The organism is Enterobacter sp. CCUG 70166, from assembly GCF_020224095.1.
GTDB lineage: Bacteria > Pseudomonadota > Gammaproteobacteria > Enterobacterales > Enterobacteriaceae > Enterobacter > Enterobacter intestinihominis.
Map to the genome: position 1 here is coordinate 1 of NZ_NRIQ01000039.1, position 55,626 is coordinate 55,626.

General features: G+C 57.0%; 58 protein-coding genes (1 of these 58 only partly in view). 29 read left to right on the forward strand and 29 right to left on the reverse strand.

Translation table 11 applies throughout. From position 1 onward, the window contains the following. Window positions 1–34 precede the first annotated feature (34 nt). The 3 genes from fepC to fepD are packed head-to-tail and all read right to left on the reverse strand — an operon-like array spanning window position 35 to window position 2,825. Complete coding sequence (gene fepC / locus CKK19_RS17525; protein WP_038415628.1) at window positions 35–835, reverse strand: iron-enterobactin ABC transporter ATP-binding protein; 801 nt, start codon at window positions 833–835, stop codon at window positions 35–37. After that, the gene (gene fepG, locus CKK19_RS17530) at window positions 832–1,821 is read right to left on the reverse strand and encodes an iron-enterobactin ABC transporter permease (RefSeq protein WP_063853966.1); all 990 of its coding nucleotides are present in this window, start codon (window positions 1,819–1,821) and stop codon (window positions 832–834) included. Before fepG ends, fepC begins: the two co-directional genes overlap by 4 nt. Next, a complete protein-coding gene (gene fepD, locus CKK19_RS17535) occupies window positions 1,821–2,825 on the reverse strand; it encodes a Fe(3+)-siderophore ABC transporter permease (RefSeq protein WP_032624697.1) in 1,005 nt (334 codons plus the stop codon). Before fepD ends, fepG begins: the two co-directional genes overlap by 1 nt. A gap of 108 nt (window positions 2,826–2,933) precedes the next feature. Between fepD and entS the strand changes: the two genes are divergently transcribed. Further along, a complete protein-coding gene (gene entS / locus CKK19_RS17540) occupies window positions 2,934–4,160 on the forward strand; it encodes an enterobactin transporter EntS (protein WP_023299557.1) in 1,227 nt (408 codons plus the stop codon). A gap of 77 nt (window positions 4,161–4,237) precedes the next feature. On the opposite strand, the gene fepB is transcribed toward entS, so the two are convergent. Beyond that, complete coding sequence (fepB, locus tag CKK19_RS17545) at window positions 4,238–5,197, reverse strand: Fe2+-enterobactin ABC transporter substrate-binding protein (protein ID WP_063853967.1); 960 nt, start codon at window positions 5,195–5,197, stop codon at window positions 4,238–4,240. A gap of 188 nt (window positions 5,198–5,385) precedes the next feature. Here fepB and entC point away from each other — a divergent pair, with 188 nt between their 5' ends. From entC to entH, 5 genes are read left to right on the forward strand one after another with little or no spacing between them, the layout of a single operon-like run. After that, a complete protein-coding gene (gene entC / locus CKK19_RS17550) occupies window positions 5,386–6,561 on the forward strand; it encodes an isochorismate synthase EntC (protein ID WP_022647381.1) in 1,176 nt (391 codons plus the stop codon). Between the two features lie 9 nt (window positions 6,562–6,570). Continuing rightward, entirely contained in the window at window positions 6,571–8,181 is a 1,611-nt protein-coding gene (entE, locus tag CKK19_RS17555; protein ID WP_045622252.1) for a (2,3-dihydroxybenzoyl)adenylate synthase EntE, read from the forward strand. A gap of 10 nt (window positions 8,182–8,191) precedes the next feature. Further along, window positions 8,192–9,046 (forward strand): isochorismatase, encoded by an 855-nt coding sequence (locus CKK19_RS17560; protein ID WP_225455192.1) that lies wholly within the window; start codon window positions 8,192–8,194, stop codon window positions 9,044–9,046. Then, window positions 9,046–9,798, forward strand: a complete 753-nt coding sequence (gene entA / locus CKK19_RS17565; protein ID WP_023305663.1) for a 2,3-dihydro-2,3-dihydroxybenzoate dehydrogenase EntA — start codon at window positions 9,046–9,048, stop codon at window positions 9,796–9,798. Before CKK19_RS17560 ends, entA begins: the two co-directional genes overlap by 1 nt. Further along, entirely contained in the window at window positions 9,798–10,211 is a 414-nt protein-coding gene (gene entH, locus CKK19_RS17570; protein WP_022647384.1) for a proofreading thioesterase EntH, read from the forward strand. The genes entA and entH overlap by 1 nt, the downstream gene beginning before the upstream one ends. A gap of 90 nt (window positions 10,212–10,301) precedes the next feature. Here entH and CKK19_RS17575 read toward each other — a convergent pair whose 3' ends face one another. Genes CKK19_RS17575 through CKK19_RS17585 form a run of 3 tightly spaced genes read right to left on the reverse strand, consistent with a single transcriptional unit; the run spans window position 10,302 to window position 12,584 of the window. After that, window positions 10,302–11,414, reverse strand: coding sequence for a M20 family metallopeptidase (locus CKK19_RS17575; protein ID WP_058677444.1), 1,113 nt, complete (start codon window positions 11,412–11,414; stop codon window positions 10,302–10,304). A gap of 13 nt (window positions 11,415–11,427) precedes the next feature. Next, window positions 11,428–11,892 (reverse strand): YjiG family protein, encoded by a 465-nt coding sequence (locus CKK19_RS17580; RefSeq protein WP_023305665.1) that lies wholly within the window; start codon window positions 11,890–11,892, stop codon window positions 11,428–11,430. Further along, on the reverse strand, window positions 11,889–12,584 hold the full coding sequence (locus tag CKK19_RS17585; protein WP_022647389.1) for a nucleoside recognition domain-containing protein: 696 nt from the start codon (window positions 12,582–12,584) through the stop codon (window positions 11,889–11,891). Before CKK19_RS17585 ends, CKK19_RS17580 begins: the two co-directional genes overlap by 4 nt. A 268-nt stretch (window positions 12,585–12,852) precedes the next feature. Here CKK19_RS17585 and cstA point away from each other — a divergent pair, with 268 nt between their 5' ends. Both cstA and CKK19_RS17595 read left to right on the forward strand, forming a co-directional pair. After that, window positions 12,853–14,958, forward strand: coding sequence for a pyruvate/proton symporter CstA (gene cstA, locus CKK19_RS17590; RefSeq protein ID WP_038415638.1), 2,106 nt, complete (start codon window positions 12,853–12,855; stop codon window positions 14,956–14,958). 104 nt (window positions 14,959–15,062) lie between these two features. Further along, complete coding sequence (locus tag CKK19_RS17595) at window positions 15,063–15,260, forward strand: YbdD/YjiX family protein (RefSeq protein ID WP_006809671.1); 198 nt, start codon at window positions 15,063–15,065, stop codon at window positions 15,258–15,260. On the opposite strand, the gene CKK19_RS17600 is transcribed toward CKK19_RS17595, so the two are convergent. The 4 genes from CKK19_RS17600 to CKK19_RS17615 all read right to left on the reverse strand — a co-directional run bounded on the left by CKK19_RS17600 (window position 15,257) and on the right by CKK19_RS17615 (window position 18,011). Beyond that, window positions 15,257–15,661 (reverse strand): helix-turn-helix domain-containing protein, encoded by a 405-nt coding sequence (locus CKK19_RS17600; protein WP_022647392.1) that lies wholly within the window; start codon window positions 15,659–15,661, stop codon window positions 15,257–15,259. The genes CKK19_RS17595 and CKK19_RS17600 overlap by 4 nt on opposite strands. Continuing rightward, window positions 15,636–15,938, reverse strand: a complete 303-nt coding sequence (locus tag CKK19_RS17605) for a type II toxin-antitoxin system RelE family toxin (protein ID WP_022647393.1) — start codon at window positions 15,936–15,938, stop codon at window positions 15,636–15,638. The genes CKK19_RS17600 and CKK19_RS17605 overlap by 26 nt, the downstream gene beginning before the upstream one ends. Window positions 15,939–16,121: 183 nt before the next feature. Beyond that, the gene (locus tag CKK19_RS17610) at window positions 16,122–16,865 is read right to left on the reverse strand and encodes an SDR family NAD(P)-dependent oxidoreductase (protein WP_063853969.1); all 744 of its coding nucleotides are present in this window, start codon (window positions 16,863–16,865) and stop codon (window positions 16,122–16,124) included. A 57-nt stretch (window positions 16,866–16,922) separates the two neighbouring features. Beyond that, window positions 16,923–18,011: an oxidoreductase gene (locus CKK19_RS17615; RefSeq protein ID WP_063849567.1), complete on the reverse strand. Its 1,089-nt coding sequence runs from the start codon at window positions 18,009–18,011 to the stop codon at window positions 16,923–16,925. Between the two features lie 159 nt (window positions 18,012–18,170). Here CKK19_RS17615 and CKK19_RS17620 point away from each other — a divergent pair, with 159 nt between their 5' ends. The 4 genes from CKK19_RS17620 (at window position 18,171) to CKK19_RS17635 (ending at window position 23,074) form a co-directional block, all read left to right on the forward strand. Further along, on the forward strand, window positions 18,171–19,673 hold the full coding sequence (locus CKK19_RS17620) for a sugar ABC transporter ATP-binding protein (RefSeq protein WP_063853970.1): 1,503 nt from the start codon (window positions 18,171–18,173) through the stop codon (window positions 19,671–19,673). Next, window positions 19,670–20,665 (forward strand): ABC transporter permease, encoded by a 996-nt coding sequence (locus CKK19_RS17625; RefSeq protein ID WP_063853971.1) that lies wholly within the window; start codon window positions 19,670–19,672, stop codon window positions 20,663–20,665. The genes CKK19_RS17620 and CKK19_RS17625 overlap by 4 nt, the downstream gene beginning before the upstream one ends. Window positions 20,666–20,684: 19 nt before the next feature. After that, entirely contained in the window at window positions 20,685–21,749 is a 1,065-nt protein-coding gene (locus CKK19_RS17630) for a sugar ABC transporter substrate-binding protein (protein ID WP_063853972.1), read from the forward strand. Window positions 21,750–21,832: 83 nt separating this feature from the next. Beyond that, window positions 21,833–23,074 carry an LVIVD repeat-containing protein gene (locus tag CKK19_RS17635; RefSeq protein WP_023299569.1) on the forward strand — a complete coding sequence of 414 codons (1,242 nt, stop codon included), beginning with the start codon at window positions 21,833–21,835 and terminating at the stop codon, window positions 23,072–23,074. A gap of 87 nt (window positions 23,075–23,161) precedes the next feature. Here the strand turns inward: CKK19_RS17635 and mtnK are convergent, their stop codons facing one another. Continuing rightward, complete coding sequence (mtnK, locus tag CKK19_RS17640; protein ID WP_063853973.1) at window positions 23,162–24,361, reverse strand: S-methyl-5-thioribose kinase; 1,200 nt, start codon at window positions 24,359–24,361, stop codon at window positions 23,162–23,164. 102 nt (window positions 24,362–24,463) lie between these two features. On the opposite strand from mtnK, the gene mtnA reads away from it, so the two are divergent. Continuing rightward, the gene (gene mtnA / locus CKK19_RS17645; protein WP_058645961.1) at window positions 24,464–25,480 is read left to right on the forward strand and encodes an S-methyl-5-thioribose-1-phosphate isomerase; all 1,017 of its coding nucleotides are present in this window, start codon (window positions 24,464–24,466) and stop codon (window positions 25,478–25,480) included. Between the two features lie 43 nt (window positions 25,481–25,523). Next, window positions 25,524–25,994: an SRPBCC family protein gene (locus tag CKK19_RS17650; protein ID WP_045622238.1), complete on the forward strand. Its 471-nt coding sequence runs from the start codon at window positions 25,524–25,526 to the stop codon at window positions 25,992–25,994. Window positions 25,995–26,055: 61 nt separating this feature from the next. On the opposite strand, the gene CKK19_RS17655 is transcribed toward CKK19_RS17650, so the two are convergent. Continuing rightward, on the reverse strand, window positions 26,056–26,328 hold the full coding sequence (locus CKK19_RS17655; RefSeq protein WP_032624682.1) for a helix-turn-helix domain-containing protein: 273 nt from the start codon (window positions 26,326–26,328) through the stop codon (window positions 26,056–26,058). Between the two features lie 106 nt (window positions 26,329–26,434). Here CKK19_RS17655 and CKK19_RS17660 point away from each other — a divergent pair, with 106 nt between their 5' ends. Then, window positions 26,435–26,659, forward strand: a complete 225-nt coding sequence (locus tag CKK19_RS17660) for a helix-turn-helix transcriptional regulator (protein WP_023299573.1) — start codon at window positions 26,435–26,437, stop codon at window positions 26,657–26,659. A 121-nt stretch (window positions 26,660–26,780) separates the two neighbouring features. Here CKK19_RS17660 and CKK19_RS17665 read toward each other — a convergent pair whose 3' ends face one another. Genes CKK19_RS17665 through CKK19_RS17675 form a run of 3 tightly spaced genes read right to left on the reverse strand, consistent with a single transcriptional unit; the run spans window position 26,781 to window position 28,620 of the window. After that, on the reverse strand, window positions 26,781–27,323 hold the full coding sequence (locus CKK19_RS17665; RefSeq protein WP_063853974.1) for a 1,2-dihydroxy-3-keto-5-methylthiopentene dioxygenase: 543 nt from the start codon (window positions 27,321–27,323) through the stop codon (window positions 26,781–26,783). After that, window positions 27,320–28,009 (reverse strand): acireductone synthase, encoded by a 690-nt coding sequence (gene mtnC / locus CKK19_RS17670; protein ID WP_225455193.1) that lies wholly within the window; start codon window positions 28,007–28,009, stop codon window positions 27,320–27,322. Before mtnC ends, CKK19_RS17665 begins: the two co-directional genes overlap by 4 nt. Then, on the reverse strand, window positions 28,006–28,620 hold the full coding sequence (locus CKK19_RS17675) for a methylthioribulose 1-phosphate dehydratase (protein WP_063853976.1): 615 nt from the start codon (window positions 28,618–28,620) through the stop codon (window positions 28,006–28,008). Before CKK19_RS17675 ends, mtnC begins: the two co-directional genes overlap by 4 nt. A gap of 122 nt (window positions 28,621–28,742) precedes the next feature. Here CKK19_RS17675 and CKK19_RS17680 point away from each other — a divergent pair, with 122 nt between their 5' ends. Next, entirely contained in the window at window positions 28,743–29,903 is a 1,161-nt protein-coding gene (locus tag CKK19_RS17680) for a pyridoxal phosphate-dependent aminotransferase (RefSeq protein WP_063853977.1), read from the forward strand. Here CKK19_RS17680 and CKK19_RS17685 read toward each other — a convergent pair whose 3' ends face one another. The 3 genes from CKK19_RS17685 to citR form a co-directional block, all read right to left on the reverse strand. Beyond that, window positions 29,904–30,530: an IbrB-like domain-containing protein gene (locus CKK19_RS17685; RefSeq protein ID WP_225455194.1), complete on the reverse strand. Its 627-nt coding sequence runs from the start codon at window positions 30,528–30,530 to the stop codon at window positions 29,904–29,906. Further along, window positions 30,515–31,738, reverse strand: coding sequence for a phosphoadenosine phosphosulfate reductase (locus tag CKK19_RS17690; RefSeq protein WP_063152773.1), 1,224 nt, complete (start codon window positions 31,736–31,738; stop codon window positions 30,515–30,517). The genes CKK19_RS17685 and CKK19_RS17690 overlap by 16 nt, the downstream gene beginning before the upstream one ends. A 128-nt stretch (window positions 31,739–31,866) precedes the next feature. Then, on the reverse strand, window positions 31,867–32,787 hold the full coding sequence (gene citR, locus CKK19_RS17695) for a DNA-binding transcriptional repressor CitR (RefSeq protein WP_022647411.1): 921 nt from the start codon (window positions 32,785–32,787) through the stop codon (window positions 31,867–31,869). A 621-nt stretch (window positions 32,788–33,408) separates the two neighbouring features. Here citR and ahpC point away from each other — a divergent pair. Next, entirely contained in the window at window positions 33,409–33,972 is a 564-nt protein-coding gene (ahpC, locus tag CKK19_RS17700; RefSeq protein WP_014882974.1) for an alkyl hydroperoxide reductase subunit C, read from the forward strand. 241 nt (window positions 33,973–34,213) lie between these two features. Next, complete coding sequence (gene ahpF / locus CKK19_RS17705) at window positions 34,214–35,779, forward strand: alkyl hydroperoxide reductase subunit F (RefSeq protein WP_063853979.1); 1,566 nt, start codon at window positions 34,214–34,216, stop codon at window positions 35,777–35,779. Window positions 35,780–35,838: 59 nt separating this feature from the next. On the opposite strand, the gene uspG is transcribed toward ahpF, so the two are convergent. After that, complete coding sequence (gene uspG / locus CKK19_RS17710) at window positions 35,839–36,267, reverse strand: universal stress protein UspG (RefSeq protein WP_022647413.1); 429 nt, start codon at window positions 36,265–36,267, stop codon at window positions 35,839–35,841. Window positions 36,268–36,446: 179 nt separating this feature from the next. Between uspG and CKK19_RS17715 the strand changes: the two genes are divergently transcribed. Next, entirely contained in the window at window positions 36,447–37,685 is a 1,239-nt protein-coding gene (locus CKK19_RS17715) for a zinc-dependent alcohol dehydrogenase (protein ID WP_063853980.1), read from the forward strand. Between the two features lie 138 nt (window positions 37,686–37,823). On the opposite strand, the gene rnk is transcribed toward CKK19_RS17715, so the two are convergent. Beyond that, a complete protein-coding gene (gene rnk, locus CKK19_RS17720; RefSeq protein ID WP_063853981.1) occupies window positions 37,824–38,234 on the reverse strand; it encodes a nucleoside diphosphate kinase regulator in 411 nt (136 codons plus the stop codon). Between the two features lie 262 nt (window positions 38,235–38,496). On the opposite strand from rnk, the gene CKK19_RS17725 reads away from it, so the two are divergent. Then, window positions 38,497–39,123, forward strand: coding sequence for a flavin reductase family protein (locus CKK19_RS17725; RefSeq protein ID WP_023299579.1), 627 nt, complete (start codon window positions 38,497–38,499; stop codon window positions 39,121–39,123). Here the strand turns inward: CKK19_RS17725 and rna are convergent. After that, the gene (gene rna, locus CKK19_RS17730) at window positions 39,117–39,926 is read right to left on the reverse strand and encodes a ribonuclease I (protein ID WP_032624674.1); all 810 of its coding nucleotides are present in this window, start codon (window positions 39,924–39,926) and stop codon (window positions 39,117–39,119) included. The two genes, CKK19_RS17725 and rna, sit on opposite strands and share 7 nt — an antisense overlap. A 94-nt stretch (window positions 39,927–40,020) precedes the next feature. Further along, on the reverse strand, window positions 40,021–41,388 hold the full coding sequence (gene dcuC / locus CKK19_RS17735) for an anaerobic C4-dicarboxylate transporter DcuC (protein ID WP_017382481.1): 1,368 nt from the start codon (window positions 41,386–41,388) through the stop codon (window positions 40,021–40,023). 342 nt (window positions 41,389–41,730) lie between these two features. Between dcuC and CKK19_RS17740 the strand changes: the two genes are divergently transcribed. The 7 genes from CKK19_RS17740 to cspE all read left to right on the forward strand — a co-directional run bounded on the left by CKK19_RS17740 (window position 41,731) and on the right by cspE (window position 49,193). Then, window positions 41,731–42,132, forward strand: coding sequence for a hypothetical protein (locus CKK19_RS17740; protein ID WP_063149485.1), 402 nt, complete (start codon window positions 41,731–41,733; stop codon window positions 42,130–42,132). Between the two features lie 53 nt (window positions 42,133–42,185). Further along, on the forward strand, window positions 42,186–42,479 hold the full coding sequence (locus CKK19_RS17745; protein ID WP_063853983.1) for a copper-binding protein: 294 nt from the start codon (window positions 42,186–42,188) through the stop codon (window positions 42,477–42,479). 11 nt (window positions 42,480–42,490) lie between these two features. Further along, window positions 42,491–43,747 carry a TolC family protein gene (locus tag CKK19_RS17750; protein ID WP_022647419.1) on the forward strand — a complete coding sequence of 419 codons (1,257 nt, stop codon included), beginning with the start codon at window positions 42,491–42,493 and terminating at the stop codon, window positions 43,745–43,747. Then, entirely contained in the window at window positions 43,744–44,943 is a 1,200-nt protein-coding gene (locus CKK19_RS17755) for an efflux RND transporter periplasmic adaptor subunit (RefSeq protein ID WP_063853984.1), read from the forward strand. Before CKK19_RS17750 ends, CKK19_RS17755 begins: the two co-directional genes overlap by 4 nt. Beyond that, complete coding sequence (locus tag CKK19_RS17760) at window positions 44,940–48,056, forward strand: efflux RND transporter permease subunit (RefSeq protein ID WP_063853985.1); 3,117 nt, start codon at window positions 44,940–44,942, stop codon at window positions 48,054–48,056. The genes CKK19_RS17755 and CKK19_RS17760 overlap by 4 nt, the downstream gene beginning before the upstream one ends. Before the next feature lie 161 nt (window positions 48,057–48,217). Next, a complete protein-coding gene (gene pagP / locus CKK19_RS17765; protein ID WP_032621658.1) occupies window positions 48,218–48,793 on the forward strand; it encodes a lipid IV(A) palmitoyltransferase PagP in 576 nt (191 codons plus the stop codon). A gap of 190 nt (window positions 48,794–48,983) precedes the next feature. Continuing rightward, window positions 48,984–49,193, forward strand: coding sequence for a transcription antiterminator/RNA stability regulator CspE (gene cspE / locus CKK19_RS17770; protein WP_002439184.1), 210 nt, complete (start codon window positions 48,984–48,986; stop codon window positions 49,191–49,193). A gap of 219 nt (window positions 49,194–49,412) precedes the next feature. Here cspE and crcB read toward each other — a convergent pair whose 3' ends face one another. Then, on the reverse strand, window positions 49,413–49,796 hold the full coding sequence (crcB, locus tag CKK19_RS17775) for a fluoride efflux transporter CrcB (RefSeq protein WP_017382474.1): 384 nt from the start codon (window positions 49,794–49,796) through the stop codon (window positions 49,413–49,415). Between the two features lie 67 nt (window positions 49,797–49,863). On the opposite strand from crcB, the gene CKK19_RS17780 reads away from it, so the two are divergent. After that, on the forward strand, window positions 49,864–50,652 hold the full coding sequence (locus CKK19_RS17780; protein WP_022647423.1) for a deaminated glutathione amidase: 789 nt from the start codon (window positions 49,864–49,866) through the stop codon (window positions 50,650–50,652). A gap of 128 nt (window positions 50,653–50,780) precedes the next feature. Then, the gene (gene tatE / locus CKK19_RS17785) at window positions 50,781–50,984 is read left to right on the forward strand and encodes a twin-arginine translocase subunit TatE (protein ID WP_063853986.1); all 204 of its coding nucleotides are present in this window, start codon (window positions 50,781–50,783) and stop codon (window positions 50,982–50,984) included. Between the two features lie 80 nt (window positions 50,985–51,064). Here the strand turns inward: tatE and lipA are convergent, their stop codons facing one another. From lipA to dacA, 5 genes are all read right to left on the reverse strand, one after another. Next, on the reverse strand, window positions 51,065–52,030 hold the full coding sequence (gene lipA, locus CKK19_RS17790; protein ID WP_006809637.1) for a lipoyl synthase: 966 nt from the start codon (window positions 52,028–52,030) through the stop codon (window positions 51,065–51,067). Window positions 52,031–52,236: 206 nt separating this feature from the next. After that, on the reverse strand, window positions 52,237–53,190 hold the full coding sequence (locus CKK19_RS17795) for a YbeF family transcriptional regulator (RefSeq protein WP_063853987.1): 954 nt from the start codon (window positions 53,188–53,190) through the stop codon (window positions 52,237–52,239). Window positions 53,191–53,481: 291 nt separating this feature from the next. After that, window positions 53,482–54,123, reverse strand: a complete 642-nt coding sequence (lipB, locus tag CKK19_RS17800) for a lipoyl(octanoyl) transferase LipB (protein ID WP_023299587.1) — start codon at window positions 54,121–54,123, stop codon at window positions 53,482–53,484. 94 nt (window positions 54,124–54,217) lie between these two features. Beyond that, the gene (gene ybeD, locus CKK19_RS17805; RefSeq protein WP_003858718.1) at window positions 54,218–54,481 is read right to left on the reverse strand and encodes a DUF493 family protein YbeD; all 264 of its coding nucleotides are present in this window, start codon (window positions 54,479–54,481) and stop codon (window positions 54,218–54,220) included. A 107-nt stretch (window positions 54,482–54,588) separates the two neighbouring features. After that, a protein-coding gene (gene dacA, locus CKK19_RS17810) for a D-alanyl-D-alanine carboxypeptidase DacA (RefSeq protein WP_003858714.1) crosses the window boundary here: on the reverse strand, window positions 54,589–55,626 show its 3' portion. Its footprint extends 174 nt past the window's final position; 1,038 of the gene's 1,212 nt are visible here — the last part of the coding sequence; the start codon falls outside the window, past its right edge; it ends in the stop codon at window positions 54,589–54,591.

Sequence of the window (55,626 nt, forward strand, 5' to 3'; positions counted from 1 at the left end):
CTCAGCCCACGGGGAGAGGGCCGGGGTGAGGGCATCAGACCGCACGCTTGCCCAACGGCACCACCAGCGGCGTACCCGCCACCGGATCGTCAATAATCATGCAGCGCATGCCGTAGATCCGCGCGATCAGATCCGGCGTCACAATCTCCTTCGGCGCGCCCTGCGCCACAATCTCGCCGTCGCGCAGCGCAATCAGATGCGTCGCGTAGCGGCACGCCTGATTTAAGTCGTGCAGCACTGCCGCCAGGGTGTACCCCTGCGTGCGGTTCAGTTCGCTCAGCAGCTCCAGCAGATCAATCTGATGGCTGATATCGAGCCAGGTTGTCGGCTCGTCCAGCAGCATAATCGAGGTTTCCTGCGCCAGTACCATTGCAATCCAGGCGCGCTGGCGCTGTCCGCCGGAGAGAGTATCAACGCTTTGCTGGGCCAGATCGGTGATGCCCGTCGCCTGCATCGCGCGCTTCACCGCCTCGTCGTCCTCTTTGCGCCAGCGGGTAAACAGTGGCTGGTGCGGGTAGCGCCCGCGGGAGACCAGCTCCTGCACGGTGATATCCCCCGGCGTGGTGGCGTTTTGCGCCAGCAGGCCAATTCGGCGCGCCACCTCTTTGCTGGCGAAGCGCTGGATCTGCTCCCCGTCGAGGAACACGCTACCCTCAACCGGCGACATCAGGCGGCTCAGCGTGCGCAGCAGGGTCGATTTGCCGCAACCGTTCGGGCCGATAATGGCGGTGAAGTGGCCGTCCGGAATGGACACGGATAAATCCCGGGCAATGATTTTTTTGCCGTAGCCGAGGGTCAAGTTTTCGCCGCGCAAGCGGAATGTTGAATCTGTCATTTCTTGCGTGACTCCTGAACGAGCAAGATGATGAGGTAAATCCCGCCGAGGCTGACGGTCACCACGCCCACCGGCAGTTGATAAGGCATAAACAGCTGCTGAGCGCAGAGATCGGCGGCCAGCAGTAACAATGCGCCGCACAGCGCCGCCTGGGTTAATCCCCAGCGCGCGGTACCGCTAAGACGCCGCGCGATATGCGGGGCTACGAGGGCAATAAACGAGATCGGCCCGGCGATGGCGGTAGACGCTGCGGTCAGCAAGACCGCCACCAGCATCAGCATCAGGCGCGAGCGCTCTACGCTCACGCCCAGCGCGCAGGCGCTGTCGTCGCCCATCTCCAGCAGCCGCATGCGCCTGACCAGCAGCAACGCGCCAATAAACATCACCAAAATCAGCGGCGCGGCGGGCCAGGTTTTTCCCCACGTCAGACCGTTGAGGGAGCCGGCGTACCACAGCCCGGCGGAGAGCGCGGTTTCCAGCGATGCCTGTAGCAGAAGCCAGGTGTTGAACGCCATCAGCATCGCACGGATGCCGATCCCGATGATGATCAGACGGAAGGTGTCGATGCCGTTGCGCCAGGCCAGGGCCCAGATAAGCAGGGAGGTGAGAATGCCGCCCGCCATCGCCGTAAAGGTAATGGCCGTAAGATGCTGCCCGAACAGCACCATCGCCACCAGCACGCCGCTCCACGCGCCGGTATTCAGGCCCATCACGTCCGGGCTCCCGAGGGGGTTACGCATCAGCGACTGGAATATCGCGCCGCTGACGCCAAGCGCCGCGCCCACCAGGATCGCCATCGCCACGCGCGGCAGTCGCCATTCGGTGACCACCATGGTGATGTTACGCGGCGCGCTGCCGGTGAGAGCGTGAAAGACCTGCGCGAAATCAAGCGTTACGGCACCGCTTTGCAGGCTCCAGACCGCCAGCAGCAGACTGGCGACGACCAGCAGGGCGACGCTGGTAAGTAAACGACGGGACGGGGCCATTATGCGCCACCCCCGCGTCTGCGTCGAACCAGGAAGATCAGCACCGGCGCGCCGATAAAGGCGCTGACCACCGAGACGCGCAGTTCACCCGGCACCAGCAGGCGGCCCAGTACGTCAGCAAAGAGCAGCAGGGCAGGGGTCGCCAGCAGCGTGACCGGCAACGACCAGCGGTGATCCGCCCCCACCAGCCAGCGCGCCATGTGCGGCATCATCAGGCCGATAAAGGCAATCGGCCCGACCACGGCGGTCGCGCTGCCGCAGAGCACGGTAATGGCGAGTAGCCCCGTCAGCTGCGTGCGCGCCACGCGGTTGCCGAGGGCGGTCGCGGTATCGCTGCCGAGGCTCAGGCTGTTCAGCGCCCGGCTTAAACAGAGCGCCACGGCGGCAGCGACGATCGTCGGGATCACCACCACCTTTAAGGTTTCAAGGGTACGAATATCCAGCGAACCCGCCTGCCAGAAGCGCAGCTGGTCATACACGTCCGGGTTGAGCAGGGCGATGCCGTTGGACAAGCCTTCCAGTACCGCCGCGAGCGCTACGCCCGCCAGCGTTAAGCGTACCGGGCTGAGCTGGCCGCCGCCCTGGCTGCCGGTAAACGCCACCACCAGCGAGGCCGCCAGCGCGCCGCAAAAAGCCATCACCAGCTGTTCAGAGGGGGACGTAAATCCAAACAGCGCTGCGCCGAGCACGATGGCAAAGCTGGCGCCGGAGTTAACGCCGAGAATGCCGGGGTCCGCCAGCGGGTTGCGGGTGAGGGTTTGCATCAGAGCACCGGCAAGGCCGAGCGCACCGCCAGCCAGCAATCCGGCAAGGGTTCGGGGCAGGCGAGCGTCGAGCACGATGGTGCAGTCGGCGCTCTGACAGGTACCGGATAGCGCATCGACAATAACGGACGCGGGCAGCGGTTTTGCGCCGACCAGCAGGCTGAGTGCAATCGCAAGGATTAGCAGTAGCAATAAAACGGGCACGGCAAGGGCGCGCACCGCAGAAGAGGAAAACGACATAGCAACATCCATGATTTGATAATGATAGTGATTATCGTTATCTATCTTATTTGGCTATGTTAGCATGTGCGCCCATGGAATGGGTAGAAATAGACTCAAGGCTTTGTCATGAATCAAAAATCCTGGCTGCTTAACCTCAGCCTGCTCAAAACACACCCGGCGTATCGCGCCGTTTTTATCGCTCGCTTTATCTCCATTTTGTCCCTCGGTCTGCTTGGTGTGGCCGTACCGGTGCAAATCCAGACCATGACTCACTCCAGCTGGCTGGTGGGGTTATCCGTCACCTTAACCGGCGGGGCGATGTTTATCGGCCTGATGGTGGGCGGCGTGCTGGCGGACCGCTACGAGCGTAAAAAGCTGATCCTGCTGGCGCGCGGCACCTGCGGGGTGGGCTTTGTCGGGCTGTGTCTGAACGCCATGCTGCCGGAGCCGTCGCTGGTGGCCATTTACGTGCTGGGATTGTGGGACGGCTTTTTTGCTTCGTTAGGCGTGACGGCGCTGCTGGCGGCCACGCCCGCGCTGGTCGGGCGCGAGAACCTGATGCAGGCGGGGGCGATCACCATGCTCACCGTACGTCTCGGCTCGGTGATTTCGCCGATGGTGGGCGGTCTGTTGCTGGCGACCGGCAACGTGGCGTGGAACTACGGCCTTGCCGCGGCGGGAACGTTTATTACCACCCTGACGCTACTGCGTCTGCCGCTCCTGCCACCCCCGCCGCAGCCGCGCGAGCATCCGCTGAAGTCCCTGATGGCCGCGATTCGTTTCCTGTTCAGCAACCCATTGATTGGCGGCATTGCGCTGCTCGGCGGCCTGCTGACGATGGCGAGCGCCGTGCGCGTGCTGTATCCGGCGCTGGCGGGTGAGTGGCAGATGAGCGCCTCAGAGATTGGCGTGCTGTACGCCGCCATTCCGCTCGGTGCGGCCTTCGGGGCGCTGACCAGCGGCAACCTGGCGCAGAGCGCGAGACCGGGGTTGATCATGCTGGTGGCGACGCTGGCCTCGTTTATCGCCATTGGTTTCTTTAGCCTGATGCCGGTGTGGGCGCTGGGGGTGATGTGTCTGGTGATTTTCGGCTGGCTGAGCGCGGTCAGCTCTCTTTTACAGTACACCCTGATCCAGACCCAGACGCCGGAAGGGATGCTCGGGCGCATTAACGGCCTGTGGACGGCGCAGAACGTCACGGGCGATGCGATTGGCGCGGCGATCCTCGGCGGGCTGGGGGCGATAATGACCCCGGTGGCGTCGGCGAGCAGCAGCGGGTTTGTGTTAGCCGTTGTTGGCGTGATTTTACTGGCGGTTCTGGTGGAGTTGCGTCGGTTCAGGCAAACCCTGTAGGTCGGGTAAGGCGTAGCCGCCACCCGACAAAACGCCCGGTGGCGCTGCGCTTACCGGGCCTACGGGGAACGTGCCACTTATTTAAAAATTGAATTCAAACGCTGCAACACCAACATCGCGCTGTAATAATCCAGGCGGAACGTCTCGGTTCCTAATGCCCAGACGCGCTTGTTCTTCACCGACGGCAGATGCGCCAGCAGCGGGTTGGCGTAAATCGCGTCCACGTCTTTCTGATCGCCGGCAAACACGAACAGCCCTTCGCCGTTCAGCCCCGTCGCCAGGTTTTCACCCCCTAACTGGATAATGTCGTGGCGTTTGCCCTGACTTTTTGAGGTGTGCAACCCGGCAGGCACGTCGGCCAGCGTAAAGCCCAACTGGTGCAAAAGCTTGCCCTGCGCGGAGTCTGTCGTCCACAGGTTCGCCGTGTGCGCCGCGGCGGTGTAGACGATGGCGTTCACCGGCTGTGGCGGCAGCTTCATCTGCTGTTTCACCTTGGCGAGCTGTTTGTCGAAGGCAGCGATGCGCTCTGCGGCCTGTGTCTCCTGCCCGGTGAGCGTCCCCAGTTGGGTCAGCAGTTCCTGCCAGCTTTTGTCGTCGTAGTTAATGATAAGCGTCGGCGCGATGGCGGAAAGCTGATCGTAGAGCGCCAGCGCGGAATCCCCGCCGGTGGCGCTGATCAAAATCAGGTCCGGCATCTGGGCCGCGACGGCTTCGGCGCTCGGCTCGCCGATGTACAGCCGGGCAACCTTACGCTGTTTGGCGATATCGCCCCACTGACGCAGGAAGCCCTGCGCATCCGCCACGCGGTTGTTTGGCGTGGTCGCGCCGCTGGCAATGACCGGCGCGTCAATGGCCAGCAGGGAGCCGGTTAAGGTCACGCTGGTGGAGACAATGCGCGTCGGTTTGCTCTCAAGCGTGTGAACGCCGCGGCTGTCGGTGACCTGGCGCGGCCAGTCGGCGGCGACGGCTGAGGTTAGTCCTAAAACAAAAAGTCCTGTTAAAAGAAGGGCATTGCGGCAAACGGCAGCGATTTTCACAGAGCGGCATCCTGATTTTATTGAAGATAATGCTTCTCATTTTCAGGGCTGTAGGGAAGGGATGCAAGCGTTTGTCGCACAAGTTATTTGCCCGACGGTTGACAGCGGGGCGATGTGGGATTAGGTTAGCCGACGAAAATATAAATGATAATCATTATTGCTTCTTTTATCATTTTAAGGAGGATGATATGGACACGTCCCTGGCTGAGGAAGTTCAGCACACCGCGACAACGCTGCAATCAGACAGCTTTTTCTTTATGTCGCCTTACCGCAGTTTTACCACGTCCGGCTGTTTTGCCCGTTTTTCTGAACCCGCCGTCGGCGGTGACGATCCGGCGGGTCCCTTTCAGCAGAAATTAGCTCAGGCTTTCCAGAATGCGAAAAACAGCGGCATTGCCCATCCGGTGATGGTAGGGGCGATCCCCTTCGATACCCGCAAACCGTCATCGCTGTTTATTCCACAACGCTGGCAAACCTTCTCCCGCCCGGCGCGTCAGCAGTCCGCACGTTATGCCTCCGGCGCGCAGACGCTGAACGTGCAACAGCGCACCGAGATCCCGTCGCAGCCGGTTTTCGAGGAGATGGTTGCTCGCGCCGCGTCGCTCACCGCTACGCCGCAGGTGAATAAGGTGGTGCTGTCGCGCCTGATTGATATCGCTACCGACAAACAGATCGATAGCAGCGCGCTGATGGAGCGTCTTATCGCCCAGAACCCGGCGAGCTTTAACTTCCACGTACCGCTGGAAGACGGCGGCGTGCTGCTGGGCGCCAGCCCGGAACTGCTGCTGCGCAAAGAGGGCGCGCACTTTAGCTCGCTGCCGCTGGCAGGCTCTGCGCGCCGTCAGCCGGACGATGTGCTGGATCGCGAAGCGGGCACTAAGCTGCTGGCCTCCGAAAAAGACCGCCACGAGCACGATCTGGTCACGCAGGCAATGAAAACCATTCTGGAACCGCGTAGCCATCATCTGAGCATGCCGGCTTCCCCGCAGCTCATCACCACCCCGACGCTGTGGCATCTGGCCACGCCGGTAGAAGGTGAGGCACGTGAAAACGAGAACGCCCTGACGCTGGCCTGCCTGCTGCACCCGACGCCCGCGCTGAGCGGCTTCCCGCATCAGGCGGCAAAAGAGCTGATTGCCGAGCTGGAGCCGTTCGACCGCGAGCTGTTCGGCGGCATCGTCGGCTGGTGCGACAGCGAAGGTAACGGCGAGTGGGTGGTAACTATCCGCTGCGCGCGGCTGCATCAAAATACCGTTCGCCTGTTTGCCGGTGCGGGCATTGTGCCTGCCTCCTCCCCGGTCGGCGAGTGGCGCGAGACGGGCGTGAAGCTCTCCACCATGCTCAACGTGTTTGGTTTGCACTAAGGAATACTCATGACCATCCCTTTTACCCGCTGGCCTGAGGAGTTTGCCCGCCGCTACCGTGAAAAAGGCTACTGGCAGGATCTGCCGCTGACCCACATCCTGACGGACCATGCGGACAGCGATACGGTCGCGATAATTGACGGCGAACGCCGCATCACCTACCGCGCGTTTAATCAGGCGGTGACGAATCTGGCGTCCTCCCTTCAGGCGCAGGGGCTGCATCGCGGGGAGACCGCGCTGGTGCAGCTTGGCAACGTGGCTGAGTTCTACATCACCTTCTTCGCGCTACTGCAAATCGGCGTCGCGCCGGTCAACGCGCTCTTTAGCCATCAGCGCAGTGAACTCAACGCCTACGCGGAGCAGATTAAACCCGCCGTGCTGATTGCCGATCGCGACCACGCGCTGTTCTCGGGCGACGATTTTCTCAACACCTTTGTGGATGCGCATCGCTCGGTACGCGTTGTGCTGCTGCGTGGCGATAAGGGCGAACATGCGCTGGAGGCGGCGATTGCGCGCCCGGCGGACAATTTCATCCCGAACCCGACGCCCGCCGACGAAGTGGCGTTCTTCCAGCTCTCCGGCGGCAGCACCGGCACGCCGAAGCTGATCCCGCGCACGCATAACGATTACGACTACAGCATCCGTCGCAGCAACGAAATCTGCGGTATCACTGCGCACACCCGCTATCTGAACGCCCTTCCCGCGGCGCATAACTACGCCATGAGCTCGCCAGGATCGTTAGGCGTTTTCACGGCGGGTGGCTGCGTGGTGCTGGCGAACGATCCGAGCGCCACGCTCTGCTTCCCGCTGATTGAGCAGCATCAGATAAACGTCACCTCGCTGGTGCCGCCCGCGGTCAGCCTGTGGTTGCAGGCGATTGCCGACGGCGCGGGGAACGCCCAGCTGAAATCCCTCAGGCTGCTCCAGGTGGGCGGCGCGCGCCTCTCCGCCACGCTTGCGGCGCGCATTCCGGCGGAAATTGGCTGCCAGCTTCAGCAGGTATTTGGCATGGCGGAAGGGCTGGTGAACTATACCGCCCTCGACGATGCGCCGGAGCGCATCATCAATACCCAGGGCCGCCCGATGTGCCCGGACGATGAAGTGTGGGTGGCGGACGAGGACGGCAACCCGCTGCCGCGCGGGGAGGTCGGGCGTCTGATGACGCGCGGCCCTTACACCTTCCGCGGCTATTTCAACAGCCCGGACCACAACGCCAGCGCCTTCGATGCCAACGGCTTCTACTGCTCGGGCGATCTGATCGCCATCGATGAGCAGGGTTACATCACCGTGCAGGGGCGCGAGAAAGATCAGATCAACCGCGGTGGCGAGAAGATCGCCGCCGAAGAGATCGAAAACCTGCTGCTGCGCCACGACGCGGTGATCCACGCCGCGCTGGTGAGCATGGAGGACAGCCTGCTGGGCGAAAAAAGCTGCGCGTACCTGGTGGTGAAACAGCCGCTGCGCGCGGTGGAGGTGCGCCGCTTCCTGCGCGAGCAGGGCGTTGCCGAATTTAAGCTGCCGGACCGCGTGGAGAGCGTGGATGCGCTTCCGCTCACGCCGGTCGGCAAAGTTGATAAGAAACAGTTGCGCCTGTGGCTTGCTGAACGCGCCCGGGGCTGAGGAACAGAGAATGGCTATTCCAAAATTAACCGCATATGCGCTGCCAACCGCCGCCGAACTGCCGACCAGTAAAGTAAGCTGGGCGTTTGAACCGGAGCGCGCCGCGCTGCTGATCCACGATATGCAGGAGTACTTCCTGAATTTCTGGGGCGAAAATAGCGACATGATGCAGCAGGTGGTGGCGAACATCGCTAAACTGCGCGCGTACTGCAAAGAGCACAATATTCCGGTGTACTACACCGCGCAGCCGAAAGATCAGAGCGATGAAGACCGCGCCCTGCTGAACGATATGTGGGGGCCGGGTCTGACTCGCTCACCGGAGCAGCAGCGCATCGTCGCTGAGCTGACCCCGGACGAAGCGGACACCGTGCTGGTGAAGTGGCGCTACAGCGCGTTTCACCGCTCCCCGCTGGAGCAGATGCTGAAAGAGACCGGCCGCAACCAGCTTTTGATCACCGGCGTGTACGCCCACATCGGCTGCATGACCACCGCCACCGACGCCTTTATGCGCGACATCAAACCGTTCTTTATCGCCGACGCGCTGGCGGATTTCACCCGCGACGAGCACCTGATGTCGCTGAAATACGTGGCCGTACGTTCGGGCCGCGTGGTGATGACCGACGAGCTGCTGCCGTCTGTTCCGGCAACGAAGGCCGCGCTGCGTGAGCTGATCCTGCCGCTGCTGGACGAGTCCGACGAGCCGATGGATGACGAAAACCTGATCGACTACGGTCTGGATTCAGTACGGATGATGGCGCTCGCCGCCCGCTGGCGCAAAGTGCACGGCGACATTGATTTCGTGATGCTGGCAAAAAATCCGACCCTCGATGCCTGGTGGGCGCTGCTCTCCCGCGAGGTGAAGTGATGGCTTTTGATTTTACCGGTAAAACCGTCTGGGTGACGGGCGCGGGTAAGGGCATTGGCTATGCGACCGCGCTGGCATTTGTGGAGGCCGGGGCGCAGGTGACCGGGTTCGATCTGGCTTTCCCTCACGGCGAATATCCGTTTGCCACCGAAACACTGGACGTGGCGGATGCGGCGCAGGCGAGTGATGTCTGCGGGCGTTTGCTCAGCAGCCTTGAGCGGCTCGACGTGCTGGTTAACGCGGCGGGCATTCTGCGTATGGGCGCGACGGATCAGCTTTCGCAGGAGGACTGGCAGCAGACCTTTGCGGTCAACGTCGGCGGCGCGTTCAACCTGTTCCAGCAGACGATGGGCCAGTTCCGTCGTCAGCAGGGCGGGGCGATTGTGACCGTAGCCTCTGACGCGGCGCACACGCCGCGCATCGGCATGAGCGCCTACGGCGCGTCGAAAGCGGCGCTGAAAAGCCTGGCGCTGACCGTCGGGCTGGAGCTGGCGGGCAGCGGCGTACGCTGTAACCTGGTGTCGCCGGGTTCTACGGATACCGACATGCAGCGCACGTTGTGGACCAGCGATGATGCGGAACAGCGGCGCATTCGCGGCTTCGGCGAGCAGTTCAAACTCGGCATTCCGCTCGGTAAAATTGCCCGTCCGCAGGAGATTGCCGCGACCGTGCTGTTCCTGGCATCCGATGCCGCCAGCCATATCACTTTGCAGGATATCGTGGTGGACGGCGGCTCCACGCTGGGGGCGTAATGATCTGGAAACGTCATTTATCCCTCGACGAACTGAATGCCACTAGCCAGAACACGATGGTGGAACACCTTGGCATCGTCTATACCCGCCTCGGGGACGATACGCTGGAAGCGGAGATGCCGGTGGATGCGCGCACCCACCAGCCGTTTGGCCTGCTGCACGGCGGTGCGTCGGCGGCGCTGGCGGAAACGCTGGGGTCGATGGCCGGTTTTCTGATGACCCGCGACGGGCAGAATGTGGTGGGCACGGAACTGAACGCTACGCACCACCGCGCGGTCTCTCACGGTAAGGTGCGCGGCGTATGTCAGCCGCTGCATCTGGGCCGCTCCAGTCAGAGTTGGGAGATTGTGGTGTTCGACGAGCAGGGGCGGCGGTGCTGTACGTGTCGGTTGAGTACGATGGTGCTGGGTTAGATTGTGCGGCGGGAGTGCCGGGTGGCGGCTTCGCCTTACCCGGCCTACGAAACATGCAGGCCCGGTAAGCAAAGCGCCACCGGGCGGTTGTTACAACATCGATACCACCCGCTTCAACAGCCGAATTCGCGGCGCAATGGACGCTTTATCCAGCCATTCCGCCGGGCTGTGGAACCCGGCGCCAACCGGCCCGAAGCCGTCAAGCGTGGGGATGCCGAGCGCGGCGGTGTGGTTGGCGTCGCTGCCGCCGCCGACTGCCTGCCAGGTAATGTCGATGCCTTCCGCTTTACCCGCCGCTTCAACCTGCTGCATCAGCGCCTGCGTCGCGTCGCTCGCGGCCATCGCCGGTTTGTGATTAACCCGCGTCAGCGTGGTGGTCACGCCGTCTAAAAAGCCTTGTTCACATAACAACTCCAGCGCCTGGTTCACCCGGTCATACTCGTCGTTTTCCCAGAAGCGAACGTCCAGTTCTGCCACAGCGCTGTCCGCGACCACGTTCGCCGCGCTGCCGCCCTGAATCACACCGACGTTAAGTGTAGTGCCGCGATCCCAGTCCGTCAGCGCATTGATGGCGATAACGCTCTTTGCCAGCGCGGTGATCGCCGAGCGGCCTTTTTCCGGGTCATTGCCCGCGTGTGCCGCCACGCCGCTAAAGGTGAGGTGATAGCCCGCCATCCCTTTACGCGCTTTCACCAGCGAACCGTCGGCGCGGGCGGCTTCGCACACCAGCACGCAGCGGGAACGCTTAGCCAGCTCGCCAATCCACTCATGGGAATGGACAGATCCGGTCTCTTCGTCCGGGTTCATCGCAACGGCAATCGCGAGACGATCGTTGTCTGCGGCGTCAAGCGCGCGCATTGCCCACAAAATATTCAGAAGTCCGCTCTTCATATCCGAGACGCCGGGGCCGTACAAGCGGGTTTCATCCTCGCTCAGCGGACGCGCGGCCACGGTGCCGGCGGGAAATACGGTATCCAGATGCCCGACCAGCAGCACGTCGAACCGTTCCGCCTGCGGCTTGTTACTGACGAAGACGCCGGGGCCCACCTTGTCGCCCAGGTTCACCTGCTCCGTATGCCAGCCTTCGCGCTGCCACAGTTGCTGCATGATGCCTGCAACAGCGGCGACGCCGTCAATCGTCTGGGTGCCGCAGTCTACGTTCACCAGGGTTTTCAGCTCTTCGATATAATGGTCAAGATTCATGTTCACGTCCTGTTCAGAGAATAATGCGCATCAGCAGCATGGCTAAGAAAGCGTTGACCACCGAGAGGGCGATCATCAGCGGAATACGTTTGGCGCGGGTGCCAATCACCCCCAGAATGCGGCCCAGGTACTGCACCTGCGAGCCCATCAGGTAGATGGCGGGCGCCAGGATCGCCAGGTGCTCGCCGGTGAGGATGCCTTTATCAAACAGGCCGATGGCAACGCCGATCCCGCCGCCCATCGACATCCAGCCGCCAATCAGCACGGCGGCCGCTTCGCCCGGCAGGCCAAACAGGCCCATCAGCGGGGAGAAGATCGTGCCCAGCCCTTTCAGCGCGCCGGTAATTTCCAGCGCCTTGATGATGATAAAGGCCATCACCACGTTGGGCAGCGTGCTGCTGGTGGCAATGCTCCAGCCTTTGCGCGCGCCTTCGATAAACACATCGGTAATGACGGGATTGGACTGTGGGGCACTCATGCGGCGTCTCCTTTATGGGTAAACGTCAGGATCAGGCGCAGCAGATTGGCGCCGACAATTTTCATGATAAACATCACCGCGATACAGGCCCCGATGGAGGTGGGCACCGCCGCCGTGCCGTCAACGGCGAGCAGCGTGAAGAGGATCGCCCCGGAAGAGAAAAAGTTGGTGATCATCGCCCCGGCGGAGAACTGGAACATGGCGAAAACGTCTTTCTCTTTTTCGCTGATTTGCCCTTCATCAGAGAGATTACGGGTAAGCGACGCGCCCACGTCGGTACTTTGCAGGCTGCCAATCAGCGCCAGCCCGGTGGTGCCAGGGATCCCCAATAGCGGGCGCAGCAGAGGAGTTAAGAGTTTGCGCGCGGCACGCAGGGCGCCATAGTGCTCCAGCACGTTGATCATCCCCAGCGCGAACATCACCGCAGGAATTAAACCGAGCGCGAAGAGAAACCCGTCCATCGCGCCGCTGCCGCCGGTGCCGCGAAAGGCGCTGCTGGCTGTGGTTAACGTACCGTCATCCAGACTGGCTTTGCTGACCACTTTGCCAAATGCGCCGTTGAGGGTGGTGAAATCAAAGACGCCGTACCACTCTTGTCCGCCTAACAGACCCGAGAAGAAAACGGCTGCAAACGCCAGCGCGAAGTACGCGCCCGGCCCGACCTGACTATCCTGAGGTACTGAACTGTTCATATCCTTTTCCTTGTATGCACGCGATTGCGCAGGATCATTCTGGCGAGGTTATGGCCAAAAAAAATGATACAAATCATTCCGTAAGGCGGTGTCTGGCCGAAAAAGGTAAAAGTGTGAACGGTGACGCTACGAAAGTGATCGGCTTAACAATGTGGTGTAAATGTCTGGTTTGACCACGCATTATTGCGTTTCAAAGTTGTTAAATTTTATCCGTTGTTCTAGAAACAAAATGTAACATCTCACTGTTTCACAACAACGGATAACCATTATGAACAACTCAGGGAAATACCTTATATGGGCAGGGCTCTCCGTTGTGGGAGCCTTTGCCCTGGGCTACATCGCCCTCAACCGGGGTGAGCAGATCAATGCGCTCTGGATCGTGGTCGCCTCCGTCTGCATTTATCTGATCGCATACCGTTTTTATGGCCGTTATATCGCGAAGACGGTACTGGGCGTAGACGGCACGCGCATGACGCCGGCCGTGCGTCATAACGATGGTCTGGACTACGTGCCGACCGATAAAAAAGTGCTGTTCGGTCACCATTTCGCGGCGATTGCCGGGGCAGGCCCGCTGGTGGGGCCGGTACTGGCCGCGCAGATGGGCTACCTGCCGGGGATGATCTGGATCCTCGCGGGGGTGGTGCTGGCGGGCGCGGTGCAGGACTTCATGGTGCTGTTCGTCTCCACCCGTCGCGACGGTCGTTCGCTGGGTGAGCTGGTGAAAGAGGAGATGGGGGCAACTGCCGGGGTGATTGCGCTGGTGGCGACCTTTATGATCATGGTCATCATACTCGCGGTACTGGCGATGATCGTGGTGAAAGCCTTGACCCACAGCCCGTGGGGAACCTATACCGTCGCCTTCACCATTCCGCTGGCGCTGTTCATGGGGATCTACATTCGCTATCTGCGTCCGGGACGCATTGGTGAAGTTTCAGTCATTGGCCTGGTGTTCCTGGTGTTTGCTATTATCTCCGGCGGCTGGGTGGCGGAAAGCCCGACCTGGGCACCGTTCTTCGACTTCACCGGCGTGCAGCTGACCTGGATGCTGGTGGGCTACGGCTTCGTGGCGGCGGTGCTGCCGGTATGGCTCCTGCTGGCCCCGCGTGACTACCTCTCTACGTTCCTGAAAATTGGTACCATCGTCGGGCTGGCGATCGGCATTCTGATTATGCGCCCGACCCTGACCATGCCTGCCCTGACCAAATTCATTGACGGCACCGGCCCGGTCTGGACCGGTAACCTGTTCCCGTTCCTGTTTATCACCATCGCCTGTGGGGCAGTGTCTGGCTTCCATGCGCTTATCGCCTCCGGGACCACGCCGAAGATGCTGGCGAATGAAAATCAGGCCTGCCTGATTGGCTATGGCGGCATGCTGATGGAATCCTTCGTGGCGATTATGGCGCTGGTCTCGGCCTGTATTATCGACCCGGGCGTGTACTTCGCGATGAACAGCCCGATGGCGGTACTGGCCCCGGCCGGCACTGTTGACGTGGTCGCCTCTGCCGCGCAGGTGGTGAGCGGCTGGGGCTTTGCGATTACCCCTGAAACGTTGACGCATATCGCTAACGAGGTCGGCGAGCAGTCGATTATCTCCCGTGCGGGCGGGGCGCCGACGCTGGCGGTGGGTATGGCCTACATCCTGCACGGTGCGCTGGGCGGGCTGATGGATGTCTCGTTCTGGTATCACTTCGCCATTCTGTTCGAGGCGCTGTTTATCCTGACGGCGGTGGATGCCGGTACGCGCGCGGCGCGCTTTATGTTGCAGGATCTGCTGGGGGTGATCTCCCCGAATCTGAAACGTACCGATTCACTCCCGGCTAACCTGCTGGCGACGGCACTGTGCGTGCTGGCGTGGGGCTACTTCCTGCATCAGGGCGTGGTCGATCCGCTGGGCGGGATTAACACCCTGTGGCCGCTGTTCGGTATCGCCAACCAGATGCTGGCGGGCATGGCGCTGATGCTTTGTGCCGTAGTCCTGTTCAAGATGAAGCGCCAGCGTTACGCATGGGTGGCGCTGGTGCCAACGGCGTGGCTGCTGATCTGTACCCTGACAGCAGGCTGGCAGAAAGCCTTCAGCCCGGACAACAAGGTGGGCTTCCTGGCCATTGCCAACAAGTTCCAGGCGATGATCGACAGCGGCAAGATCCCGGCGCAGTACACCGAATCTCAGCTGTCCCAGCTGGTGTTTAACAACCGTCTGGACGCCGGGCTGACCATCTTCTTTATGGTGGTGGTCGTGGTGCTGGCGTTGTATTCTCTGAAAACCGCGCTGGCGGCGTTGAAAGTCGACACGCCAACGGCGAAAGAGACGCCGTATGAGCCAATGCCTGAGAACCTGGACGAGATTGTCACCCAGGCGAAAGGGGCGCATTAACCCGTGTGCCGGGTGGCGGCTTCGCCTTACCCGGCCTACATTTCTTATCCTCCCTCTCCCTCTGGGAGAGGGCCGGGGTGAGGGAAACAAACGAGAAACTGATTATGTTCGACACCCTTTCCAAAGCAGGTAAATACCTGGGCCAGGCCGCTAAAATGATGATTGGCGTGCCGGATTACGACAACTACGTCGAGCATATGCGCGTCAACCACCCGGATCAGACGCCAATGACCTACGAAGAATTTTTCCGCGACCGTCAGGACGCCCGCTACGGCGGTAAGGGCGGGGCGAAGTGCTGTTAACCCTCTTTTGGTAAATAGAGGCTGATCTGCTCCTGTTTACAGCCGTAAATTGCCGCCAGCTTTTCGCGGGTGCGCTTTTGCGGTCGGGAGTCCAGCGCCTCCAGCTGTGACACGGCGGACTGACTGATGCCAAGCTTCTCCGCCACCTCCTGCTGGGACATCCCGCGTAAAATGCGCCAGGCGGCCTGCAGGCTGACGTTCTCGTTATGCATGATGTCGCACACTTCACCCGGTAAACCTACGTTATCGTAGATGTCTGATTCGTAAGGGATGTCTTCCCAGTCGTTTTCATCATCGTCATCGTACTCAAGCATGGCTAAACGCATGCGAAAATATTCACCGTAGGGTATGACAACATACTGTTTTTTTCCTTCTTCATCCTTGATGAACTGAATAGTCATATTCCGTATGCTCCTCATGAAGGTAGGTAGTGGTTGTCCGGCGTTTTACTGCCACTACGTAGCAGATATCACCCGGCGGATCCCCGAAGGTGTAAATGACCCTGTAATCACCTAATCGCAACCTGTAGTGGTTTTCGGGAGAAGATAATTTCTTGATATCCGCGACAGGTGATGTTTTATCATCCATCTTCTCCAGCCTGAATTTAATGCGGTTCTGATATCGAGGATCGATTTTAGAAAACTGCTTCTCTGCTGTTTTAGACCAGACAATCTTCATCCGTACCTCCACTGTACGCCCACACAAAACATAAGGAAATAATAAGACTATTAGATAAATTCCGAATTTCTTATGGGGTACTGTAGAGCGGAGAAAAACCGCGAGAAAGCGGCAAAACGCGAATCGTCGAGGCAACTCGAACAGGCCTCTGCCGGGCGACAGAGGCATACAGTAACTTTGCGATCAGGCGTTCAGACCGCCGTCCACATCCAGACCGGTGCCGGAAATTTGCCCCGCAGCCGGGCTGGCGAGGAAGGTGACCGCCGCTGCGATATCCTCCGGCTGGCCGTAATGACCAAGCGCGATCATCCGGCGCTGGGCTTCCGCCTGCTCGCCGTCTTCCGGGTTCATATCGCTGTTGGTCGGGCCGGGATGAACCAGGTTGACGGTAATGCCGCGCGGGCCTAAATCGCGGGCCAGACCCCGGGTAAGGGAGTTTAGGGCCGATTTGGTCATCGAGTAGACGGCGATCCCCGGCTGCGCCACGCGGTTCGCCAGACAGCTGCCGATGTTGATGATGCGTCCGCCGTCAGACATATGCACCAGCGCTTCCTGAATGGCGATCACCACGCCGCGGATATTGACGTTGATCAGAGCGTCGATGTCCGCCAGGGTCATGGACTCCAGCGGGCCGCCGCGTGCAATCCCAGCGTTATTGACCAGAATATCCAGCCCGCCGAGGGAGCGCACCGCCTGCGTGACCGCATCCTGAATCGCCTGCGCGCTGGCGCTGTCGGCCTGAATCGCCTCGCCGTGTCGCCCCAGCGCGTTGATTTCATCGACGACCTGCTGGGCTTTATCGACGGATTTTTCGTAGGTGATAACCACATCGGCACCGGCGCGTGCCAGCGACAGCGCAATCGCCCGACCCAGCCCACGACTGGCGCCGGTGACCAGCGCCTTTTTACCTGTTAAATCGATCTGCATGATGACCTCGTTGTAAGAGTGGAGAGAATCATCATTAGGTATAGCCCGTCGGCGCGATTAACGGCTGAAGGATTCCACCTTCTCAAACGCGGCGCGCAGAACGTCAGGGCTTAACGTAATCGGTAAAAAGTGAATCGACTCCACCGGGCGCAGGGTGTGGGCAATGACCTTGTCCAGCTCGTCGCGGTTATGGATATCGACCTCCAGCGCGCGAAGCGTGGTCGGCAGGTTAAAACGCTGGTATGCCGCCACCAGCTGCGCCAGCACGTCCTCCTGACCGAGCAGGGCGCTCTGCACCAGAATGCCGTAGGCCACCTTGGTGCCGTGGAGGTATTTTTCCGTCTGCGGCAGCACGGTTAAGCCGTTGTGCACCGCATGTGCCGCCGCCACGCGGGTATAGCGTTCGCCCAGACCGCCGACCATACCGCCACCGGCGATAACGGCGTCCACCACGTCCCGAAACGCCTGCGTCTGGTCGCCGCGCTGCTGGTCGGCCAGCGCCTCTTCGCTGCGCTCCAGCAGCACGTCGCGGATCGCCAGCGCACCGTTCAGGCCAAGACGCACGGTCAGCGGCAGGTTTTCCGGTTCAGGGGCGAGTACCGCCGCTTCGTACCACTTCGCCAGCGTATCGCCGATGCCTGCCAACAGGTATTCCGCCGGGGCGTTAAGGATGATTTGCGGCTCCACCAGCACCAGATAGTTGGCGTCGTCAAAAATCTCAAACTGTAGCGCCTGCCCGGCATCGTTGTACCACACAGAGAGCGGGGTCCACGCCGCGCAGGTGGCGGCGATGGTGGGAATGCCCACGAACGGCACGCCCAGACGACGCGCCACGGCCTTGACGGTATCCATTACCGCACCGCCGCCCACGCCAATCACCACGCTGGCTTCACCACCCGACGCGTTCACCAGATGAGTGACATCACGCTCGCTGCAATGGCCCTTAAACAGCAGATGTTTTGCCCCCGTTGCGTTAAAACTCTGCGGCAGATAAGGGCGTGCGCCCTCGATAGCCCGCTCGCCGTAGATCCACACCGCGCGGGAAAGCTGTTCCGGAGTAAAGAAATCATCCAGGTGCGCAAGGCTTCCCGGATGAGAGAAGTAGTTCGCCGGGCCGGGCACGACGCGGATATTGGTGTTGCTCATGAAGTTGTCCTTTTTTAGCAAGCGCTAACCCGATGTTATGTCTGGACATCCGGATGGCTAATAATATTTCGCTTTATCTTATGCCTTTTCCGTCGTTGTCAGTCAACCGGAGCTGTGAAAAATTCGCTAAATCAGAAGAGTAATGAAGGATTTACGCGGATGGTTTCCAGTCGCCTTGAGATGCGCGGTATCAGCCTGGCCTTTTCCGGCTTTCAGGCCCTGTCGCGCGTGGATTTCACCCTGAATGGCGGGTCGGTGCATGCGCTGACCGGCGCCAACGGCGCGGGAAAATCGACGTTGATGGCGGTGCTGTGTGGGACGCACGATCGTTATGAAGGCGAAATCTGCATTAACAACCAGCAGGTAAGCATCCGCGAGCCGCTGGACGCCAAACGGCTGGGTATCCACCTTGTGCAGCAGGAGGTGGACGTGGCGCTGATCCCCGGGCTGAGCATTGCGGAGAACATTATGCTCGACCAGCTGGCGCAGCCGGGACACCGCTACAGCTGGCGCGCGATTCGTCAGCAGGCGCGGCAGGCGCTGGCGCAGCTGGATGTTTCGCTGGACGTTCGCCGTTCCATCGACAGCTGCACGCTGGCTGAAAAGCAGCAGATTTTGCTGGCGCGGGCGCTCTCGCACCACTGCCGTTTTCTCATTCTTGATGAGCCCACTGCGCCGCTGGACGCGCACGAAAGCGAGCGTCTGTTTGCGGTAGTAAGACGTCTGCAACAGCAGGGCATTGGCGTGGTGTTTATTTCTCACCGCATTCACGAGCTGAAGGCCATCTGCGACACCCTGACGGTGCTGCGCGACGGCAGGCTGATTGAGTCCGGCCCGATGGCGGATCTGAGCGGAGAGGAGATCGTCGAGAAGATGCTCGGCCACGAGCTGAGCGATATCTATCCGCCCCGGCGACCGCCGCACGGTGAAGAGATGCTGCTGCGGGTGGAAGGCCTGCACGACGACGCGCTGCTGAAAGATATCTCCCTGCATCTGCGCAAAGGTGAAATCCTCGGCATTGCCGGGCTGGCGGGGGCGGGGAAAACGGAACTCTGCAAGGCGCTGTTTGGCGCCAGCAAAAGCCGCGTGGCGCGCGGCGAGCTGAACCATCAGGCCTGGAAACCGCGCGATCCGGCAGACTCGGTGCTACGCGGTCTGGCGCTGGTGCCGGAGGAGCGGCGCAAAGAGGGCATTTTTATCGACGAGCCGGTGAGCATGAACCTTGCCGTGTGCGCCGATAACAGTTTCTCGCGCTGGAGCCTGTTTGGTCATCGTCAGGCGTGGCGCTGGGCGGAAGAGGTGATTGCCCGCGTCGGCGTGCGCACGCGCGGGCCGGGGCAGGTGCTGCGTCGGCTTTCCGGCGGTAACCAGCAGAAGGTCGCCATCGGGAAATGGCTGCGCAATGACGCCAGCGTGCTGATATTCGACGAGCCGACCAAAGGCGTGGACGTGAAGGCCAAAACTGATCTGTTTCAGCTGATCGACGGCCTGGCGCGCGAGGGCAAAGGGGTGATTTACGCCTCGGGTGAATTTGCCGAGCTGGTCGGTCTGTGCGACCGCATCTGCGTGCTGTGGGACGGGCGCATCGTGGCGGAAATCGCCGGGGCAGAGGCCCGGGAAGAAACACTACTTTATTATTCAACCGGAGGAACGGCGTCGTGAGCAAGGCCCTTTCAGTGACCACGGCGGCGTCTGGCCGTCAGCAGATTTTCGATTTTCTTTATAAGTGGGGCATGCTGCTGACCGTCGTCGCGCTGGTGGCGGTGTTTGGCCTGGCGTCGGACAGCTTCCTCGACCCGAACAACATCATCAACATTCTGCGCTCGATTGCCATCGTGACGGTGATTGCCGTTGGCGTCTCTATTTCGCTGACCGTCGGCGGGTTCGATCTCTCCGTGGGATCTACCGCGTCGCTGGCGAACGCGCTGGTGATTTCGCTTTTCGTCTGGCACGGCTTTGGCACCACCGAGTCGATTCTGCTGACCCTCACGCTCTGTACGCTGGTCGGCCTGTTTAACGCCTTTCTGATCGTCATCCTGCGCATTCCGGACATGCTCGCGACCCTTGCCAGCCTGTTTGTCATTCAGGGTGTGGCGATGACCTACAGCTACGGCGGGTCGATTACCGAGAACATGGTACTGCCGAGCGGCGACATGGCGGAAGGGACCATTCCGGCGGCGTTTGGCCTGCTGGGGCAGGTGCCGACCATTGTGATCGTCATGCTGGTGGTGACCGTGCTGGCGCAACTGGGCCTGTCGCTGACCACCCATGGACGCCGGATGTACGCCATTGGCGGCAACCCCGAAGCCGCGCGCCTCTCCGGCATTCGCACCACTCGCTACAAAGTGGCAGCCTACGTGATTGCCTCTCTGCTGGCGGGGCTGGGCGGCATTCTGCTGGCCTCGCGTATTGGTTCATCGCAGGTGAATGCGGGCGGCGGCTACCTGATGGACGCGGTGGCGGCGGCGTGGATCGGCTTCTCGCTGGCCGGATCCGGCAAGCCGAACGCGCTGGGTACGCTGGTGGGGGCGGTGATCCTCGGCGTGCTGTCGAACGGGCTGGTGATGCTCTCCGTGCCGTATTACGCCATGGACATTATAAAAGGGCTGGTGCTCGCGGTAGCGCTGGCGATTACCTACATACAAAAACGCTGACAACACAACGGGATAATAAATGAAAAAGATTGCGCTCTCTTTGGTAGCTCTTGGGTTACTCACTTCTCTGCCGGGCCTGGCGGCTACCCCCGCGCCGGTTCCGACCGCCATTGCCAGCCATGACGGCCCGATCCGCATCGCGGTGATCCGCAACCTGGGCTCGGACGACAACACCACGCAGTTTGTTGCCGGGGCGATTCAGGAAGGGAAAAAGCTCGGCTTTAAGGTCAGCACCTTTTTAAGTAACGGGGACGACGCCAAATTCCAGGATTTCGTTAACCAGGCCATCAGCCAGAAATACGACGGGATTATTCTCTCTCAGGGGCGCGATCCGTACTCCACCGCGCTGGTGAAGAAGGCGGTGGATGCCGGGATCAAAGTTTCGGTGTTTGATACCGCTGTGAACGGCGAGATCCCGGGCGTAAGCGTTACCCAGCAGGACGATGCCTCCCTGACCAACCTCTCTTTCGGCCAGCTGGCGAAAGATTTCAACGGCAAGGCCAATATCGTCAAGCTATGGGTCGCGGGCTTCCCGCCGATGGAGCGCCGTCAGGCGGCCTACAAAGAACTGCAAAAACAGTATCCGGAGATTAAAGAGCTGGAGTCCATCGGCGCGGTCTCTTCTGACGTGCAGGGCGACACTGCCAACAAGGTGGGCGCGATCCTCGCGAAATACCCGAAAGGTAAAATCGATGCCATCTGGGGTACCTGGGATGCCTTCAGCCAGGGCGCGTATAAGGCGCTGAAAGAGAACGGCCGAACCGAGATCAAACTCTACAGCATCGACATCTCCAACCAGGATTTACAGCTGATGCGCGAGCCGGGTAGCCCTTGGGCAGTGAGCGTGGCGGTGGATCCGAAGCTGATTGGCGCGACCAACGTACGCCTGATTGCCAATAAGATTGCCGGAGAAGCGACGCCTGCCACTTACGATTTCAAGGCGGCGGCCATTTCGCCGGCGCTGCTGACCGCCCAGCCGGGCGCGGTGAACGTGGCGTCTCTGGGGAAAATCATTCCGGGCTGGGGCCAGACGGAAGATTTTGTTGCGCCGTGGTTTGCGACGCTGGAAGCCAGGTCAAAATAATGCCCGGTGGCGCTTTGCTTACCGGGCCTACGGTGTTGTAGGCCGGATAAGGCGCAGCCGCCATCCGGCGAAAGGACTTATACATGTCTGCATTACCTCAACCCGAATACAGCCGCAATATGCGGCTGATTGGCCATAGCGATCAGGGCGGTCGCCCGGACGGCGTGCAGCTGATGGTACACCGCGGTTTCGCCTATATCGGCCATATGGTGTCGCAGGGCTTTTCGATAGTGGATGTGCGCGACCCGAAAAAACCAAAAGCCGCAGGATACGTGCCTGCGCCGCCGGGTACCTGGAATGTGCATCTCCAGGCGCATGACGACCTGCTGCTGGTGATCAACGCCCGGGATCTGTTTGCCGATGCGCGTTTTGCCGACGAGAAGGTCTACTACACCCGCCAGGTGGGGGAGACCGTCAGCGATGTGCAGGATAAAGGCTGGAGCGCCGGGCTTCGCGTCTTTGATATCTCCACACCGGACAGGCCACGCGAGATAGGCTTTTTATCGCTGAGCGGCATCGGCATTCACCGCATCTGGTACGTCGGTGGCCGCTGGGCGTATGTCTCAGCGCTGATAGACGGCTTTACCGACTACATCTTTCTGACCATCGATCTGGCGGACCCGCGCAAGCCTGAAGTGGCGGGACGCTGGTGGCTGCCGGGGATGAATCAGGCCGAAGGCGAACAGCCGAACTGGCCGGAAGGCAAACGCTACGCCCTGCACCATGCGATTATTGCAGGCGATACCGCGTACGGCAGCTGGCGCGACGGTGGCCTGACGCTGCTGGACGTGAAGGACCGCACCCGGCCTAAGCTCATTAGCCACCGTAACTGGAGCCCGCCGTTTGGCGGCGGGACGCACACCGCGCTTCCGCTGCCGGATCGCGACCTGCTGGTGGTGCTGGACGAGGCGGTGCTGGATAACCAGCAGGACGGCGAGAAGCTGATCTGGCTGTTTGATATCCGCGAGCCGTCGAACCCGGTGAGCATTTCTACCTTCCCGCAGCCGGATGAAACCGACTACGTGGCGAAAGGGGCGCATTTCGGCCCGCACAACCTGCACGAAAACCGGCCGGGGAGCTTTGTCAGCTCAACGCTGATCTTCGCGACGTACCAGAACGCGGGCGTGCGCGCGTATGACATTTCCAATCCGTATCGCCCGGTAGAAACGGGGGCGCTGGTGCCCGCGGCGCCGGAAAAGATGATGGATACGCGGCCCAATCGCCCGCAGGTGATCCAGTCGTGCGACGTGTTTGTGGATGCGCAGGGGATTATTTACAGCACGGATTATAACGGTGGGATGTCAGTGATTGAGTATCTGGGGTGAGTTTTTGCCGGGTGGCGGCTTCGCCTTACCCGGCCTACATTTTGCACCCGTAGGCCCGGTAAGCGCAGCGCCACCGGGCAAACGTTCTCAACTGTACTGCCGCACCCGCGCGACCAGCTCTTCCGCGCTGTCGATGCGGTCGGCAATCACAATCAGCGCCTTGCCGAGGGATATCGCGTGGCGCAGGCATTCGTGACGCATCGCTTCATCCTGAATGGTGTCGATATCCGCCACATGGGAAAGCCCGACGCTGCGGCGAATCAGCTCGGTGCCGCAGAATCCGATGGCGTCATGCCAGACCTTTTTCAGGAACGCAGAGGCATAGCCCGGCGCGCTCAGCGCGGCGTCGCGCGTTTTCTCATTCGCCAGCGCCTGGAAGCGCTCCGCGAAGGTGTTCCACAGTTCCTGAATATCGGTCAGGCGCTGCTCGCGCGCGGCGGCGGCATCGCGAATGCCCAGATGCCCCGGCAGGCCGCAGAAATTCAGCAGCAGGTTGCCGATGGCAGTGCCAACGTCAAAGCCAATCGGGCCAAAGTAGCCGAACTCGGCGTCGATGGCTTTCAGGCTGCCGTCGGCCACAAAAATTGAGCCGCTGTGAATGTCCCCGTGCAGCAGGGCTTCGGCATGCGAAAAGAAGCGGTGCTTCAGGGAGGCCACAGCGATTTTAAGCTGGGCGTCGTCGCGCAGGGCGGCAACATCGTTCTCCAGATCGGCCGGGTAGCTGTTGCGTGCGTGGATCTGGTACGGATCGTTAAAGAACAGATCTTCAGTGATCTCGCACATCTCCGGGTTGATGAATTTTGCCACCTGCGCTTTTTTCTCGTGCGGATGCAGATAAAAATCGCTGGTGTGGAACAGGGTGTGAGCCAGATATTCACCCAGCTGCCGCGCCGCCTGCGGGTAGTAAATGTTGTTAATCAGCTCGCCGCGCCAGATGCGATGGCTGGAGAGATCTTCCATCACCATCACCGCCAGTTCCGGGTCAAAGTGGTGGATTTTCACCGTGTGCTTAGGGCTGTGCTTGTAATGCTCGACCAGGGTTTGCGCCTCCAGGCGAGCGCGATCCAGCGTCAGCGGCCAGGACTCGCCGACGCAGCGCACATAGGGCAGCGCCTGCTTAACGACGATGCGGCTCACCCCCGCGCTATCGAATATTTTAAAGACCAGGTTGAGGTTGCCGTCGCCGATTTCCTGCGCCTCCACCAGCGATGACGGATCGTCAAGTCCGCCAAACTGCCTGGCATACTCCACGGCGTCCTGAGCGGTAAAGGTACGGTATTGCGACATGGCCTGCTCCTCAGTTTTGCTAATTAAGACATGTAGACGTCTATACATCTGGATTTCATCCTGACACAATGTGCTACAACAACGCAACAGGGAATTAACGACATGCAGACATTACAGACGACCAGCCTGCGGGTGGCGAATAATCAGCTCTTTATTCTCGACCAGCAGGCGCTTCCGCAGGAGAAACGCTGGCTGGATGCCTCGACGGTGGAGGCGCTGGTTGGGCATATCCACGCTCTGCGCGTGCGTGGCGCGCCGTTAATTGGTCTCTCTGCAAGCCTGCTGCTGGCGCTGTTAGCGGAAAGCGGTAAAGGCCGCGATGAGCTGGCGGCGGCGCTGGAGACCCTGCGTGCCTCCCGCCCGACGGCGGTGAACCTGATGAACAATCTCGACCGCATGAAGATTGCGCTGTGGCAGGAAGCGTTCGTTCCGGCGCTGGTGGCTGAAGCGCTGCGCCTGATTAATGAAGACAAACGGCTTTGCGACGCGATTGCGAAAGCGGGTAGCGCGCTGGTGAAGCCCGGCAGCCGCCTGCTGACCCACTGCAATACCGGCGGGCTGGCAACGGCGGGCGTCGGTACGGCGCTGGGTGTGATTGCCCGCGCGCATCAGGAAGGCAACGTCAGCAACGTCTGGGTGGATGAAACCCGTCCGCTGTTGCAGGGCGGCAGGCTGACCGCATGGGAGCTGGGCGAGCTGGGCGTGCCTTATCAGCTGATTACTGACTCCATGGCCGCCAGCCTGATGGCAAAAGGGCAGGTGGATGCCGTGTGGGTGGGGGCAGACCGCATTGCCGCCAACGGCGACGTGGCGAACAAAATCGGCACCTATTCCCTGGCGGTGCTGGCGAAGTTCCACGGTATTCCGTTCTACGTCGCCGCCCCGCAAACGACCCTCGACCGGGACTGCCCGAACGGTGACGCGATCCCGATTGAGCAGCGCGCGGCCAGCGAAGTGACGGGCGTGGCGGGAAGCTTTGGCGCGGTGCAGTGGGCGCCGCAAGAGGCGCAGGTCTATAACCCGGCGTTTGACGTTACCCCCGCCTCGCTGATTAGCGGCTGGGTGCTGGATACGGGCGTGGTCACCCCTGAAGAGGTAGCGAAAGGGAAATTCGCCTGAGTGGGACTATCCTTGTAAGGGGTTCCCTTTAGAGGACGTTATCGTGACGCTCGATCCTGAAACAGACTTAAAACTGGAACGCGTGGTGGACGCACCGCGCGACCTGCTGTGGCTCTGCTGGACCACACCGGAGCACATCAAAAACTTCTTCATTCCTGCTCCCCATAAGGTGACTGAATGCGACCTCGATCTGCGCGTGGGTGGGCGGTTCAATACCGTGTTTGAGGTGGACGGGCAGCGGATGGATAACCGGGGCGTATTTCTTGAAATCGATCCGGGGAACAAGCTGGTCTTTACCGATGGCTATACTGAGGGCTGGAAGCCGGCTGAAAAGCCGTTTATGACGGCGATCCTGCTGCTGGAAGATGTGGGTGAGGGCAAGACCCGCTACACGGCGATAGCGCGTCACCCAACGAAGGAGATCCGCGAGCAGCATGAACAGATGGGCTTCCACGAAGGGTGGGGCGTGGTGTTGGATCAGCTGGTGGGGTATGTGAAAGGGCTGAAACGGTAGTGCTCTTAGACCCCCTCTCCCTTGAGGGAGAGGGCTGGGGTGAGGGGGGAGAATTCATTGATTATGTTGAAGACAGATTTCTCTTTTTGGTATTCCTCATCTGACGAAATACTCGCTCTCCCTTTTCATCAAAGTATCTTTCCGGCCATATCACATCGGGTGGAATGTCTGGCGCCTGAGCGATAAGCAATTCACCTTTGGGCCATGGTCGGGTAAGCGCATTTGCCAGTGTGGATGAGGAAAGGCCAGCCTTTCTGGACAACGCAGCCAGGCTTGTTCCATGTTTCTTTAGTGCAGCGATAATATCGGCCGGGTGCCAGTTCTGATGTTGCATTGTGTCCTCCTTACATGTGTTCGTTACGTGCTCAATTATCCTATTTTGGGATAAAAAGGCAACGGGAGGATATTCGATTTCAGGATATTTGTATGGAATCGGAACAATGGCTTCAGTTTACTCGGATGAATACCAGCGTGTTATCAATGCGTTGAAGAAAGCGCGTAAAGAGAAGGGGATGACTCAGGCGCAGCTTGCGGAGGCACTGGGAAAACCACAATCGTTCATTGCTAAAGTGGAAAACGGTGAGCGTAGGTTGGACGTGGTGGAGTTTGTGCATCTGGCGAGGCTGGTTGGCGCAGATGTGCAGAGGATTATCGCCAGTATTTAATTAATGCCTGAGTATGGAACTGACCACCTGAGCCGTATGTTCCCCTCACCCTAACCCTCTCCCCAGAGGGGCGAGGGGATAGCACGGTGCTCGCATTACTTTGCGGGGTAGGGAGAAAAGATCAGGCCAGGCGTGGATACGCATCCGCGATTGCATCGCCCGTGAACTGGGCAACCCAGCCTTCCGGATTGTCGAAAATACGAATGGCGGTAAAGTTCGGCTCTGAACCCATGTCAAACCAGTGCGGCGTGCCTGCGGGTACGGAAATCAGGTCGTTTTTCTCGCACAGCACCTGATACACCTCATCGCCGATGTGCAGGCAGAATAGTCCCGTCCCTTCCACGAAAAAGCGCACTTCATCTTCGCCGTGGGTGTGCTCGTTGAGAAACTTCGCGCGCAGCGCCTCTTTCTGCGGATTGTCGGCGCGAAGGCTAATCACGTCCCAGCTCTGATAACCTTTCTCTGCCACCAGCTTGTCGATTGCATGCTGATACGCCTCAATCACGGCTTCAGGCGCGGGATCCTGCCCTAAATCACGGTCTGCCGCCCAGCGTTCAAACCGCACGCCTTTGGCGTTGAGCTGTTGGGCAATCTCGGCGGCGTCGGTGCTGTGCCACAGGTGCTTACTGGCGTCTTTATCGGAATAAATGGTCAATGCGCTCATGAAGGGATCTGCTCCGGGTTAATCTCGTCAAACTGGTGGATCTGATGGTGATGGCTTGCGCCGTCATCTTCACCGCGTATCAGTTGCAGGGTGCGAAAACCCGCCTGTTCAGCCGCGTCCAGCTCCTGATGAATATCCGACAGGAACAGGATCTGCGACGGGGCGATGCCCGTTTGCGCCGCAATATTTTGATAAGACTGCACCTCACGCTTGGCGCCGATGCGGGTATCAAAATAGCCGCTGAACAGATGAGTAATATCACCTTCGTCGCTGTAGCCAAATAACAGTTTCTGCGCGGCGACGGAGCCAGAGGAATAAACATAGAGATCAATCCCTTGTGCCTTCCATTTTTCCAGCGCGGGCAGTACATCAGGGTAGAGATGGCCGGTAAAGTCACCGTTGATGTAACCGTCCTGCCAGATGATGCCTTGCAGGGCTTTGAGCGCCGTCGATTTGCGGTCTTCATCCATAAAGGTAAACAGCACGTTGATGAGTTCGCTGACGCTGGCATGCGGAGTGCTGATTTCATCGCGCAGGTTGTCCAGAATCGATTTGACCGGCTCGGCGTACTGCTGCGCGGTCACAAAGGCCGCCAGCCGCTCACGCGCGTAGGGGAACAAAACATCATGGACAAAACGGATATCGCTGGTGGTCCCTTCAATATCCGTCACAATCGCGCGAATCATACTCTCTCCCATTGTCGTAAACGCATTTCGCATTCAAATAAGAATTCTAAACCTTCCAGATGACGGCGGGCTTCGGCCACGTCGCGTCCCCAGCAGGTTAAGCCATGACCGCGCAGAAGAAAACCATAATTAAGCGGGCGTTCCTGCGCGTAATGGGTGATTCGAGAGGCGAGGGCGTCGATGTCCTGGTCATTATCAAACACCGGGATGGCCACCGTATCCCGATGCGTGGTCTGTCCGGTAAGGGATTTTTGCATCTCGAAGCCGGAGATCTTCAGCTCGGTCTCGTTGACCAGCCGCGACAGCACCGTGGCATTGACGGTGTGAACGTGCAGGACGGCGTTAGCATCCGGGAACAGGCGGTAGATGAGGGTATGCAGCCCGGTCTCTGCCGACGGTTTACGGCCAGAAGGCGCACGGTTGGTGGCGATTTCAACCTGTAGAAAATCGGCGGTGGTCAGGCTGCCTTTGTCTTTTCCGGATTCGCTCAGCCAGCACAGATGTTCATCCTGACGCACGGACATATTGCCGCCGGTAGCGGGCGCCCAGCCTTTAGCGCCAATCCAGCGGCAGGCCTCGACCAGGTGTGTGAGTTGCAGGTTGTCTGTCATTTCCTTTTACCCTCTCGGTCAGGAATATTTATATCATTTAGACGTCTAAGCGTCTTGATTGCCAGAGACTAACATCGTGTTATAGTGTCAGCAACATAAGTATTACAGGCAGGCACACTACAATGAGCAATAACCCGTTGATCCCGCAAAGTAAACTTCCGAATCTCGGCACGACGATTTTTACGCAGATGAGCGCCCTGGCGCAGCAGCACAACGCCATTAACCTCTCACAAGGTTTCCCGGATTTTGACGGGCCGAAATATTTGCAGGAGCGTCTGGCGTACCACGTTGCGCAGGGAGCCAACCAGTATGCGCCGATGACCGGCGTGCAGGCGTTGCGTGAAGCCATTGCGGATAAAACGGCGGAGTTATACGGCCATAAGCCTGACGCGAACAGCGATATCACGGTAACCGCAGGGGCGACCGAAGCGCTGTATGCGGCGATAACCGCCCTGGTGCGTACGGGCGATGAGGTGATTTGTTTTGACCCGAGCTACGATAGCTACGCCCCGGCGATTGAACTGGCCGGTGGCGTGGTGAAACGCGTGGCGCTCCAGCCGCCGCATTTTCGTCCGGACTGGCAGGCGTTTGCCGCGCTGCTGAGCGATAAAACCCGGCTGGTGATCCTGAATACGCCACACAACCCATCGGCGACGGTGTGGCAGAAAAGCGATTTTGCCGCCCTGTGGCAGGCCATCGCCGAACGTGAAATCTATGTTCTGAGCGACGAGGTGTATGAGCACATCTGCTTTGCCGAGGAGGGTCATGCCAGCGTGCTGGCGCATCCGCAGCTTTGCGAGCGCGCAATCGCGGTATCATCATTTGGGAAAACCTACCATATGACCGGCTGGAAGGTAGGGTACTGCGTGGCGCCCGCCGCCATCAGCGCTGAGCTGCGTAAAGTGCACCAGTATTTGACGTTTGCCGTAAACACACCCGCCCAGCTGGCGCTGGCGGATATGCTGCGCGCTGAACCTGAACATTACCGGGACCTGCCAGCTTTTTACCGTGCGCGGCGGGATCGGTTTGTGACTGCCTTGAGCGAGAGTCGGCTGGAGATCCTGCCATGCGAAGGCACCTACTTCCTGCTGGCGGACTACAGCGCGATTTCCGATCTGGATGATGTCAGTTTTTGCCAGTGGCTGACGAAAGAGGTGGGCGTGGCGGCCATTCCGCTGTCGGTGTTCTGCGCCGATCCCTTCCCGCATAAACTGATTCGTCTTTGCTTTGCGAAGCAGGAGTCGACGCTGCTGGCAGCGGCTGCGCGCTTAAATTCGCTCTGACTATTCAACCGTCCAGGCTTCTGAAAAACGACGGTCCGCGAAGAGTTCCAGCAGACCGTTGATTTGCTTCAGTCGCAGCACTTCATCGCTGTCCATACCCAACTCCAGGCCAATTTTCTGCTCACTCCAGCCCATAAGCACCAGTTCTCGCACGATTTCTGACATGGCATTGATCTGGTGGCGTCCACGTGCGCGGTTGTGACGAATGGTTGTAGCCATGCGATCGAACTTTTCCTGGCGTGCTTTACGCAGGCAGGTAACAGGGAGGTAACCTTTAAGTTGACGCTTCAGAACAGCCCGATGACTGCCAAGCTCATGGCGATGGAATCCATCGACAATTTCATAGCTCTCAGGCGCATTTTCCGTCACAACGATAGGTTGTGTGAATCCATCCAGCTCCAGTGATTTGCTGAGCAACCGCTTCTCCGCCGGAGCGACATTATTTGGGTTGTAGTCATTGGCGGTGATGTCAGTCTGTTTTATCCACAATACGCAGTCGACGGGTTGATTATGAAAAGGGCTGATTTCGTGTAATGCCTGGCGAAAGGCATTAATAGCGCCGATTTTCTCTTCTTCAGAAAGGGCCTGCAGGTACGTCTGCATTTCTCTGATTATTTGCTGCTGCATAAAATCCCCCATTCCTTGCGTTTAGCTTTCACTCTTTCGCTGTAGCGTTGATAGTGTTTAGGTTTGTTTGGACTAAATGAGAGAGCCCGGCACCAGTAGTCATTGTTGAGTAAAACCTTGCAAATGCGTCGCCAGGAAGGGATATCTTTTGCGCCAATGTCACCCTCCTGCGTATCGGGAATATCGTCCAGGCCTCGCTTTTGATACCAGTGGAGATAAATTGCGATTTTATTTCGGTAATGTTCCGCCGTATTTTGCGGCATGCTGTCGAGTAGCAGCATGGCGTATTCGCGCCAGCCGAGATGGTCAGGTTTTAGGATCTTCCGGTGGCCATAAAAATGGTTATCGTGCCCGGCATAAATACCTCCACTTCGCACGCCGCAGGCGCGTTCACACATCGCCGCCCAGCGTTCGGGTTCAATGACATGATAGAGCCATAAGCCCTGACGCTGTTCCGGACCAAACGGTTCGCAGATGCGCATATAACGCGGCGGCACCCCCGCCTTGTACATCAGGTCGTATAACGGGTTATAGCAACATTTTGATTTCGCGAACCACGTCCAGATGTCGGCGGTTTTCCAGTCGTACAGTGGGTAGATATACCAGGCGTGCCCACCCGGGGCGACGGTCGTCCAGGGTTTATCGTCAGAAAAGCGCTGCTTACGCGCCGACGCTATAGCCAGAAAGCGGTTGTAAGATTCATCGGCGCGGATCCCCACCATGACTGCGGAAGGACGTCTTTGCGCATACCATTCGGCAAACTCGCGCACGAAGGCTTCAAACGTCATTCCCTGCTGATAAAAATCGAAATAGTGATAATCGGTAATGGCATCTTCTGGTGGCTGGCGAACCCAGTTTGTTCCGGGTTCCCAGCACTGCCATTCAGGTTGAAACTGTGACAGGGCGTTCTGGGTCGTGAGCGGAAGCGCTACCCACCAGAACTGGTGGATAACATCCCGATAGAGCGTTTTCATAGCGTCAACATGCTGAATGGTCGACGAGAATTGCGCTTCCCAGTCCAGAAAGATGACGTCTATTTTTCGCTTTAATTGCCGTGCTTTCTGGGCAACAAGATGCAGCATCACGGTAGAATCTTTTCCACCGGAAAAGGAAACGCATACCCTGGGGAAATTGTTAAGCGTCCAGTGTATGCGTTCCGCAGAAGCGTCTAAAACATTTTCCTGTAAAGGGATTTTATAGTTCGACATGATTAATCGCGTCCTGCGTGTTAAATGTCTTGGGAAAATCAAAACGATATTATGGAATTATTTATCCTTAATTTCACGGAGTCATTTTTTTCGGTTCGCTTTAATTATATTCACCATGCAAATGTATTTTACGCAGACGGCGGAGAAACGCAGAGCTTATGCATTTTTTCAATGAATGTTGAAAAAACAGAGCTATTCAGTGATGAACGGCCGTAGAGCATATAGATCTTTAATTCAGGCAGCGCAAACGGTGGCTCAAGCCTTTTTAATTTCAAAGATTCTTTAAATGTTTCATAGATCGACACGGGGATATAGCCTAACAAATCAGATGAACTGACCATAGAGATGAGAGAGCTAAGGGAGTCGGTGCGAAAAGCAATATTTCTTTCCGGAAAAGCGTCATTGGCCCGACTCTGGAACTCTTTTACACCCGGATGAGCACTCTGGTAAAAAGTGAATTTCTCCTGGTATAGCGCGTCCACCGTAGCTGTGTCAGCGAGCCTTGGGTGGTCTGCTCTACAGATTAAGGCTATCGGCACCGTAGTGAAGTGGGTGCAGACCACAGAGCGATTGTGGATAGGTGCGATAGAGAAGATGAGATCGGCTTTACGATAGGCCAACAAATCTTCCGCTGATTCGGAGGAAATAAGCATATCTCTTTGTTCTATCTCATAATTCTCCTCAGATATTAAAAGCTTCAACGGTTCCAGCATCGAACCAGGAGACACCATTTGAGTGCAATAGATAACGAACTTTTTCTTGATGTCCGAGTGATGCATCATGTTGATCGTCTGCTCAAGCTGATTGAGATTTTTTTCCAGATGATGATGCAAGTTAGTACCTACCGTGGTGGGCGTAATTCCCTTCCCTGAACGGATAAACAGGGGGTCATCAAGCTGACCGCGCAGGCGTTGCAGCGACTGGCTGACGGCGGATGGTGTGATATAAAGCGTCTCGGCAGCCCTACTGATACTGAGATGTTGGTAAATGCATTCGAAGATAACTAACAGATTGAGATCGAATTTTTTTAGGTCGTAGAGGTTTGCCATGTTTCGTCCTGAGTGAGTTGAGTTTGCTGTCGTTATCACACCATGGAGTACGACAGAGTGTAGTTACCCTTTACAATCCGTGTGAATAACTCGCTTAATTTAAAATTTAAGTGATCTTAATATATCACGGCTTTGGATTATTGAAACATATCTTCAAGAGTTATTAAGATAATTTTATCTTTAAAGTGTGATTGAATTATTTGAATGACAAATGGCGTTTATATATAGCGTGAAACCCATAATGAAATTAAATTTATAATGTTTCAATGACCTGTTCGAATCTGCCTATCACAGCCATAGGCAGGACTATCCCTCTTATGCATTGCTCATTGCGCGCAGGGGTGCTGTAATCAAACCGCTGTTACGGCCTTGATACAAGGTATGTAGAGCGCAACGCAACGCCAGCTTCGGCTGGCACTGAATGTACCTGCGGGGAATTCAGGTATCAGGGCCGCCCGTTGAGGCGGCCTTTTTACTTTCAGGCTTTCCTGTAAAAGGTTCACCTTGCTGTCTTGTTGCTGTTGTAAGGTTTGGCTGATTGATTTGATAAAGCATACGCATTAGCCCCGATGAACAAAGTTGGTTACCTTACACCTCAACGAAAACACGGAGGAAGTACAGATGTCCTTGATTAACACCAAAATTAAACCTTTCAAAAACCAGGCGTTCAAAAACGGTGAGTTCATCGAAGTTACTGAGAAAGATACCGAAGGCCGCTGGAGCGTGTTCTTCTTCTATCCGGCTGACTTCACCTTCGTTTGCCCGACCGAACTGGGCGACGTTGCAGACCACTACGAAGAACTGCAAAAGCTGGGCGTAGACGTTTACTCTGTTTCTACCGATACCCACTTCACCCACAAAGCGTGGCACAGCAGCTCTGAAACTATCGCGAAAATCAAATACGCGATGATCGGCGACCCGACTGGCGCCCTGACCCGTAACTTCGACAACATGCGTGAAGATGAAGGCCTGGCTGACCGTGCGACCTTCGTTGTTGACCCGCAGGGCATTATCCAGGCTATCGAAGTTACCGCTGAAGGTATCGGCCGTGATGCATCTGACCTGCTGCGCAAAGTGAAGGCGGCTCAGTACGTTGCTTCTCACCCAGGCGAAGTGTGCCCGGCGAAATGGAAAGAAGGCGAAGCAACGCTGGCGCCATCTCTGGACCTGGTCGGCAAGATCTAAATTTCCGTCGTCTTTCACGCCATAGCTGCGTTGGCGTCGCCTGCTCACCCCGGTCACTTACTTCAGTAAGCTCCCGGGGATTCTCAGGCTAGCCGCCTTGCTCTGACGCGAAATACTCTGGAAATTGTTTCAGTCATGGGCGCACCCGCGCCCATTTCATTCCAGCACCATGATGCAAGTTGCATTCAGGCAGCCCGTATAAGGCGGCTTGCATGATGACGTTTTAAGAGAGGGAAGAATAATGCTCGACACTAACATGAAAACCCAGCTCAAGGCCTACCTTGAGAAACTGACCAAACCTGTTGAGCTGATTGCCACGCTGGACGACAGCGCGAAATCGGCAGAAATCAAAGCGCTGCTGACAGAGATTGCTGAGCTGTCGCCGAAAGTGACCTTCAAAGAAGACAACGCGCTGGCAGTCCGTAAGCCTTCTTTCCTGATCGCCAACCCAGGGTCTGACCAGGGGCCGCGTTTCGCGGGTTCTCCGTTGGGGCACGAATTTACGTCCCTGGTGCTGGCGCTGCTGTGGACCGGTGGTCATCCGTCAAAAGAAGCGCAGGAGCTGCTGGAGCAGATCCGCGATATCGACGGTGATTTTGAGTTTGAAACCTATTACTCGCTCTCCTGCCACAACTGCCCGGACGTGGTGCAGGCGCTGAACCTGATGTCAGTGCTCAACCCACGCATTAAGCACACGGCGATTGACGGCGGTACGTTCCAGAACGAAATCACCGAGCGCAACGTGATGGGCGTTCCGGCGGTTTACCTGAATGGTCAGGAGTTCGGCCAGGGGCGTATGACGCTGACCGAAATCGTCGCCAAAGTGGATACCGGCGCAGAAAAACGTGCGGCGGAAGAGTTGAACCAACGTGATGCGTACGACGTGCTGATTGTTGGCTCCGGCCCGGCGGGCGCGGCGGCAGCGGTTTACTCCGCACGTAAAGGGATCCGTACCGGTCTGATGGGCGAGCGTTTCGGTGGTCAGGTTCTGGATACCGTAGACATTGAAAACTACATTTCCGTGCCGAAAACCGAAGGCCAGAAGCTGGCCGGGGCGTTGAAAGCGCACGTCAGCGACTACGACGTGGATGTCATTGACAGCCAGAGCGCCAGCAAACTGGTTCCGGCAGCGGTCGAGGGTGGTTTGCACCAGATTGAAACGGCGTCCGGCGCGGTGCTGAAGGCGCGCAGCGTGATCATTGCCACTGGCGCGAAATGGCGCAACATGAACGTGCCGGGCGAAGATCAGTATCGCACCAAAGGCGTGACCTATTGCCCGCACTGTGACGGCCCGCTGTTCAAAGGTAAACGCGTAGCGGTGATCGGCGGCGGTAACTCCGGCGTGGAAGCGGCTATCGACCTGGCGGGGATTGTTGAACACGTTACCCTGCTGGAGTTCGCCCCTGAGATGAAAGCGGACCAGGTGTTACAGGATAAAGTACGTAGCCTGAATAACGTCGACATTGTGCTCAATGCCCAGACGACAGAAGTGAAAGGCGACGGCAGCAAAGTGACCGGTCTGGAATACCGTGACCGCGTGAGTGGCGATATCCACAGCGTAGCGCTGGCGGGGATCTTCGTTCAGATTGGCCTGCTGCCAAACACCACCTGGCTGGAAGGCGCAATTGAGCGCAACCGCATGGGCGAGATCATCATCGATGCGAAATGCGAAACCAGCGTGAAGGGCGTATTTGCGGCGGGCGACTGCACCACCGTGCCGTACAAACAGATCATCATCGCCACTGGCGAAGGGGCGAAAGCGTCGCTGAGCTCGTTTGATTACCTGATCCGCACCAAAACTGCATAATAAAAGAAAGCAAGACGACACCTGCAATACAAGAGGCCACCAAAAGGTGGCCTCTTTTTTTATCTGACGACCATCACCGGAATGTGGGTGTGGCGGATCACGCTGGAGGCGTTCGACCCCAGCAGGTGCGTGGTAATAGACGGGTTGCGCGAACCAATCACCACCACGTCTGCGTTCAGCTCCGCGGCCAGTTCATTAACGGCGTCACGCACGCTACCGAACCGGACGTGGGTTTTTATGCGGGAAGGATCGATGCTGAAGTGCCCGACCATGGTTTGCAGGCGCGTCTCGGCTTCATGCTGTAAATGCTCTTCAAAACGACGCACATCAGCAGCGAAACGATGCAGGCTCAGGCTGGCAGAGCCCGGTAAAACATGCAGAAGATGAATAACTCCGTCCTGCTGCGCGAGAAATTCCGCATGACGTACAGCCTTATCACTCAGTTCCATTTCGAAAACATCAACCGGCATAATGATTGTTTGATACATACCCGTTTCTCCTTGTTTATAAACGCTGCAATCATTCAACCACAAAATATAAATGGTTTCTGCAATCCCGACAGCACTTTTATCTCGCCAGGATAAATCTCAAAACAGCCGGATTCCGGGGCAGATCCCGAGAGGTAGCTACCCTTTTATAAGCTTACCCACACCCTTTCGGAGGTTGCATGAAAGCTCTCACCTATCACGGTCCACATCATGTTCGGGTCGATAATGTCCCCGATCCGGGCATCGAACAGCCTGACGATATCATCCTGCGCGTAACAGCCACGGCGATCTGTGGTTCCGATTTGCATCTTTATCGCGGAAAAATTCCCAAGGTCCAGCACGGCGATATCTTTGGTCATGAATTTATGGGCGAGGTGGTGGAGTGCGGGAGCGAAGTGAAGAACGTGCAGAAAGGTGACCGGGTGGTGATCCCGTTTGTGATTGCCTGCGGTGACTGTTTCTTTTGCCAGATGCAACAGTACGCGGCCTGCGAAAACACGAACCGCGGGCAGGGCGCGGCGCTGAACAAAAAGCAAATTCCCGCCCCTGCCGCGCTGTTTGGCTACAGCCATCTTTACGGCGGCGTGCCGGGCGGACAGGCGGAGTATGTGCGCGTGCCGAAAGGCAACGTGGGGCCGTTTAAAGTGCCTCAGCTGCTGTCAGACGACAAAGCGCTTTTCCTGTCAGATATTCTGCCTACCGCCTGGCAGGCGGCGAAAAATGCGCAGATCCAGAAAGGCTCCAGCGTCGCCGTATTCGGGGCCGGGCCGGTGGGGTTACTGACCATTGCCTGCGCGCGGCTTCTCGGCGCAGAGCAGATTTTTGTGGTTGACCATCATCCCTATCGACTGCGGTTTGCCCAGGAGCGCTACGGCGCGATCCCGATTAACTTTGATGACGATAACGACGCGGCGGAGAAAATCATTGAGCAAACGGCCGGGCAGCGCGGGGTGGATGCGGTGATTGATGCCGTCGGGTTTGAGGCCAAAGGCAGCACGACGGAAACGATCCTCAGTAACCTGAAAATTGAAGGCAGCAGCGGCAAAACCCTGCGCCAGTGCATTGCTGCGGTGCGACGCGGCGGCGTGGTCAGCGTGCCGGGCGTGTACGCCGGTTTCATCCATGGCTTCCTGTTTGGCGATGCCTTCGATAAAGGGCTGAGCTTTAAGATGGGGCAGACGCACGTCCACGCCTGGCTGGGAGAGCTGCTGCCGCTTATCGAAAAAGGGTTGCTTACACCGGAAGATATTGTGACCCACTATCTTCCGCTGGCTGATGCGGAGCGCGCCTATAAGATCTTCGAAAAACGGGAGGAGGAGTGCCGCAAGGTGATCCTGGTGCCTGGCGCAGACACCCCGGAGGCAGCGCAGCAGAAAGTGAAGGGACTGGTGAATGCCTTCCCCGGCGGCGTTGTGTGAGGTTTCGTCCCCACGGCACTACGACAGAGTAAACATGGATTAAGCGGTTTTTGTCCGATATAACACAATCGGTGAATTTGCGGAAAGAGGATGCAGGTGCATCCTCTGTGCAAAGCGGGGTCGCTTGTTCAGAAGGGATTAACGCAGGTAATCGCTAGCGGCTTCGGGCTGGTAGAGCAGCTCAAGCACTTCCAGATGGGCTGAGGCGCCGCCCGGGAGTTCCCAGTGGATAGTATCGCCCGTGCGCAGTCCAAGCAGCGCAGCGCCCACGGGTGCCAGCACCGAAAGCTGCATGCTGCTGTCGGTCATCTGCGCCGGATAGACCAGCGTACGGGTGAGTTCCTCCCCGGTGGTCAGGTTGCGGAACTTCACCTGGCTGTTCATGGTGACCACATCATGCGGCATGGTCTCAGGCGTACACATCTGCGCCCGATCTAGCTCTTCGTTCAGCGCATCGGCTACCGGCAGCGAGGCGAATTCTGGTTTCTCCAACAGTCGGTCAATACGTTCTGCGTCGAGTTCATTGATGATAATCGTAGGTCTGGACATTTTTACTCCATGTCGTTAATGCTGCGTGTAACGCAGAAACCAATCCAAAAGAAAACCCTCGCCGTCTGGCAGCGAGGGTTTAACTTATCTGATGATACTGTCTGAAACCCTAAGTTTGAAGTGATGAAGGTCACATTCGTGCGCCATATGAATTTTTGGCAATAAACCCGGCATCCCGATTCACGCTGAACGGAAATTTCGTTACGCTGGTAAAACTTAAACCGGGCAATGCGCGTTGCAGCCCCAGCGTAGAGAGAGCGATATGTACTTTTACCAACCGTCTCAGGGGCACGGCCTGCCGCACGACCCGCTGAACGCCATTATCGGTCCACGTCCGATTGGCTGGATTTCATCCTGTGATAAGGCCGGTCAACTGAACCTTGCCCCGTACAGCTTCTTTAACTGCTTTAACTATCGCCCACCGATCATTGGTTTTTCCAGCAACGGCTGGAAGGATAGCGTGCGGAATATTACCGAAACGGAAGAGTTTGTCTGGAACCTCGCAACGCGCGATCTGGCTGAGGCGATGAATGAAACCTCCGCCACACTCCCTCATGGCGAGGATGAATTTACCTTTGCCGGCCTGACGCCCGTAGCCAGCCAGCTTGTGAGCTCGCCGCGCGTGGCGGAAAGCCCGGTGAATTTCGAGTGTCGATTGTCACAGTGCATTCAGTTGACCGGCGCGGATGGGACACCGATTGATACCTGGCTGGTGCTCGGCGAAGTGGTGGGCGTCCATATCGCTGAGAGTTTGCTGGAAGAGGGGATTTACCAGACCGCGAAAGCGCAGCCCATTCTGCGTGCGGGTGGACCGTCAGCCTACTACGGCATCAGCGACAGCCATCGCTTCGATCTGGTACGCCCGGATGCGCGCAGGAACAATCAGTAACCAGCTTTATCGATAACAAACTGTTTGCCGCAGTTGCCCGGATGCGGCTGTGGCGCAAAGGTGCTGGCTGAGAGCGAGTTGTTAATGGTGCTGGATTTTAGCGAGATCTGCATCTCGGTCAGATAAGCCGGATTGCCATGGCAGGTAAGCTTGAACGCTTTTACGTTCTGTTTCCCCCAGCTTTTGGCCACGGCTGCATCAAAATCGCTACGGCGGACGGTCTTGCCATAGTTTTCCGCCAGAAATTCCCCAACCGCACTATTTTTCACTTCCTGGTTCATGCGCACCATGGTGCCGAAGTAAGCGTCGGGATCAAAACCAAAGCAGACGCCGTGTTTCGCGTATTCATAACGTTCAAGGCAGGAGTTGCCGCCCGCGCCGGGCATCACGCTGTTCAGCTTCGCCGCGCCCGTTAGCGATAGTCCGGTCTCTGCGGCGTCACATTTGCGGCTGGCTTTTGCTTCCGGCATATTCGGAACCGGACGAGTGGCACAGCCGAAGCGCATCCAGCGGCGTTCATCCACTCCGCGAGCGGCAATAGATTTCGGCAGCGCTGGCCATAAGCCGTGGACGGTCAGAAAATCGGTTTTGTTGCTGCTCTCTTTTTGCAGGCGACACTCTTCCGGTTCGTCACGGTTGCGTTCGACCATACTCTGGCAAAATCCCGTTTGCCAGGAAAGAGCCAGAACGTAGCGATCGAAATCGCCATACTGGGTTGGCTTAAGCGGATCTGCCTGAATTGAGAAGACACAGAGTGCAAGCGCTACTGCACCAGACGGGATAACGATATCCTTCCTGAACATTTGCTTTCCTGATTGGTTGGGCGCGATTAATTTCTGGGGGTTATTAAAGCACAAAAAGCGCCCGCAGGCGCTTTTTGGAAAGCAGGAATTTCGCTTAGGCAGCGCCGGGAACCAGCACTTCGGTGGCGATAATAACGATAATCAGGCCAACCAGCACCGGCACTGACGTGCGTTTTACCACTTCAAACGGAGAGATTTTTGCCATCCCCGCCACCGCAACCACCACGCCCGATACCGGAGAAATGGTACGACCCAGGTTGGAGGCCTGGAGCATCGGAATGGACAGGTAAGCCGGGTTGATGCCGGAGGAGTGTGCCAGCTTAGGGATCATCTCAACAAACGCATAGAACGGCGCGTTACCGGAGCCGGTAGTCATCGCCGCCAGCATGGTCAGTACCACCAGCACCAGCATCAGGATAATGCTGGCCGAGCCGAAAGAGGTGGCGATAGAGATCAGGCTCTGGATAAAGCCGATGGTGCTCAGCCCCTGAGCAAACACCCCTGCGGCAACCAGCAGCATCACCACGCCCGCGAAGGCATCCGCCATGCCGCGGAAGGCGACTTCAAGACCCGTGAACACCTTCTGGGTATTAAAGCCACGAACAAATTCCAGGATGGCCGCCAGCAGCATACAGATCACCAGGATAGTGATGATGTGCAGCTGAGGGCCCCATTTGCCGTCAAAAATAAGCACGCCAATAATCGGCGTGAAGGGCAGGATGGAATAAAACGCCGGGGCGGTAGTGGTGATTTCACTGACGTCCATCATCTCATGGCTGACGTTCTCTTTCTTATCGAGGTAGCGTTGCCAGAAGAAATGCGCCACGCCCATGCCGAGAATAGCGGTGATGGAGATTGGCAGTGTGGTTTTGAAGGCGAAGTCAATCAGCGACATTTCCGCGGCTTTCGCGGCCAGCACCACGTCACCGGAAGTAGGGGAGAGAATAATCGCCGCCGGAGAGGCGCAAATAGCCGCCGCTGCGCCACGGCTGATCCCGACGTTAACCATTACCGGGAATAACGTCGCCATTAACAGCACGCCAAGGCCCGTTGCTGAGGAAACGGCTAATGACATCAGACAGGCCAGGAAATAAGCCGCGACCATCAGAAGATAGGGGGAGTTAATATATTGCAGCGGCTTAGAAGCCAGCTTCACCACCATATCATTCGCACCGATATGGGTCATATAGGCAGCAAATCCGCAGAGCATCATGATCATCATGCCCAGGTCGCCGCCGCGGCTCATCAGCAGAATTTTTATATATTCCACAATATCGGTAGCGGTATATCCGGTGCTGGCTTCGCTGGCGGGTAAAACCTGATGACCCATTAGCGCGCTAATGATCAGCAGCGTCAGGCCGCCGACAAATAGCACGCCAGTGGCTGAGTAACCTTTAATGATGTAGCGTGCTACACCGACAATGACCACGACTCCAATGAGGAGTTCGAGAAAAGTAAGCATGATTTCCCCTGTATCCTTGCTGCCCGAGAGACAAATAATCAATAAAAAAGAAGCCTGAAATGTGCCGAATAAATGGCCAGTCCTTGCTGATTAAAATCAAGAAAGAGACTACTAAAGGCAATGATGACGATATTTTTGCTAACCCTGCGTCATTTATATTAAGACGTTATTGACCTGATGAATAGATATTATATGTCATTAAATTGATGGTGAAGTGTTAAGGTTTTGAGTATTACTTGCCGACAATCGATTTAAAAACGTAAATCTCTTTAAAACTACTTCTCTTTCATTCTTTTGCCTGCTTATACTCGGTTCACTTTTACCCTATCCGACGATCTGAATATGCACGCCAGCTGGACGTATCGCCTGCGCTTTATCAAAAAACATCTGCTGATGTTTTTGCTGGCGTTTGGCTGGCTGTTAATCCAGAGTCAGGTGGCCGTCGCCTCCCATCAATGTTCAATGGATTTGCGCGGTGAGGTGGCCACCATCCAGCATATGGATATGATGGCGGAACCGGGGCCGCATTATGCTGCCGGTGCTTCACCGCTGTGTGAAAAACATTGTGTGCCGGATCAGGTACAAAAAGAATCTGCCCAGCCGCATCTGGTGGCGCTGCCTGCCGCCATGACGCTGACCTTAACGACGCCAGAGTGTTCATCTGCAAGCCATTCTGCGTGGTCTGTTACCCCTCCTGCTGTGGGGCCGCCGGCAACGATCCGCTATTGCCGGTTTCGGGAGTAAAAACCTGTTAATTCGTTGATTTTATTTACTTAACGTTTAACAGGAGTTTTATCATGCGTACCCTATTCCTTTCCGCGCTGGTTGGCGCGTCCATCTCTTTCGCTTCTTATACCGTTCAGGCAAACCAGACCTGGCAGGGCCGCGGCGTGGTTCAGTCGATCTCTGACAATGCCGTCATGCTCCGTCACGAGGCCATACCGGAACTAAAATGGCCAGCGATGACCATGCCGTTTACTTTATCTGCCGGCGCCACGCTGAATGGCGCCAAACCGGGGGATGAGGTGACCTTCACGCTTGAGCGTGCGGGTGACGGTTTCCAGATTATCTCGCTGGCGCCAGCGCGCTAAGCGAGGTCACCATGAAACAACACACACTGAGCCTGTGGCTCGGTGGGGTGTTGTTCGGCCTGTTAACCTCCGCCGCGCAGGCGGAGCCGTGGACGCTCGAACACACCCTGACCGAAGCCCAGCGCTACTCGGCAGAACTCTCCGCCAGCCGTAACGAAGCGCAGGCGCTGGATGCGATGGCGGATTCCGCCACGCAATTACCTGATCCAAAATTGAAATTCGGTATTGAAAACGTGCCGGTACAGGGCAGCAACGATCGGCGGCTTACGCGCGAAGGGATGACCATGCAGAAGGTTGGCATCATGCAAAGCTACGTCAGCTCAGAGAAGCGGGAACGTAAAGCACAGACTTTTCAGGCGCAGGCGCGAAGCGTGCTGGCAAAATCCGAGGCCGTACGTGCCGCGCTTCAGCGTGATACCGCCCAGGCCTGGCTGGATCTGGCGCTGGCACAGCAGGCGCTGAAAACGGCCAGAACGCTGGTCCGTGAAACGGAACGCCAGCGGGGCGTGCAGAAGGCGAGCGTCGGGGCGGGAGGCGCAACGCCGGACAGCGTACTGGCCCTGCAAATGATCCTCAGCGCCATGCGCGACAAAGAGACGCTGGCGCAGCGGGATGTGCAGCTGGCGCAAAGCCGTCTGCTGGAGCTAACAGGGCACGCTATTACGGCGGTTCGCGGTCCGCTGCCGCGCTATCAGCGCCTTCCTGCCGATGAAAAAACGTTGCAGGAGGGGATTGCCAGACACCCGGAAGTGGAGGCCGCGCGACGTGAAGCAGAGACCGCGAAAGCGCGTTCAGCGCAATCTGCCGTGGCAGCGATACCCGATGTGGATGTGGAGGTCTATTACGCCCACCGCGCCGAAGGCTATGACGATATGGCTGGCGTGATGTTCAGCGTGGATCTGCCTTTGTTCCAGTCAAAACGTCAGGACAAGGATTACGCCGCCGATGTTTCCCGCTCAATGCAGGCGGTGGATCAACTGACGCTGCTCAAACGCGAACACATTGCCCAGGTGCAAACGCTGGTGGCGCAGTATCAGGCTGCGCAAACGGTGTGGCAGCGTCAGCGGGACGAGGTACTACCGTTGCAGCGACAACGGCTGGCGGTGCTGACGGCGCAATATCGTTCTGGACAGTCGGCGCTTCCGGCCCTGCTGGAGGCGCGTCGTGGCGTACTGGATACGGAACTGGCGGTGAACCAGGCGGAGCGCGAAATGGCGCGAACCTGGGCTGCCGTGAACTGGCTGATCCCGCAGGAGCTGGCGCAATGAAAAAAACAACGTTAATGGCGATTGCCATCGCGATAGCTGCCGTTGGCGGCTATTTTGTCGGACAGAAGCAGACGCATCAGCCGGATGCGGCTTCACAACCCTCAGAACGCAAGGTGCTTTACTGGTACGACCCCATGGTGCCCGGTCAGCGCTTCGATAAGCCGGGTAAATCCCCCTTTATGGATATGGATCTGGTCCCACGCTACGCCGATGAAGCGCAGACGGCGTCAGGCGTGGCCATCAGCACTCAACAGCAGCAAAACCTGGGGATGAAAACCGCCAACGTTGAGATGCGCCAGCTGGTTTCGCCGTTCTCGGCCTTTGCCACGGTTGCAACGGATGAACGTAACGTCTCGGTGTTGTCAGCCCCGGCCAATGGCGTGGTGTCAAAATTGTTTGTTAATGCGCCGCAGCAGCAGGTAAAAGCCGGAGAGGCGCTGGCGCAACTGTGGATCCCGCAGTGGACCGCCGCCCAGCAGGAGTATCTCGCGGTTCGTCAGCTTGGCGATGCCGCATTGACCCGCGCCGCTCGCGAGCGGCTGGCGTTGCAGTTTATGCCAGAAGAGGTCATTCGTTTGCTGGAGCGTAGCGGTAAGCCGCAGACCACGCTCATTCTGCGCACCGACCGGGCGGGCTATGTGGTGAAGCTGGACGTGCGGGAAGGGGCGCAAATCACCGCAACGGCGCCGCTGTTTGAGATCGCCAGCCTCGATCCGGTCTGGCTGGTGGTCGACTACCCGCAAACGCAGGCGCAGTCTCTGACGGTGGGCAGTAAGGTGGTAGCAACCTCAGAAAGCTGGCCGGGGGAGCAGTTCCACGGCACGGTCAGCGAATTGCTGCCGCAGATGGAGGCGGCCACGCGAACCCTGAAAGCCCGTATCGTGCTGGAAAATTCCGCATATAAGCTGAAGCCGGGCATGTACCTCTCCGTCAGGCGTGCGGAAGAGCTGAAAGGCCCGCCGGTGCTGGCGGTGCCGGAAGAAGCGGTGATTAACAGCGGAGAGTCTGCGCGTCTGCTGCTGGCTACCGGGGACGGTTATTTCCAGCCTGTGACGGTGAAAACCGGCCTGACGGCGCAGGGCTGGACGGCGATCCTGTCCGGGGTCAAAGAGGGCGATAAGGTGGTGACGTCCGGGCAATTCCTGATTGATTCCGAAGCCAGCCTGCGTAGCGTGATGCCGGAGGTGACGCCATGATTGCCGCTGTGATTCGCGCCTCGTTGCGTAACCGCCTGCTGGTGATCCTGGCCGCGCTGATGATGGCCAGCTGGGGCTGGTGGGCGGTGCAGCGCGCGCCGCTGGACGCGTTGCCCGATCTGTCTGATGTGCAGGTCATTATCAAAGCGAGTTACCCCGGGAAAGCGCCGCAGGTGATTGAAGATCAGGTGACCTGGCCGCTGACAACCTCCATGTTGTCTGTGCCGGGTGCCAAAACCGTGCGCGGTTTTTCAATGTTTGGTGACGCTTATGTGTATGTGCTGTTTGAGGATGGTACCGATCTTTACTGGGCGCGATCCCGGGTGCTGGAATATTTAAGCCAGGTACAGGCGCAGTTTCCGCCGGGCGTGAAGGTGTCGCTGGGGCCGGATGCGACGGGCGTGGGCTGGATCTACGAATATGCGCTGATCGACCGTAGTGGAAAACACAGCCTGGCAGATCTGCGGGCCCTTCAGGACTGGACGCTTAAGTTCGAGCTTAAGACGGTACCGAATGTATCTGAAGTGGCAAGCATTGGCGGAATGGTGCGTCAGTATCAGATCGTGGCGGACCCGGCGAAAATGCGCGCGCTGAATATTACCCACAGCCAGCTATCCGGCGCGGTGCAGGCCGCCAATAAAGAGAGCGGCGGCGCCCTGCTGGAGATGGGCGAAGCGGAGTATATGGTGCGGACAACGGGCTATTTGCGCTCGCTGGAGGATTTTCGCTATGTGGTGATCGCCACCCGCAATGGCGTACCTGTCCTGCTGAAAGATGTCGCCACCATTGGCATTGGCCCGGAGATCCGCCGGGGCGTGGCGGAGCTTAACGGTGAAGGGGAGGTTGCTGGCGGCGTAATCGTGATGCGCTACGGGCAGAACGCGCTGGAAACCCTTCGCGCGGTAAAAGCGAAACTGAGCGAGCTGCAAAAAACGCTGCCGCAGGGCGTCGAGATTGTTCCGGTCTACGATCGCTCCACGCTGATTGAGGAGTCGGTCAAAACGCTGACGCACAAGCTGCTCGAAGAGTTTGCCGTGGTGGTACTGGTGTGCGCGCTGTTCCTGTTCCACCTGCGTTCCGCGCTGGTGGCGATGGTTTCTCTGCCGCTGGGGATCCTCGGGGCTTTTGTGGTGATGCACTATCAGGGCATTAACGCGAATATGATGTCGCTCGGCGGGATCGCCATTGCCATCGGAGCGATGGTGGATGCGGCAATTGTCATGATTGAAAATATGCACAAGGTGCTGGAGCAGTGGCGGCATGATAATCCGGGCAAGGAGCCTGCGTCGGGAGAGTACTGGCGTCTGGCGGAAAAGGCGGCGGTTGAAGTGGGACCGGCGCTGTTTTGCAGCCTGTTAATCATCACGCTGTCATTTATACCGGTATTTTCGCTGGAAGCGCAGGAGGGGCGAATGTTCTCGCCGCTGGCGTTCACCAAAACCTGGTCGATGGCCGTGGCCGCCGGGCTTGGGATCACTCTGGTGCCGGTGCTAATGGGCTTCTTTATCCGCGGGAAAATCCCGGATGAGAAGGCAAACCCGATAAACCGCCTCCTGATCCGCCTGTATGAGCCGCTGCTTGATAAGGTACTGACCTTCCCGAAAACGACGCTGGCACTGGCATGTCTGCTGCTGATCGCCACGCTCTGGCCGCTGAGCCGCCTGGGCAGTGAGTTTATGCCGCCGCTGGAGGAAGGGGATTTACTCTATATGCCCTCCACGCTGCCGGGGATCTCTGCTCGCGAGGCATCGCGGCTGCTTCAGCTGACGGACCGCTTGATCAAAAGCGTACCGGAGGTGGCGAGCGTGTTTGGCAAAGCTGGTCGGGCGGAGTCGGCAACCGATCCCGCGCCATTAACCATGCTGGAAACAACTATCCACTTTAAGCCCCGCGAGCAGTGGCGGCCTGGAATGACGCCGCAAAAGCTGGTGGAGGAGCTCGATAAAACCGTGTCGCTGCCGGGCATTGCCAATGTGTGGGTGCCCCCTGTCCGTAACCGTCTGGACATGCTGGCAACCGGGATCAAAAGCCCGGTCGGCATTAAGGTGAACGGCAATAATATTGCCGACATTGAGCGCGTGGCCCGGCAGATTGAGCAGGTGGTGAAGGACGTTCCTGGCGTCTCCTCGGCGCTGGCGGAGCGACTGGAAGGCGGGCGCTACGTGGATATTCGTATCGACCGGCAAAAAGCCGCGCGCTACGGCGTTTCCGTCGATGAACTGCAAAGCCTGGTCTCCACGCTGGTCGGGGGCGATAACATTGGTGAGGTGATCCAGGGACGCGAGCGGTACCCCATCAACCTGCGTTATCCCCGCGATTTGCGTGATAACGTCGACACGTTGCGGGTGTTGCCGGTAGTAACCGCCAGCGGTAGCCAGGTGGCGCTGGGGGAACTGGCCGATATCGTCGTGACGGAAGGCCCACCGATGCTAAAAAGTGAAAACGCGCGCCTTTCCAGCTGGATCTACGTGGACTTACGCGGGCGCGATCTGAAGTCCGCCGTAGATGAAATGCAAAAACGGGTGGAGGAGAAGGTGCTATTGCCGCAGGGCGTATCTCTCTCCTGGTCCGGGCAGTTTGAATATCTGGAACGGGCGACCGCGACGCTTAAAATAGTCTTACCTGTCACGCTGATGATTATATTCATCCTTTTATGGTTAACCTTCAGGCGGATATCAAATGTCCTGATAATAATGGGGACATTGCCTTTCGCGCTTATTGGTGGGGTGTGGTTATTATGGCTGCTTGAATATAATTTGTCTGTGGCGGGGGCCGTTGGCTTTATCGCCCTTTCCGGGGTGGCAGCAGAATTCGGCGTAATTATGGTTCTATATTTGAATCATGCGCTTGATAAATATCACAGGCTTGAGCCAGAAGGGGGAAATACGGTGCTATTGCGGGCGATCCACGAAGGTGCCGTGCTGCGCGTGCGTCCGAAGGTGATGACGGTCGCCACTATTATGGCGGGACTGCTGCCCATCATGTGGGGCAATGGGAGTGGCTCGGAGGTGATGCAACGTATTGCTGCACCGATGATTGGTGGCATGGTTACTGCACCGTTATTGTCGATGTTAGTTATTCCCGCACTCTACAAATTGTTACATCAACGTTAAAAATGTCAACTGCATGTGCTTATTCAGGCATGCAGTTTATGTATCGTCAGACTATTCTCAGGAGCGGGATGGTAATTAGGAATAACACCCATGCTGTTAAGCGTTCATTCAAGTATTCTGTGCTAAGGTCTGCACCGAATACTAAATATGGTAATGGCATTGTGATTGTACGAATTAAATTCCCCCTGATTTTATTGTTTATTATTGCGCAGTTATCATTTGCGTCTGCTGTTAATGCACAGAGCAATACAGCGGATAAAAGCTGGTTCACCACCTTCACGGATAACGTTGCGCAAACATGGAACGAACCTGAACATTACGATCTCTATATTCCGGCCATTACGTGGCATGCACGTTTTGCCTACGATAAAGAAAAAACAGACCGTTATAACGAGCGTCCGTGGGGGGCTGGTTTCGGTCAGTCTCGCTGGGATGAAAAAGGTAACTGGCATGGCCTGTACCTGATGGCGTTTAAGGACTCCTACAATAAATGGGAGCCTATTGGTGGCTACGGCTGGGAAAAAACCTGGCGTCCGTTATCAGACGACAACTTCCGTCTTGGGCTGGGCTATACGGCAGGGTTCACGGCGCGTGATAACTGGAAATACATTCCTGTTCCGGTACTGTTGCCGCTTGCCTCCATCGGCTATGGTCCTGCAACGTTTCAGATGACCTACATACCGGGTACGTATAACAACGGTAACGTTTACTTTGCCTGGATGCGGTTTCAGTTTTAACTGAATTTGTCTGGTAAATCGGCCAAAAAACGCACAGACATTGAAATGTAAAGGATAAAAATCGGACAGCGAAAATTAACGCGACTTTTGTCACTTTTTATCAAAGATCCGCTGGACAAAACGCCTCACAATTGTTGTACTGATACCCGACACAGCATTTGTGTCGTTTTTTAATGTAAAGGTAATTTTGATGTCTAAGATTAAAGGTAACGTTAAGTGGTTTAATGAGTCCAAAGGATTCGGTTTCATTACTCCTGAAGATGGCAGCAAAGACGTGTTCGTACACTTCTCTGCAATCCAGTCTAATGGTTTCAAAACTCTGGCTGAAGGTCAGCGCGTAGAGTTCGAAATCACTAACGGTGCCAAAGGCCCTTCTGCTGCTAACGTAATCGCTCTGTAATTCAGACGCGTCAGCAAGAATTTCAAAACCCGCTCAATGAGCGGGTTTTTTTCGTTATGAATCAACCAAAAAGATAGATCTTCAGAAAGCTGGCGACGATCGTGACGCTTAGCAATACCATACCCACGCCTGACAGATTCTCTCTCATGCTATCACCCTCGTTCAATATTGAGCCAAGAATGACAGAGAAAAATTAAGCCAACATTAAGGTTGTCGCGCTTAATGTCCGCTGGCGGAGGAAAATAACCAGAATGCGATCGCAGTCATCGCAAACGAGCCAAGCATGTTAACGGCAATGTTCGTCAGCGCCCAGCCCATCCGGCCTTCCTGAAACAGAAACACCACCTCCGCAGAGAAGGTAGAAAACGTCGTTAAACCGCCGCAGAAACCGGTCGTAATCAATACCTTCCACATAGGGTCGATGTTGGTCATGCGATTAAACCACGCCAGCCCCATCCCGATGATAAATGCCCCGATCAGGTTTGCCGCCAGTGTCCCCATCGGAATGGCCTGATGCAGCGGGTTAAACCGCATGCTTAAGAGCCAGCGCGCAACGCTACCCGTGCCCCCACCAATAAAAACGGCTATAAGTAGTTGTAACACTGTCAATACCTGCTATTTGCTGTGTAAGTGCGTCGAGTGTAACGCTGTTTTTAACCGGGAGACAATTATGTATGTTGCAGTAGGGCAGTTTGCGGTGACGCCGGACTGGAATGAAAACGCGGACAAGTGCATCTCCCTGATGAACCAGGCGAAGCAAAAAGGGGCGGCACTGCTGGTGCTTCCTGAAGCGTTACTGGCGCGCGATGATGGCGATCCGGACCTGTCGGTAAAGTCTGCGCAAATGCTGGAAGGGGCGTTTCTGAAACGACTGCTGGCCGAAAGCGTCGGTAACGCGCTCACCACCATTTTGACTATCCATGTTCCCTCCACGCCGGGGCGGGCGGTGAACACGCTGGTGGCGATACGTGAAGGCGCTATTGTCGCAAGCTACGCCAAACTTCATCTGTATGATGCGTTCAGCGTCCAGGAGTCGCGACTGGTCGATCCGGGGAGTGTAATTCCGCCGCTGATTGAGGTGGAGGGTTTTAAGGTTGGCCTGATGACCTGCTACGATATCCGTTTTCCGGAGCTGGCGCTGAACCTGGCACTACAGGGGGCCGAGGTGCTGGTTCTGCCCGCCGCGTGGGTCAGAGGACCGCTTAAGGAGCATCACTGGGTAACGCTACTGGCCGCACGCGCGCTGGACACCACCTGCTATGTAGTGGCTGCGGGTGAATGTGGCAATAAAAATATCGGGCAGAGCAGGGTTGTCGATCCGCTGGGAGTGACCGTAGCCGCGGCGGCGGAAGCGCCTGCTTTACTGCTGACAGAGATAACGTCAGCACGAATAACGCTTGCGCGTCAGCAATTACCTGTTCTGCGCAACCGCAGGTTTGCGCCACCGCAATTAATATGATGTTTTTTTCAACAATGCTTGATTCACCTTGTTACAGATTGCTATTGTGTGCGCGCGCCTGATGACCGTTAATACGTTCAGGTTTCTTTGGCGCTGAATGCAGCCTGTTTCATGTAAAGAAGGTATTTATGGGTGAGATTAGTATTACCAAACTGCTGGTGGTTGCCGCACTGGTCGTCCTGCTGTTCGGTACCAAGAAGTTACGCACGCTGGGTGGAGACCTGGGTGCTGCCATTAAAGGCTTTAAGAAAGCAATGAACGATGGCGACGCGGCAGCGAAGAAAAGTGCCGAAGATGACATCGCAGCACAGAAGCTTTCACACAAAGAGTAATGGCAATGCTGCAAGGCTTGCATAAAAAAACCGGCTCACGAGGCCGGTTTTTTGTTTTACTGTAAATAAGTTTTACAGCTTTATTTCACTTCTTCGCCCTTCGCCTGCATATCGGCGTGATAAGAGGAGCGAACAAACGGACCGCACGCAGCGTGGGTAAAGCCCATCGCCATCGCTTCGGCTTTCATTTCATCGAACTCATCCGGACTCACGTAACGCTGTACAGGCAGGTGGTGACGGCTTGGCTGTAGGTACTGGCCAAGCGTCAGCATGGTGACGCCGTGGCGACGCAGATCGCGCATCACTTCAATGATCTCAGCGTTGGTTTCACCCAGTCCCACCATCAGGCCAGACTTGGTAGGAATATGCGGATGGGCTTCTTTAAAGCGCTCCAGCAGCTTCAGCGACCAGTTGTAATCTGCACCTGGACGCACCTGACGGTAGATACGCGGTACGTTCTCCAGGTTGTGGTTGAACACGTCTGGTGGCGTCGCGGTCAGGATATCGAGCGCGCGGTCCATACGGCCACGGAAGTCCGGCACCAGCGTCTCAATCTTAATGTTCGGGCTTTTTTCGCGGATGGCGGTAATGCAGTCAGCGAAATGCTGAGCACCTCCATCGCGCAGATCGTCACGGTCAACGGAGGTGATAACAACATAACGCAGCGCCATATCGGCAATGGTCTGCGCCAGTTTTTGCGGTTCGTTAGCGTCAGGCGCAACAGGACGGCCATGAGCAACGTCACAGAACGGACAGCGGCGGGTGCAGATGGCACCCAGAATCATAAACGTCGCGGTACCGTGATTGAAACATTCAGCAAGGTTAGGGCAGGAGGCCTCTTCACAGACAGAGTGGAGGCCATTTTTGCGCATCGCCGCTTTGATCCCCTGAATACGCGAAGAGTCAGCCGGAAGTTTAATTTTCATCCATTCCGGTTTTCTTAACAGCGCCTCGCGCTCTGTAGCCACGTTTTTAACCGGGATAAGGGCCATTTTATCGGCATCGCGGTATTTAACACCGCGTTCCATCACAATGGGTTTACTCATAGCGTGCGTGTTCCAGTTGCGAATATCGAAGGAAAGCGTTTCAATTCAAGGGAATGTTGTAATTATCAACTATTTTTGAACGAACGACAGGCAGTATAACATTTAAAGGGGCGGTAAAGCAGCCTGCCAGGTCGCCAATTTGTAAAATAGTTGTTGTTTTGTGCCTTTTGCCCCGCATGCGGCAGGGCCTTACGCTGAAAGGCGGATCAAAAAGTCTGGCGGATCACATTGATGACGATTTCCAGCACCGGATCGCGCAGGCTTAGCTTGTTGTAATGCAGTGAGATTTCAATAGATTCCGTCGTAAGTTGACTTAATGGAATGCTCTCCAGTGGCCAGCACTTTTGAAGCAAAGTGAAGAGACGCACAGGCATTATACAGAGCAAGTCGCTGCTGCCAATCAGGGCCGCGAGGGTAAACATATTGTAACTGCTAAAGCTGATCGGACGGTCCGGGAACAGTTCGTCAATACGTTGTCGCAGCGGATCCTGACCCTGTCCTTCGGACATAAATGTCGCATGTTCGTAATGGCGCAAATTTTCTGGCGTCAAAGGTGCGCTCAACGCAGGGTGAGCCTGACGACAAACGAGCGCCAGAGTGTCGGTATAAAGTACGTTATGCCCTAACGCTCTGGCCGTAAAGCTATTGCCGTCGATGATCAGGTCCGTCTGGAATTGCGCCAGCTGTGTTTCCGGATCGGTGACGGGCACGTTGCGAATAAGCAACTGTGGCGCATGCTGTTTCACCGCCTGATAGATGGCCGGCATGACCAGAACGCCCACTGAGGGAGAGGTGCCTATGGTGATAGTTCGTTGCTTATCATAACTGCCGGTGAGATCCAGCGCGCCCAGTATTGATTCCAGACCCTGGCTGATGTACTCGTGCAGATGGGTGGCGTACGCAGTTGGGGTTACGCCCTGGCCTTTACGAATAAATAACGGATCGGGAAATATCGCGCGCAATTTTTGAATTGACTGGCTAATAGCAGAGGGCGTGAGATTAAGAATTTTCGCAGCATTAACGATACCTTTATGGACATATACCGCCTCAAAAATAGTCAATAAATTGAGATCAATATTACGTAAAGTCCGAAAAATTTGCGGCTTATCTTCGCCGCTGGTTTCATTCAGGCGTTTGGCTGGTAAATTAGTAGGCTCCACGCTCTTACTCCGTATCCATTCACAATATGAATGATAGTTGAATTTATTTATTATGCTTGCAGAGATTCGTAAAGTGTTTAGTAAGTTTCCATTATTTGTCGAAAACAAGCAGTTGGGTGATTGTCACGCACGTTACACGAAACCCGGTGATGGTTCTATTAAGGTTCTAATTAATATGTGACGCTAATATATGGGCGACTCGAAAATATAGAATATGCGGTTTATTGTAAAGCGTAAATGCGGTAATTAAGCAGTGGCTGGTCAAATAATTGAGCCACTGCCCAAGGTAAGTTAAGCAGCAATATATTCGTAGGTGGGATTGTTAAGCAGTGCTAAAAAGTTCTTCAGAAGCACGGGCCGGATATTGTCAGGCGTGGCGGTATCGACCCACTGGCGCATTTGCGTCATTTCCATACCGGCATACCCACATGGGTTGATGCGCTGGAAGGGGGCCAAATCCATATTGATATTCAGCGCCAGCCCGTGGAACGAGCAGCCTTTTCGGATACGCAGCCCCAGCGAACAGATCTTCATCTCTCCCACATAAACGCCCGGGGCATCGGCGCGAGGGTGAGCGTCAATATCGTACTCAGCCAGCGTATTCACCACGGTTTGCTCCAGTAAGGTCACGAGCTCACGCACGCCCAGCTTTCTGCGTTTCAGGTTAAGCAGAACATACATCACCTGCTGGCCCGGGCCGTGGTAGGTCACCTGTCCACCGCGATCGCTCTGGATCACCGGGATATCGCCCGTCATCAATAAATGTTCGGCTTTTCCTGCCTGGCCTTGAGTGAACACCGGCAGGTGTTCAACCAGCCAGATTTCATCAGGCGTGGTGTCATCGCGCCTGTCGGTAAAGTCATGCATAGCCTGAGAGACAGGCTCGTAAGGCTGTAGCCCAAGATGGCGGACAAGAATTTTATCCTGGTACAAAAGGATGTCTCCGAAGACAAGGGAGAATAGGTAACGGGGAGTATATCACAGCGGGGAAGTGGGTTACCCGGCAAACCGGGTAACCGCAGAAGGACTACAGCACCATACGAACAATTTCAATATTGCCGAGCTCTTCGTACAGCGTCTCAACCTGCTCAATGTGTGTCGCAGTGATGGTGATTGAGACCGAGTGGTAGTTACCTTTGCTGCTCGGTTTGACTGATGGAGAGTAGTCGCCCGGCGCATGGCGCTGTACCACTTCAACCACCTGATCAACCAGCTCAGGTTTCGCCAGACCCATTACTTTGTAAGTAAAAGGGGTAGGGAATTCAAGCAGTTCGTTAAGTTTGGTTTTCATGTCAGCTCCGGCGTGTGTATAAAAAATAATAACTCCCGCCACGGGGCGGGAGTTTTACTGATACGTAGTATATGGGGATCAAAATCACACTTTCAAGTGTTCAATTTTTAACCAAACCAGTGATGGAACATCAGCTTAATGTAATCAATGATTTTGCCGAAGAAATTGCCTTCAGGAATTTCCTCCAGCACCACCAGCGGGCGCTGATCGATGGTTTTGCCATCCAGCTGGAAGTTGATGGTACCCACGACCTGATTCTTTTGCAGCGGGGCGTGCAGCTCGGTGGTATTCAGCACGTAGCTGGCTTTCAGATCTTTCATACGACCGCGTGGGATCGTCAGATAGAGATCTTTGTCCACACCCAGGGAAGCACGGTCGTTATCGCCAAACCAGACAGGTTCAGAGGCAAATTCTTTACCGGCTTTCAGCGGATTCACGGTTTCGAAGAAGCGGAAGCCCCAGGTCAGCAGTTTTTTACTTTCCGTTTCGCGTCCTTTAAACGTGCGGCCCCCCATCACGGCAGAGATCAGACGCATCTGGCCTTCAGTGGCAGAAGCCACCAGGTTATAGCCAGCTTTGTCGGTGTGACCAGTTTTGATGCCGTCGACGTTCAGGCTATTGTCCCACAGCAGGCCGTTACGGTTGGTCTGACGAATACCGTTGAAGGTGAACTCTTTCTCTTTGTAGATAGAGTACTCGTTTGGCACATCGCGGATCAGCGCCTGACCGATCAGCGCCATGTCACGCGCGGAGCTGTACTGACCTTCGGCGTCCAGGCCGTGAACGGTCTGGAAGTGGCTGTTTTTCAGGCCCAGCGCAGAGACGTAGCTGTTCATCAGGCCCACAAACGCGTCCTGGCTGCCCGCTGCAAAATCGGCCATTGCCACGCAGGCGTCGTTACCGGACTGCAAGTTGATGCCACGGATAAGCTGAGAGACCGGAACCTGCATGCCTGGCTTCAGGAACATCAGCGATGAACCTTTGAACACCGGGTTGCCGGTTGCCCACGCATCGTTACCGATAGTCACCAGATCGGTTTCTTTAAATTTACCCGCTTTCATGGCCTGGCCGATAACATAGCTGGTCATCATTTTGGTCAGGCTGGCCGGGTCGCGGCGGGCATCGGCGTTCTGTTCTGCCAGAAC

Bases quoted from the DNA above. Each gene is read 5' to 3' on its own strand.
- fepC (WP_038415628.1), bottom strand. From the start codon at position 835: ATGACAGATTCAACATTCCGCTTGCGCGGCGAAAACTTGACCCTCGGC.
- fepG (WP_063853966.1), bottom strand. From the start codon at position 1,821: ATGGCCCCGTCCCGTCGTTTACTTACCAGCGTCGCCCTGCTGGTCGTC.
- fepD (WP_032624697.1), bottom strand. From the start codon at position 2,825: ATGTCGTTTTCCTCTTCTGCGGTGCGCGCCCTTGCCGTGCCCGTTTTA.
- entS (WP_023299557.1), top strand. From the start codon at position 2,934: ATGAATCAAAAATCCTGGCTGCTTAACCTCAGCCTGCTCAAAACACAC.
- entC (WP_022647381.1), top strand. From the start codon at position 5,386: ATGGACACGTCCCTGGCTGAGGAAGTTCAGCACACCGCGACAACGCTG.
- entE (WP_045622252.1), top strand. From the start codon at position 6,571: ATGACCATCCCTTTTACCCGCTGGCCTGAGGAGTTTGCCCGCCGCTAC.
- CKK19_RS17560 (WP_225455192.1), top strand. From the start codon at position 8,192: ATGGCTATTCCAAAATTAACCGCATATGCGCTGCCAACCGCCGCCGAA.
- entA (WP_023305663.1), top strand. From the start codon at position 9,046: ATGGCTTTTGATTTTACCGGTAAAACCGTCTGGGTGACGGGCGCGGGT.
- entH (WP_022647384.1), top strand. From the start codon at position 9,798: ATGATCTGGAAACGTCATTTATCCCTCGACGAACTGAATGCCACTAGC.
- CKK19_RS17575 (WP_058677444.1), bottom strand. From the start codon at position 11,414: ATGAATCTTGACCATTATATCGAAGAGCTGAAAACCCTGGTGAACGTA.
- CKK19_RS17580 (WP_023305665.1), bottom strand. From the start codon at position 11,892: ATGAGTGCCCCACAGTCCAATCCCGTCATTACCGATGTGTTTATCGAA.
- CKK19_RS17585 (WP_022647389.1), bottom strand. From the start codon at position 12,584: ATGAACAGTTCAGTACCTCAGGATAGTCAGGTCGGGCCGGGCGCGTAC.
- cstA (WP_038415638.1), top strand. From the start codon at position 12,853: ATGAACAACTCAGGGAAATACCTTATATGGGCAGGGCTCTCCGTTGTG.
- CKK19_RS17595 (WP_006809671.1), top strand. From the start codon at position 15,063: ATGTTCGACACCCTTTCCAAAGCAGGTAAATACCTGGGCCAGGCCGCT.
- CKK19_RS17600 (WP_022647392.1), bottom strand. From the start codon at position 15,661: ATGACTATTCAGTTCATCAAGGATGAAGAAGGAAAAAAACAGTATGTT.
- CKK19_RS17605 (WP_022647393.1), bottom strand. From the start codon at position 15,938: ATGAAGATTGTCTGGTCTAAAACAGCAGAGAAGCAGTTTTCTAAAATC.
- CKK19_RS17610 (WP_063853969.1), bottom strand. From the start codon at position 16,865: ATGCAGATCGATTTAACAGGTAAAAAGGCGCTGGTCACCGGCGCCAGT.
- CKK19_RS17615 (WP_063849567.1), bottom strand. From the start codon at position 18,011: ATGAGCAACACCAATATCCGCGTCGTGCCCGGCCCGGCGAACTACTTC.
- CKK19_RS17620 (WP_063853970.1), top strand. From the start codon at position 18,171: ATGGTTTCCAGTCGCCTTGAGATGCGCGGTATCAGCCTGGCCTTTTCC.
- CKK19_RS17630 (WP_063853972.1), top strand. From the start codon at position 20,685: ATGAAAAAGATTGCGCTCTCTTTGGTAGCTCTTGGGTTACTCACTTCT.
- CKK19_RS17635 (WP_023299569.1), top strand. From the start codon at position 21,833: ATGTCTGCATTACCTCAACCCGAATACAGCCGCAATATGCGGCTGATT.
- mtnK (WP_063853973.1), bottom strand. From the start codon at position 24,361: ATGTCGCAATACCGTACCTTTACCGCTCAGGACGCCGTGGAGTATGCC.
- mtnA (WP_058645961.1), top strand. From the start codon at position 24,464: ATGCAGACATTACAGACGACCAGCCTGCGGGTGGCGAATAATCAGCTC.
- CKK19_RS17655 (WP_032624682.1), bottom strand. From the start codon at position 26,328: ATGCAACATCAGAACTGGCACCCGGCCGATATTATCGCTGCACTAAAG.
- CKK19_RS17660 (WP_023299573.1), top strand. From the start codon at position 26,435: ATGGCTTCAGTTTACTCGGATGAATACCAGCGTGTTATCAATGCGTTG.
- CKK19_RS17665 (WP_063853974.1), bottom strand. From the start codon at position 27,323: ATGAGCGCATTGACCATTTATTCCGATAAAGACGCCAGTAAGCACCTG.
- mtnC (WP_225455193.1), bottom strand. From the start codon at position 28,009: ATGATTCGCGCGATTGTGACGGATATTGAAGGGACCACCAGCGATATC.
- CKK19_RS17675 (WP_063853976.1), bottom strand. From the start codon at position 28,620: ATGACAGACAACCTGCAACTCACACACCTGGTCGAGGCCTGCCGCTGG.
- CKK19_RS17680 (WP_063853977.1), top strand. From the start codon at position 28,743: ATGAGCAATAACCCGTTGATCCCGCAAAGTAAACTTCCGAATCTCGGC.
- CKK19_RS17685 (WP_225455194.1), bottom strand. From the start codon at position 30,530: ATGCAGCAGCAAATAATCAGAGAAATGCAGACGTACCTGCAGGCCCTT.
- CKK19_RS17690 (WP_063152773.1), bottom strand. From the start codon at position 31,738: ATGTCGAACTATAAAATCCCTTTACAGGAAAATGTTTTAGACGCTTCT.
- citR (WP_022647411.1), bottom strand. From the start codon at position 32,787: ATGGCAAACCTCTACGACCTAAAAAAATTCGATCTCAATCTGTTAGTT.
- ahpC (WP_014882974.1), top strand. From the start codon at position 33,409: ATGTCCTTGATTAACACCAAAATTAAACCTTTCAAAAACCAGGCGTTC.
- ahpF (WP_063853979.1), top strand. From the start codon at position 34,214: ATGCTCGACACTAACATGAAAACCCAGCTCAAGGCCTACCTTGAGAAA.
- uspG (WP_022647413.1), bottom strand. From the start codon at position 36,267: ATGTATCAAACAATCATTATGCCGGTTGATGTTTTCGAAATGGAACTG.
- CKK19_RS17715 (WP_063853980.1), top strand. From the start codon at position 36,447: ATGAAAGCTCTCACCTATCACGGTCCACATCATGTTCGGGTCGATAAT.
- rnk (WP_063853981.1), bottom strand. From the start codon at position 38,234: ATGTCCAGACCTACGATTATCATCAATGAACTCGACGCAGAACGTATT.
- CKK19_RS17725 (WP_023299579.1), top strand. From the start codon at position 38,497: ATGTACTTTTACCAACCGTCTCAGGGGCACGGCCTGCCGCACGACCCG.
- rna (WP_032624674.1), bottom strand. From the start codon at position 39,926: ATGTTCAGGAAGGATATCGTTATCCCGTCTGGTGCAGTAGCGCTTGCA.
- dcuC (WP_017382481.1), bottom strand. From the start codon at position 41,388: ATGCTTACTTTTCTCGAACTCCTCATTGGAGTCGTGGTCATTGTCGGT.
- CKK19_RS17740 (WP_063149485.1), top strand. From the start codon at position 41,731: ATGCACGCCAGCTGGACGTATCGCCTGCGCTTTATCAAAAAACATCTG.
- CKK19_RS17745 (WP_063853983.1), top strand. From the start codon at position 42,186: ATGCGTACCCTATTCCTTTCCGCGCTGGTTGGCGCGTCCATCTCTTTC.
- CKK19_RS17750 (WP_022647419.1), top strand. From the start codon at position 42,491: ATGAAACAACACACACTGAGCCTGTGGCTCGGTGGGGTGTTGTTCGGC.
- CKK19_RS17755 (WP_063853984.1), top strand. From the start codon at position 43,744: ATGAAAAAAACAACGTTAATGGCGATTGCCATCGCGATAGCTGCCGTT.
- CKK19_RS17760 (WP_063853985.1), top strand. From the start codon at position 44,940: ATGATTGCCGCTGTGATTCGCGCCTCGTTGCGTAACCGCCTGCTGGTG.
- cspE (WP_002439184.1), top strand. From the start codon at position 48,984: ATGTCTAAGATTAAAGGTAACGTTAAGTGGTTTAATGAGTCCAAAGGA.
- CKK19_RS17780 (WP_022647423.1), top strand. From the start codon at position 49,864: ATGTATGTTGCAGTAGGGCAGTTTGCGGTGACGCCGGACTGGAATGAA.
- tatE (WP_063853986.1), top strand. From the start codon at position 50,781: ATGGGTGAGATTAGTATTACCAAACTGCTGGTGGTTGCCGCACTGGTC.
- lipA (WP_006809637.1), bottom strand. From the start codon at position 52,030: ATGAGTAAACCCATTGTGATGGAACGCGGTGTTAAATACCGCGATGCC.
- ybeD (WP_003858718.1), bottom strand. From the start codon at position 54,481: ATGAAAACCAAACTTAACGAACTGCTTGAATTCCCTACCCCTTTTACT.